Genomic DNA, 57,671 nt, shown 5'->3' on the forward strand with positions numbered 1-57,671 from the left:
ACGAGGGCGACGGGGATCCGTTCCTGGGGATCGCCGCGGTGGTGACGCTGCTGGTGGCGACCGTGCTGCTGCTCTTCGCGGTGTTCGACAAGAAGACCCGCCCCGTACCGGCCATGCCTGCGTACGGGCAGCCGCCGTATCAGCAGGGCTACCCGTACGGGCGTTAGGGCGCGGCCGCGCCCCGAGGCCTCCGCGGTCCGGTCCGCGAAGGGCATCGTCGGCCCTTCAGTCGCGGGGGAACGCTCCGAGCGCCGCCACCAGCTCGCGGCCGTAGTCGTCGCAGAGGGCCAGCAGCTCGCGTCCCGCGGCGGAGGCCGGCAGGTCGACGCCGTCGGCGGCGGCCAGGATCGTCTCGTGGCACCGGCCCTCGACTTCGAGGTTCCTGGTGGCGAAATAGCCCAGGCCATAGGCGCGCAGGGGATCGGCGACGTTCGCGAGGTAGCGCTCCCGTTCCTCCTCCCCCGCCACCACCATCAGCGTGTTGTCCACGCATTCGTCGAGGTAGTGGGCCAGTTCCCGGACGCGGACGACGATGGCGTCCGTCTGCTCCCCGGTCATCTCGCCCAGCGCCTCGCTCACCAGCATCCACCCGCTGATGGCCTCCAGCTGGAAGGTCTCGGCGATCTCCGGCTCGACCTGGGACTCGAACAGCGGCGCCTGGCTCAGCCGGTCCAAGGCCTGCTGGAAGGCCTGGTGGGGCTCACCGTCGAGCTGGGCCGCGCCGTGGCGGAGGAGATCTTCGACCGCCGCCGGGTCGATGCCCCACTCCTGGGGCATCACGATGTCCGACAGGGGCGCCTGCAGTCGGCGCAGTGCGAAGAACATGGCCTGGTGACGCCCGGCCCGGTCCATCCGCTGGATCTGCGCTGTCAATGCGTCGTCGAAACGCCAGTCCACTGGGCTCTCCCTCGTGCTCACCGGTATCCCATGGTGGCCAGGAAGTTCGACCACGCCTCGTGGTCCCTCCAGACATACATGGACTGTCCAGGTATTTTGGCCTTCGTGCCGAGGGTAACGGGTCCCAGCATCTCGGCACCCACCTCGCCCAGGAAGTCCTCGCAGCCGTCAGGTGCGCAGGCGTTGCGGGACACGCCACCGGCCACCGGGGTCAGGTTGTTCGTCGCCATATGGTTGACAGCTGTCTCCTCGGCGTGGGCACCGATGACATTGGTCGCGATCTCGATGTCCTCACGCCCCAGCGTGTTGATGTAGTCGACCTGCGCCTTCTCGAGGCCGGCGCCCGCGGCCGAGACCACATGCACCAGCGAACCGTCCGCTCTGCGCGCGGCCGTCACCGCCGTCGTCCTGAAGACGTCACGGGCGAGCCCGTTCTTGATCTTGCCGTGAATGTCGTCGGCCAGCTGCTTGGCCCCTGCTGCGATGTCCTCCTCGTCGCAGTTGTGGACCAGGACCGGCGTGCTGCCCGCCTGCACGTAGTACGTGTGCAGCGCGCCGATCGTCAGGTCGTACGTCGTGGTGTTCGCGTGGTACAGGCGGACACCCGAGACGTGCGCCGTGCCGGTCGGCGTCTGGAGGACGTCGCCGGGCTTCAGGTCCTTGGCCTCGACGAAGGCCGACCGGGTCTCGTCGTAGAAGGGGTGGTGGAAGGTCGTCTGCAGGTGTGCGTCCCGCGCGGCCGCTCCGGCCGCCGTACTGACCGCCGCCACGGGCCGGCTCGCCGACGCCCCGCCGTCGCCGTGGCCGTGACCGGCGGACAGCGCGCCCAACAGCGCCGCCGAGGCCGCGAGGCCGAACGCCGCCTTGCGCGCCGCCTTCTTGGCGAGAGACGTCACCGCGGCCTTCATCGCCCCGGTCTTCTCAGCGGTCTTCTCAGCGGTCTTCGCCCCTGCCTTGGCCGCCGCCTGCCCGACCGTCACGTCCACGAAGTCGTGGTCCGTGTGCGTCACGATCACATCGGTGACCTCGTGCGCCTGCGTGCCCGTGGCGCCCGGCACCGAGTTGGCGATCGTGTCGCCCACGCGCACCTGGTCGATCGCCTTCGTCGTGCCGTCGGCCATCAGGACACGGGTCGAGCCCGTGAAACTGTGCGGCATGCCGGGCCTCGTGCAGCTCGGCCCCGCCTCGTCCGCATGCGACTGGGCCCGAGACCCCGCCCCCTCGGAATCCGCCCGTGAGGCCGCCGCCTCCGTCGCGTCCGTCGCCGCTGTCTCCTCGGCCTCCGTGGCGCCCTTGCCGAAGAGGCCGCCGACGACCTTCATCGCCTTGGGGGCCGCCTTCGCCAGCAGCTTGCCGCCGATCTTGCCGAGGGCGCCGCCGAGCGCACCGGCGACCGCGCCGGTCACCGCGGCGCCCGCGAAGGCGCCGGCGCTGCAGTCGTCGCCGCCGTTCTCGGCGCAGGCGAAGCCCTGCTCGACCAGCGAGCCGACCGCGCCCGCGGCCGCCGCGCAGCCGATGGAGCCGACGCCGGCGGTCAGCGCCTCGCAGCCCGCGAAGACCGCTGTGGAGACCACGAAGGAGGTGATCGCCGCCGCGTGGTGCTTGGCGAAGGTCGCGGTGGCCTTCGCCGCCTTCACGGTGGCGTGGTAGGCGGTCCTCGCCGCGTGTGCGACGGCGTGCGCCGCCTTCTTCACGGCGTGTGTGACCTTCTTGGCCGCCTTTTTGACCGTGTGTACGACTCTGTGCACCGCGTGCGACACCTTGTGGTACGCGGTGTGCACCGCATGGACCACCCGGTGATACGCGCGTCTGACCTTCCGTGCCGTGTAGTGGTAGACGCGGCGCACCACCCGCACGGTCGCGCGGTACACGTCCCTCACGTGGTGGACCACCCTGTGGGCGGCGTGCTTCACCGCGTGCACGACCTTGCGGGCCGCGTGCTTGACCGCGTGGTAGACCTTGTGCGCCGCGTGCTTCACGGCGTGACTGACCTTGTGCGCGGCCTTCTTCGCGCCGCACACCACGTCGTACCAGGAGCAGTTGCCCGACTCGTCCGTCCCCGCCATCGGGTTGTCGTCGACGTACGCGAACGGGTTCGCGGACACCGAGTTCGGGACCGGGTTCAGGGACAGGCTGTCCTTGTTGAGGAACACGCCCGTGTCCGGGTCGTACCAGCGGGACGCCGTGCCGACGTCTCCCGTGCCGGGCTCGGTCCAGCCGGACTGGAAGCCGAGGTGGCCGACCACGGTGTTCGTCGGGGAGACCACCTTGCCGAGCGGGTCGTAGGACGCCGAGCCCGCCGGCGTCGTGGCGCCGGAGGTGAAGGAGCCCACCACGTCGTTGTGCTGGTCGGTGAGGGCGAGGACCGCGCCACCGCCGGAGGGCTTGACGCCCACCAGGCCGCCCGAGGGGTCGTACGTGTACGTGTCGTCGCCGTCGGAGGCGATGGTGTTGTTCGCGCCGGAGTAGGCGAAGGTGCGGGTGGCGCCCGTCGTCGTGTCCCGGTCGGTGATGTTCCGGCCGGTGGCGTCCAGCGTGTAGGACTGCTCGCCCGCGACGATCTGCCCGCCGAACGCGTCCGTCCGGTACGCGACCGTCCCGCCGGCCGTCGACGACTCCTGCGTCATCGTGCCGCGCGCCGAGTAGGAGTAGGTGTGCGTGCCGTCGGAGGTCAGCTCGTCGCGCTCGTCGTAGGTGTAGACGTCGGCGCCGTTGCGGATGCGGTTGCCGGAGGCGTCGTAGGCGTACGAGGTCGTGGTCGTACCGTTGTTCCAGGACGTCAGGCGGTTGGCCCAGTCGTAGGCGTACGTGTTCGCCGACGCACCGGAGACGCCCGTCGTCGTCTTCGACGTCAGGTTGCCGTTCTCGTCGTAGCCGTAGGCGAAGCTCGCGACCGTGGAGGCGCCCTGGACGAGGACGTCGTTGGTCAGCTCGTGCTGGGTGTTGTAGGTGAAGGTGCGGGTCTGGCCCGTCGATCCGTACTTGACCGTCTTCAAGGCGTTCAACTGGTCGTAGGTGTACGTCAGCTGGGTGCCCGTCGCCGGGTCGTTCAGGGAGGAGAGGCGGCCGGCCGTGTCGTAGCCGTACGTCGTCGTGCCGGCGGCGTCGGTGCGGGAGGTCACCGAGGAGTCGTCGTTGTAGGCGAAGTTCGACGTGCCCGCCGAACCCGACGTCGTCAGGAGGTCGCCGCGGTCGTCGTAGGTGAACGCGTCGTGCGTGGCGTCCTGGTGGTCGGCCGCGCCCGCGATGCCCGCCTCGTCCGTGTCGGCCGACATCACCCGGCCGTCGGCGTCGTAGGTGAAGCTGCGCTTCGCCGTCGCCGCGTCGGCACCCGCGCCGGACATCGACTTCAGCTGGCCGACGTTGTCGTACGTCATCGACGTCGTCGTGCCGCCCGGGAGGGTGGCGTTCGTCAGCTGCCCGTCCGCGTCGTAGGCGAAGGTCGTCGTCGAGTCGGCGGCGGAGCTGTGCTGGGCCGTGGTCGGCTCGACGATCGTCTCCTGCTGGCCCCACGGGGTGTAGGTGTAGCGCCAGGAGTTGCCGCGGCCGTCGGTGAAGCGGGTGCGGTTGCCGGCCGCGTCGTAGCCGAAGCTCGTGGTGATCGAGGTCGACGCGTCGACCGGCTGGATCTCCTGGGTGATCGTTCCGGCCGCGTCGTAGGTGAAGTGGCTGGTGTGACCGCGCGCGTCGGTGGCGGCGACCAGGTTGCCGACGCCGTCGTACTGCTGCGAGATCGACCACAGCTGGGTGTTGTTCGCGTCGTACGCGCGGGTGCTGACGGGGTCGGCGTTGTAGTCGACCTCGGTCCAGGTGCCGTCGGCGAGGGTCGTCTTCTGCGGGTTGCCCTGGAAGTCGTAGGTGTAGTGGGTGGTGTTGCCCGCGCCGTCGGTGACCGAGGTGACGTCACCGGCCCGGTTGTAGCCGTACGACGTCTTCACCCCGCCCTGGGTGGTGACCGAGGAGGCGTGCGCCCCGTAGGGGTTGCCGGTGGTCACCGCGTAGGAGGTGGTGGTCGTCAGGGTCTTCGTCGACGGGTAGCGCTCCAGCGTGGTGGAGGTGACCTGGCGGCCGAGGAAGTCGTAGGTCGCCTGCGTCTGCGCGCCCGTGGCGTCGGTCGCGGAGAGCTCCTCGCCGTTCTTGTCGTAGACGGCGTGCGTCTTGGTGCCGTCGGCGTCGGTGATCTGGGCGAGGTCGCCCATCTGGTCGTACAGGTAGGAGGTCGTCTTCCCGCCGGGCGTGGTGACCGAGGTCTGGTCGCCCTCGCTGTCGTACGTCCAGACGGTGGTGCCCGCGTTCGGGCCGGCGGCGCCCGCCGGGGTGTACGAGGGGAGCGTCTCGGAGACCTTGTTGCCCTCGGCGTCGTAGACGGTGTTCGTGACCAGGCCGCGTGGGTCCTGTTCCTCGACCGCCTCGCCGAAGGTGTTGAAGCCGCTGGTGGTGACCGGGCGGACGGTGGAGGCGGTGGTGCCGTCGGGCTCGGCCTGGACGGCGGGCGCGGTGGTGACCGCGAGGTTGCCCGCCTCGTCGTAGGCGTAGTCCGTGGTGTGCTGCTCGGCGTCCGTCATGGACGTCGGCAGACCACGCCTGTCGTAGGTGTACTTGGTGGTCTGGGCGTCGGAGGAGCCGACCGTGCCGCCGGTGCGGCCCTTGCCGTAGAGGGAGGTCACCTCGGACGCGGACAGCGCCCGCTGGTAGACCTGCACGTCCCCGACCTCGCCGTTGACGACGTCGGAGGTCGTACCGCCGGCCGTCTTCGTGCCGCCGATGGACAGCGGCCCGGTGCCGGTCCACGGCGAGGTGTTGGTGGCGGAGCCGTCCTGGACGCCGTTGACGTACAGCTTCATCGAGCCGTTGCTCGCGTCGAACACGCCGACCAGGTGGGTCCAGGTGTTGAGCGGGGCGGTCGTGGAGGCCTGCGCGTCGGCGAAGGAGGACGGGGAGGCCACGTCGGCGTTGGCCGCGTGGAAGCGGAAGGCGTTGGCGGTCTTGTTGTACTGCAGGTAGAAGGAGGCGCGGTTGGTGCCGCCCTGCGCGACGAAGGTGCGGAAGGCGGAGGTGTCGGCGAGGTTCACCCACGCGGAGACCGTGTAGGAGGCGGTCGTGTCCAGGACCGGGCTGTTGGTGGCGACGACGTCACCGGTGCCGGTGCTGGTCCCCGCGAACTCGGCCGCGTCGTCCGCCCAGGTGACCCCCGAGCCGGCGGTGGCGGTGTTGCCGGTGCCGGAGGAGTCGGTGACGGACTTCCCGGACGTCTGGTTCAGCTTCCACCAGCCCGCCGGGTGCCCCGAGGCGTCCCCGTACAGCGTCTCGCTGAGCAGGTTGCCCATGTCGTCGTAGGTGTTGGTGGTGGTGCGGTCGTAGCCGGAGGAGTCGTGGTCGTTCTCGGAGGCGACCTGGTCGTCCGGGGTGTACGACACCGTGGTCACCCGGTCCACACCGGTCGGGTCGAGCTCGGTGGAGGTGGTCCGGGAGGCCGCGTCGACCGTGTACTTGGTGACCGTCTCGCCGTTGTCGGTGGTCGACTGGGTGAGGTTGCCGGCCGCGTCGTAGAGGTCCGACTCCAGCGTGTAGGTGCTGTTGCCGTCGGCGCTGGTGCGCTTCACCGTCGCGGTCAGACCGTCGTCGGTGTACGTGTACGCCGTCGTGTTGCCCATCGCGTCGGTGACGGACGCGAGCCGCCCGGCCGGGTCGTAGGCCCGGGAGGACTCGGTGAGCAGCGCCGCCGTCTGCGGGTTCACCGGGTCGCCTGTGTACATCACGCCCTGCGTGAGCAGGTTGCCGTTGTCGTCGTAGGTGTACCGGGTCTCGGTGCCGGCCGTCGTCACCTCCTTGGTCTTGTTGCCGGAGGTGTCGTACGTGTACGTCGTCGTGTTGCCGTTGGACGCGCTCTCGGCCGCGTTGGCGTCGGCCTCGGTGAGGACGCGGTCGTAGGCGTCGTAGGTCCAGTTCTGGCTGCGTGCGTGGTCGCCGCCGCTCGCGTCGGCCACCGTCTGCGAGGTGACGTCGCCGTCGTCGTCGTAGACCGAGGTGGTGACGGCGGCGTGGGTGGCGCCGGTGACGCGATCGGTGAGCTGCGGGTCGTGCTCCTCGAGGACCTGGCCCGCGGCGTCGTACGTGTAGGCGGTGGTCAGGCCACTGGGGTAGGTGTCGGAGACGACCTTCTCGGTGAGGACCTGGCCGAGGCCGTCGTAGGTGTACGAGGTGACCAGGCCGACGGCGTCGGTGGTGGACGCCACGTCACCGTTGGTGAAGTACGACACCTGGTTGACGGACCCGCCGGGCGTGACGGTCTTCACGGGCAGGCCCTTGGGCACCACCCCGCCGTTCGCGGAGGGATAGGTGCTGGTCCCGTCGCTGTAGACGGTCGTGGTCGTACGGCCGTTCGGGAATCCGGGGACGGCCGGGCCGGTGATGGCGGTCTGGTTGCCCGCCGTGTCGTACGTGTACGACGTCAGGTAGGTGTTGTCGGTCGCCGACGACGACCTGCCGTCCCGCTCGGTGAGGAGCTGGTCGTTGCGCGGGTCGGCGGTGGTGAGCTGGGCCGTCGTGTCGTCGGGGTAGTACGAGTAGTACTCGGTGTTGCACTTGTTGGCGGCCTGGTCCTGGCAGGACGTGGAGGAGACCACGTTGCCGCGCACGTCGTGACCGGTGATGGTCACCGCACCGTTCGGATCGGTCACGGTGTGTTCGAAACCGGCCGAGTCGTAGCCGAAGCTGGTCTTGTTGCCAAGGCCGTCGGTCTCGGTGAGGGCGCGGTTCCCTTGGGTGACGTCGTAGGTGTACTTCAGGGTCGAGGTGGTCGGGGAGGTGACCGACACCGTCTCCACGGGGAGGAGGCCGGTGGAGTTCTTGGCGGCCTCCATGTGCTGCTCGACGTCCGCGGCCGTGAGCCCCGTCTTGTAGAAGGCGGCCTCGGCGATGGAGCCCTTGAAGTAGCTGATGTCGGCGGGCGAGTTCACCCAGGACTTGGCGAAACCGGCGCCGATGTAGAGGTGGTTGTTGGACTGGTCGTTCGGGGCGCCGCTGTAGGCGGCCTGCTGGACGCCGTCCAGGTAGAGGGTCTGGGTGGAGCCGGTCACGCTGAGCACGACCTGGTGCCAGGCGTTGTCGGTGACGGTCCCGGTGGAGCCGAACGCCGTGGAGCCCGAGCCGCTGCCGGACCAGAAGTGACCGTGCAGCTTGTTGTCGCTGCCGACGTACAGCACCGGTGTCCAGCTGCCCGACGGAGTGCTCGCGCCGGCGAGGGCCACCGACTGGTCGCCGATCAGGACGCCCTGGTTGGCGGTCTTGAACCACAGCTCGACACTGCGGTCGTTGCCGGAGTGCAGTCCGCCGGCCGGGACCTCCACGTACGAGGTGGAGCCGTCGAAGGTGGCGGCCTTCTGGTCGCTGAACGGACCGGAGGCGCCGAGGGTGACGGAGGTGTAGGTGCCGTTGCCGCCGCGCACCTGGTCCACGGCCGTGGTCGCGCCCGCCGCCTCGCCGAGCCGGAAGTACTGGCTCGGCGCCCCGCCGAGGACCGCGCCCCGGTAGGTGTCACTGGACCCGGTGACGGTCGGCGTGCCCAGCACCCACGTGCCACCGTTCTCGTCCGTCATCTGCGACAGCACGGTGGAGTTGGTGTCGTACGTCATCGCCGCGTACGTCTTGCCGGACGGCCGCTTGACGGAGGTCAGCAGGGACTCGCTGTGCGTGCCGTACGTGTAGAGCGCGCTGACGTCGGCGGCGACGAGCGGGCGGCTGTACCAGCCGACGTCGGCGATGGAGCCGTTGAAATAGGTGGCGTAGCCGGTGTCGTCGGAGGTCGAGGAGTGCGGCTCGTCGGGCCAGTCGCCGCCGAGGAAGCCGGTGCCGAGGTAGTTGAAGGACTGGTTCTTGCCGAAGGCGGTCGCGCTCTTGATGGAGATGGTGCCGGTGCGGGAGCCGACCTTGGCGTTGTCCAGGTAGAGGGTCTGGGAGTTGCCGGCCGCGGACAGCACGACGTGGTGCCACTTGCCGTCGGCGACGGACGCCGAGGACACGATCGGGTTGATGCCGCCGCTGTACCAGAACTCGGCGTTCAGCTTGCCGTCGGTGCCGACGTAGACGGACGGCGTGTAGAAGCCGGCCGCCTGCCCCGAGCCGATGGGCTGGGAGGCGTAGGAGTAGAGGACACCGGGCCCGGCGGACGTCTTGAACCACAGCGAGATCGCGCCGGAGTCGGTGTCGTTGCCGAGGTTCTTCGGCAGGGAGATGTCCGAGGAGGTGCCGTTGAAGCTGGCCGCCTTCGCGGAGGAGCCGGTCAGCGGGCCGCTCTGGCCGAGGGTGACGTTCTCGTACGTCGCGTTCGTGGTGCCCTCGTTGGCGACGATCGCATCCTTGGCGCTGGTGCCGGAGGTCTCCGACAGCGGCCAGAAGGTGTGCGGGTCGAGGTCGAGCGCCGCGTTCTGGTAGCCGGAGCCGGTGGTGTAGCCGTACGTCGTGCACTTCGTCGTCGACAACGGCGAGCAGACCTTGGTCAGCTGGTCGCCGGTGTAGCCGTAGGTCCAGGTCTGGACGGTGCTCGTGTCGCCCGCCGTGACCGGGTCGGTGACGACGGTCGCCACGTGCGCGGCGAGCGCGCCGGACGGGGTGGACCAGGTCAGATTGAGGGAGCGGCCGGAGACCGCCGAGGTCATCTTGGTGATGTGGGCGGGGGTGCCGGTCCAGGTGAGGGTGAGCGCCCGGCCGTTGGCGTCGGTGACGGAGGTCAGGCCGTAGGCGCCGGAGCCCAGGGACTGGGTGAAGGTGTAGAGGGTGTCGTCCTTGTCGGTGAGCGTGTAGCCGCCGGTGACCGACTTGAAGGTGGCGAACCGTCCGTTGCCCGGGGTGAAGGTGCCGTCGCTGTTCTTGCCGTAGCCCGCCTGGGAGCCGTCGGGGTAGGTGACCTGCACGTTCGAGACGGCGCCGGAGGCCGTGTACTGCTCGGTGGCGCGCGCGTCGAAGATGCTGGACCAGCCCGCGCCGAACGCGCCGGTCCAGCGCGGGTCGCGGGAGTTGTAGTCGCGGTCGACGTCCAGGGACGGGCCGACGACGGAGATCGAGGCGTCGGTGTCGGAGGTGGTGTAGTTGCCGATGGACGCGTCGAAGCCGTGGTCGCTGCTGTTCTGGGACAGCCCGGAGGTGATGACGGCCTGCGGGACCTGGAGGGATATCTCGTACGGGTCGGCCGGTGAGTAGAGGTTGGTGGCCGAGTCGTACGCCTGCACGGTCCAGCTGTAGCTCTTGCCCCAGGCGAGCTTGCCGGAGGGGACGGTCCAGTCGCCGGTGGAGACCAGGCCCGAGTCGGCGACCTTGGTGCCGGCGGAGTCGTAGACCCGGAACAGGTACTGGTTGCCGCTGCCGGAGGTGGAGTTGGCGCCACCGGCCCAGGCGGTGAACTCGGGGGTGGTGGTGCCGACGACCGCGTTGTCCGCCGGGAACTGCTCGTACAGCTGCGGGGCGGTGTTGCCGGTGTAGGTGACCTCGATCCAGGGGCCCTTGCCCGGGTCGTTGAAGGAGCCGAACTGCTTCCAGTGCAGGGCGTCGGACGTCGACGCGTAGACCGCGAGGCCGTGGTCGGCGGTGGCGCCGCTGAACCAGCCCTGGATCGCGGAGGTGGACAGGGAGACGCTCACCCAGTCGCCGACCGTGCGGTCCGCGGCGGTGTTGGCGCAGGCGTTGGGCACGCTGGGGGTCGCGTTGCCGATGGACGAACCCTTGGAGGGGCCGGGGTAGCTGGTGACGCCCTCGGGGGTCCAGGCGCTGGTCACGAGCGCGACGTCGAAACGTTCCGCCGTGCAGGTGGAGGCCCAGGTGTCGAACAGGTGCAGGGTCGCGGCGGTGACGGTGGCGTTGCTGCCGTCCCAGGCGGTGTCCCAGTGGTTGACGAAGCTGTTCGCCGAGTGCGTGCCGGAGTCGTAGGAGCCGACCTTGATGGTCTGCTCGTAGGAGTGGTCGATGTTGTTGCCGGTGCCGGACTCGGCGTAGGTGGTGGTCCAGCCGTCCTGGACGGTGGGGTCGACCGTGACGGGGAAGACGCGGTGGCCGCTGTGCAGCCAGGCGCTGTCGAGGGTGACGCGCAGGGCGTAGCCGTCGCCGTCCTGGATCAGCTCGGTGGTGACGGCGTGGGTGGTGGCCGGGTCACCGGAGCGCGGGTTCACCTTGGAGTCGTAGGCGTACGCCGGGGGGATGCGCTCGACGGTCTTGCCGGAGGCGTCGGTGAGGTCGATCCAGCCGTTGGTCTTCTGGCTGGGCGTGAGGCCCTTGAGGGTGAGGGGGAAGGTCCAGGTGTTGCCCGCGTCCGCGTCGTCGAGGACGACGGACTCCTTCATACCGGTGGCGGTGGGCCGGACCTTCAGGTCGGTGCCGGGGAGGACCTGGTCGTACGTGACGGTCGAGCCGTCGGCGGTGCCCTCGACGGGGGCGGCGCCCCGCAGGGCGTAGGCGACGCGGTGCTTCGTGTCGGTCGCGAGGGAGGCGAGCGCGGGATCGGTGGCCTTGGCGGCGAAGTCGACGTCGAGGGAGTTGGCCCTCTCGTACCAGCGCCCGTCCGGGCCGGCCCGTACGTCCACGTCGATGGGCGCCCATCTTCCCTTGCCCACCTGGTAGTTGACGGGGTTCGGGGAGATGCGGCGGGTGACGGACCCGTCGGCGTTGTCGTAGACGGTCTCCGTGCGCGTGGACTTGGTGGCGCTGCGCTTGCTGGTCCCCGCGTGGTAGCCGCTGGCACCGGCGCTGCGGCCCTTGGGGGTGGCCGGCTGGTGCGCCTGGTAGGCGGGGAGCTCGCCCTTCGCCCTGCCGGGGGCGTGGCCCGCGCCGCGGTGGGCGGCGGTCGCGGCGGCGGACACCTGGTGGCGGTGGCCGGCCGCGGTACCGGACTGCTGGTGCGGCAGCTTGCCCCAGTGCGGGTCGGTGAACCAGTGCGCGAGCGAGGCCAGGCTCATGCCCGGCAGATCGACGCCGCCGAGCTCCAGGCCTTCGGCCACCGCCTGGTCCGTCGTCAGCATCACCGCGAGGGCCGTGAGAAGCAGCGCGGACAGACCCCGCAGGACCCGACGGGAACGGAACGCGCCCATCGACCGTCTTGAACGGTGCAAACGATGGGAACGGCTGGGCAGCCGGAAGTGCGGCACGACGTGGACCCCCGTCAACGATCGGAAAGCGACACAGAAGCTCGCCGATCCTGCCCACTGTGAACAGCCTGTGGACAGATTCACGGCCCGATCTTGCACGGAGCTTGACCGGCTCTTGCGGAACCTGCCCGATTTGCTGAATCACGCCCGTTTGCCGCCTGTGAACTCCTTTACCGACTCATCGATCCCTCCGCACCAAGTGTTCATACGTGGGGGACTGTTGCAGCGGGGAGTGTTGAAGCAGGCACTGTTAGAGCGGGTGCCGCATCCAGACATTCGGCTCGACGTACACCGCGTAGTCCCGGTCCGGCTCGCACCGCACCGGCACCAGCGCGCCGGGCACCTCGATGTCCCCCTGCGCGTCGAACGGCAGGCCGGTCCAGCGGCGCCACTCCGCCAGCGAGGCCGCCACCGTCATCGACGCCGGCGCCACGCGCTCGATGCTCGCCCCGGCCCGCACGTGCACCCGCAGCCACGGGTCGTACGGCAGCCCGTCCTCCCGCACCCGATGGGCGTACTCCTCGATCGGGGTGTGCGGTTCCCGGTGCTTGGCGTTCGGCCGGACGGGGGCGACGACCTCGCCGAACCCCTTCGCCCGGGCGTTGTCCCGCATCGCCGAGAGCATCAGCCCGGACAGGCCCAGGCCCTGGGCGTGCGGGGCGACCACGATCGAGATCGCGCTCACCGTGTCCGGCCGCGCCCCGCGCCGCTGATCGGCGAAGGCCCAGACGAGCACCTGGTCCCAGCCCCTGGCGGGCAACTCGCCCCGCCCCTCGGCACGCAGGACGAACGGCACGCTGTAGGCATGCGCGACGACCTCGCCCCGCTCGTCCTGCGCGAACAGCACATACTCGGGGAACTCGACGGGAATCCGCGGGTAGTGCGCGTTGCCCACGGCGTCCTGGGTCGTGAACTCCGCCCATGTATCCGGCATGCCCTCCACCGGTCCGAGCATCTCGGGGCGATCGGCGAGACAGGAGACCTTGAACTTCATGAGGTCACCGTAGGTGAGGAAACACGCAGGCAGGAACGGGTTTTCGGGGCGGGGAGGCCGGCCGGAGGCCGGGGCGCGGGCCCGGTGGGGCTCAGTTCGCGTGGAAGCGTTCCGGGGCCTTGGTCGGGTTGCCGCCCGTGGGGAGTTTCTGGTCGGGGCAGGAGGAGAGGATCTGCTCCATCGCGGACTTCTCCGCCGCCGTGACCCACAGGCCGTACTTCTTCTTCACCGCGACCTGCGCCGCGACATACACGCACCGGTAGGCCTTGTTGGGCGGCACCCAGGTCGCCGTGTCGCCGTCGCCCTTGGAACGGTTGGTGCTCGCGTCGACCGCCAGGAGGTTGAGGGGATCGTTGGCGAGGGCTATCCGCTTGCTGTCGTCCCAGTACTTGGCGCCCTTCTGCCAGGCGTCGGAGAGGGCGACGACATGGTCTATGTCGACCTTGCTCGCGCCGCGCCGGTAGGTCACCTCCTTGCCGGAGTACGGGTCCGACTCCAGCACCCCGTAGGACACCTTGCAGTCGCCGCCGGTGAACCTCACCTCCTCCAGATCCCGCTTGAGTATGTCGTCGCGGGTGTCACAGCCGTTGGAGTCCGTGTCCGCCCACGCGCTGCCGAACTCGTCCCGCTCGTAGCCGGTCTTGGGCGCGCGCCCCTTCACCGTGAGCGACTCGGCGGCCGCGAGCGCCGCTCCCCCGCTCGCCGTCGATCCCGACCCCGACCCTGATCCGGACCCCGAACCGGACCCGAGCCCGGTCTGGTCGGTGCAGCCGGCCACCGTCGCGGTGGCCATCGCGCACATCAGCATGGCGGCGGTCGCCGCCCCACCCCTCAGACGCATCTCGCGCGCCCCTCCCCTTGCCTGCCCGCTGCCACCCCGCACAGGGCGGTTTCCCCGGCGGATGCTGGTGCACACCGTACCGATGGGGCGTGTGGCGGCATCCGGGAGGTCCAGACCACCACGGTCCCAAGTGGGCATCCCTCACATCTCGGGAATATCGTCGGTGTTGAGTCACCTCCGGAAGGAGCTCTGGATGGGCATCTTCGACAGGTTCAGGCACAGCCGGGCGGCACAGGACAAGGCCAAGGGCATGTCCGACACCGCGGAGCGGAAGGTCAACGAGAGGACGGGCAACAAGTACGAGGGCCAGGTCGACGACGCCCAGCAGAGGATCGAGGGCCCGCTCGGCATGGACCGCGAACGGCCCGACCGGCCCGAGGGGCAGTAGCACGCTGCACCCGCCGTCACCACCGGAGAGACCACAAGGGGGAGGGGAGGGGGTGGGGGCCCACGCACCACATTGAATCCTCCCCTCCCTTAAGGGGAGGGGACTCCTGGCTCAGGCAGCCTCTGCGACATACCGGGCGACCATGCCGGGCGCGAAGCTGTAGAAGGCGGAGGTCACCGCCTTGCTGCCGACCGGGCCCAGGGGTGCGGCGCGGAACGGGAAGTAGCTCGACCAGCGGTCCTCGGCGGACAGGCCGAGCGCGGCGGCCTCCTCGAAGACCTCCGGCGCGTAGTACAGCACCGCGTGCAGTGGTTCCAGCAGGTGCCAGAGCCCGCGGGCCCGGGCCGGTTCCACCTGGGCCCTCACCTGGTTCTCGGACATGACGTTCCCCCTCGTCCTGTTCGGCATACGCCACAACTTGACAACGACAAGATTGCCCGAAGCGCCCCCAACTTGTCAATGGCTAGATTCGTCGTAGTCTGCTGTCCCATGAGCCCGTACCATCACGGCGATCTGCGCCGCGCCATCCTCACCGCCGCGCTCGACGTCATCGCCACCGACGGCCCCTCCGCCCTGAGCCTGCGCGACCTCGCCCGCCGCGCCGGCGTCTCGCACGCCGCACCCGCGCACCACTTCCGCGACCGCACCGGCCTGCTGACGGCGATCGCGGCGGAGGGGCACGGCCTGCTGGCCGAAGCGCTCGCCAGGGCGACGGACCTGCGGGACGCGGGCGTGCGCTACGTCCGCTTCGCCCGCCGGCACCCGGCCCACTTCCAGGTGATGTTCACGCCCGGACTACTGCACACCGACGACCTGGAGCTGACCACGGCCCAGGCCCTGTCCCGCACCGCCCTCACGGACGCCATCGCCGCCGCCACGCCCCCCGCACCCACCGCCGCCGCCACGCCCCCCGCACCCACCGGCGACGACACGGACGCCCGGCTGACCCGGATCGCCGTCTGGTCCCTGGCCCATGGCTTCGCCACGCTCCTGCTCGACCACAACCTCGACGGCCTGCTCGGCGACGACGATCCGGAAGAGGTGCTGCGCAGGCTGCCGATGTCGCTGTTCCCCTCCGGCTGAGCCGCCCGCGCGCACACGGAAGCCCTCCTACGACCCCAGCACCGACGCCAGGAACTCCCCCACCCAGCCCAGCAGTTCCCGCCCGACCAGCGGCTTGCCGCCGACCTTCGCGGTCTTCGGCCGGGGTACGAGGACCTGGTGGACGGCCGGCTTGATGACCGAGCCGGGGTACAGGCGCTTCAGGCGCAGCTCCTGCGACTCCCTCAACTCCACCGGCGCGAAACGGATGTTGGTGCCCTGCAGGACGATCTCACCGACGCCGCACGCGCGTGCCAGCATGCGCAGGCCCGCCACCAACAGCAGGTTCTCCACCGGCTCGGGCAGCTTGCCGTAGCGGTCGACGAGTTCCTCGCGTACGGCCTTGACGTCCTCCTCCGAGTTGGCGGAGGCGATGGCCCGGTAGGCCTGGAGACGCAGCCGCTCACCGGGGGCGTAGTCGTGCGGGACGTGCGCGTCGACGGGCAGCTCGATCTTGACCTCGAGCGGCGGCTCCTCCTCGATCTCGCCGGTCTCCAGCTGCCGCCGGTAGTCCGCGACGGCCTCGCCGACCATCCGGACGTACAGGTCGAAGCCGACGCCCGCGATGTGGCCCGACTGCTCGCCGCCGAGCAGGTTGCCCGCGCCGCGGATCTCCAGGTCCTTCATCGCCACGTACATGCCGGCGCCCATCTCGGTGTGCTGGGCGATCGTGGCGAGACGCTCGTGGGCGGTCTCCGTCAGGGGCTTCTCCGGCGGGTACAGGAAGTAGGCGTAGCCGCGCTCCCTTCCGCGTCCCACCCGGCCGCGCAGCTGGTGCAGCTGGGACAGGCCGAAGGTGTCGCCGCGCTCCACGATCAGGGTGTTGGCGTTGGAGATGTCGATGCCGGACTCGACGATGGTCGTGGACACCAGCACGTCGAACTTCTTCTCCCAGAAGTCGACGACGACCTGTTCGAGGGCCGACTCCGACATCTGGCCGTGGGCGGTGGCGATCCGCGCCTCGGGCACGAACTCGCGCAGACGGGCGGCCGCGCGGTCGATCGACTCGACCCGGTTGTGGATGTAGAAGACCTGGCCCTCGCGCAGCAGTTCGCGGCGGATGGCGGCGCCGATCTGCTTCTCCTCGTACGGGCCGACGAAGGTGAGCACCGGGTGGCGCTCCTCCGGCGGGGTGGTGATCGTCGACATCTCGCGGATGCCGGTGACCGCCATCTCCAGCGTGCGCGGGATCGGGGTCGCGGACATGGTCAGCACGTCGACGTTCGCGCGGAGCTTCTTCAGCTGCTCCTTGTGCTCGACGCCGAAGCGCTGCTCCTCGTCGACGATGACCAGACCGAGGTCCTTGAACCTGGTCTCCGAGGAGAACAGACGGTGGGTGCCGATGACGACGTCCACCGAGCCCTCGCGCAGGCCCTCCAGGACGGCCTTGGCCTCCGTGTCGGTCTGGAAGCGGGACAGGGCCCGCACGTTCACGGGGAACTGCGCGTAGCGCTCGCTGAACGTGCCGAAGTGCTGCTGGACGAGGAGCGTCGTCGGGACGAGCACGGCGACCTGCTTGCCGTCCTGGACGGCCTTGAAGGCGGCACGGACCGCGATCTCCGTCTTGCCGTAGCCGACGTCGCCGCAGATCAGACGGTCCATGGGGACCGTCTTCTCCATGTCGTCCTTGACCTCGGCGATGGTGGTCAGCTGGTCGGGGGTCTCCGCGTACGGGAAGGCGTCCTCCAGCTCGCGCTGCCACGGGGTGTCCGCGCCGAAGGCGTGCCCGGGGGCCGCCATCCGCGCGCTGTACAGCTTGATCAGGTCGGCGGCGATCTCCTTGACGGCCTTCTTCGCGCGCGCCTTCGTCTTCGTCCAGTCCGCCCCGCCGAGGCGGTGCAGGGTGGGTGCCTCGCCGCCGACGTACTTGGTGATCTGCTCCAGCTGGTCGGTGGGGATGTACAGGCGGTCGCCGGGCTGGCCGCGCTTGGCGGGGGCGTACTCGACGACCAGGTACTCGCGGGTGGCGCCCTGGACCGTGCGCTGCACCATCTCGATGTAGCGGCCCACGCCGTGCTGCTCGTGGACGATGTAGTCGCCCGCCTCCAGGGTGAGGGGGTCGATGGTCTTCCTGCGGCGCGCGGGCATGCGCGCGCCGTCCTTGCCGGCCGCCTTCTGGCCCGACAGGTCGGTCTCGGTGAGGACGGCGAGGCGCAGCGCCGGGTCGACGAAGCCGTAGTCGATCGAGCCGCACGACACGTGCACGAGGGAGGGGCTCAGCTCGGCCAGGTCGGCGTCGAGGCGCGCGGCGACGCCCTCGCCGCCGAGCACCTCGACCGTACGGGCCGCCGGGCCGTGGGCCTCGGTGACGAAGACGACGCGCCAGCCGTCGGCGAGCCAGCCCTTGGTGTCGGCGAGGGCCTTCGCGGTGTCGCCGCGGTAGGTCTCGGGCGCGCGCATGCCGAGCTGGAGGGTGTCGGCCTCCAGCTCCAGATCCGCGGCGAACGGCGACACCGACCACCACATCATGTCCAGCTCGCGGGCGCGGTCGCGGACGTCCGCGATGGACCACAGGGAGGCCGCGCCGACGTCGATGGGCGCCTCGCCGCCGCCGGCGGTGGCCGCCCAGGACGCCTGCAGGAACTCCTGGGACGTGGCCACGAGGTCCGCGGCACGCGTGCGTACCCGCTCCGGGTCGCACACGACGGCCATCGCGCCCTTCGGCAGTACGTCGATCAGCAGCTCCATGTCGTCGACGAGGACCGGCGCGAGGGACTCCATGCCCTCGACCGCGATCCCCTCGGCGATCTTGTTGAGCAGCTCGCCGAGCTCCGGGTGCTGTTCGGCGAGGGCACGCGCGCGTGAGCGGACGTCGTCCGTGAGGAGGAGTTCGCGGCAGGGCGGGGCCCACAGGCCGTGCTCGGCGACTTCGAGCGAGCGCTGGTCGGCGACCTTGAAGTAGCGGATCTCCTCGACGTCGTCGCCCCAGAACTCGACGCGCAGGGGGTGTTCCTCGGTGGGCGGGAACACGTCCAGGATGCCGCCGCGTACGGCGAACTCGCCGCGCTTCTCGACGAGCTCCACGCGCGCGTAGGCGGCCGCCGCAAGGGCTTCGACGGTCTCGTCGAGATCGGCCTGCTCGCCTGTCCTCAGGGCCACCGGTTCCAGGTCGCCGAGGCCCTTGACCTGGGGCTGCAGGACGGAGCGCACGGGGGCCACGACGACGGAGACCGGGCCCGTCTCGGGGTCGTCGGGGCGGGGGTGGGACAGGCGGCGCAGGACGGCGAGGCGGCGGCCGACGGTGTCGCTGCGGGGGCTGAGGCGCTCGTGCGGGAGCGTCTCCCAGGAGGGGTACTCGACGACGCCGTCCGGGGGGAGCAGGGAGCGCAGGGCGGCTGCCAGGTCCTCGGCCTCGCGGCCGGTGGCCGTGACCGCGAGGACCGGGCGACCGGTTTCGCGGGCCAGCGCGGCGATCGCGAAGGGGCGGGCCGCCGGGGGGCCGACCAGGTCGATGTGCATGCGGTTGCCGTCTGCGGCCGCGGGGATCGCTTCCGCGAGGGCGGTGTCCTTGACGACGGCGTCGAGCAGACCGTGCAGGCTCATGGAGGGGCTTTCCGTCCGAGGGGTCGGGGCTTCGGGGGTACGCGTGTACCCGGTCCGGGTGGGCAACGCGAAGGGCCCGACGCGTGTCACGGGCCGGGGGTGTCCAGAGTACGACGGGGCGCCGCCGTTCGCCGGGGGCTGTGGATAACCCCGGGGCCCATGAGACACCCCTGCCGAGCGCGGACCGGAACACGTGACCCCACGGATCGGCGCCGAGAAGCCCCCCGTGGCTTCTCGGCGCCGGGCCGTGGTCCCCCGTTCCCCTCGGGAAGGATCAGTCGGTCGCTATGGCGTTGAGGACGTTCATGCGGCCGGCACGGAAGGCGGGAATGAGGGCCGCGAAGAGGCCCACGAAGGCCGAGGCGATGAAGACGCCGGTGATGGTCGGCCAGGGGATGTCGAGGACGTTGAGGCCCTCGAGGGCGAGGAGCTGTTGGGCGGTGGCGCCCCAGCCCATGCCCAGTCCGAGGCCGAGGAGGGCGCCGAAGAGGGCGATGACGACCGACTCCATGCGGATCATGCGGCGCAGCTGGCGGCGGGAGAGGCCGATGGCCCGCATCAGGCCGATCTCGCGGGTGCGTTCCACCACCGACAGGGCCAGGGTGTTCACCACGCCCAGCACCGCCACCACGATCGCCAGCGCCAGGAGGCCGTAGATCAGGTTGAGGAGCTGGCCGATCTGGTCCTTCAGGGCCTGCTTGTAGTCGGTCTGGTCGCGGACGGTGTACTGCGGGTAGTCGTGCAGCGCGGACTTGAGCGACTTGTACGCCGCGTCCTGCTGTCCCTCCTTCGCCGAGGCGAAGACCAGCTGGTCGAGCGGGAGTTTGCCGGCCGGGACGTACTTCTTCAGCGTGTCGATGGACGTGTACATCGCGCCCTGGTCGATGACGACGTCGCTGCTGGTGATGGCGCGGACCGTCAGCCGGGCGGTCGAGCCGTCCTCGAAGGCCACGGAGACCTTGGAACCGAGGTGGATCCCGTGGTCCTTCGCGAACGTCTCGTGGACGGACATCGAGTCGGGCCGGTAGGCGTCCGCGAGCTTGCCGGCGACCGTCTCGGTGCGCAGGTCCGTCGCGTAGCTCGGGTCGGCCGCGGTGATCGCGGTGTCGTCGAGCGTCTTGCCGTCGGGAGTGGTGAAGTCGGCCTTGGTCCACTTGTACTCGGTGACCCGCTCCAGGCCCGGCGTGGACTTCACGGCCCGCACGGCCTGCGGGGTGATCAGCGCGCCGTTGTCGCTCTGGATGATGAAGTCGGTGCCGACGGTCTTGTCGAGCTGCTCGGTCGCGGAGGCGACCATGGACGAGCCGACCACCGACAGACAGGCGACCAGCGCGAGGCCGATCATCAGGGCGGCGCCCGTGGCGCCGGTGCGGCGCGGGTTGCGCAGGGCGTTGCGTTCCGCCATGCGGCCGACGGGGCCGAAGGCCCGCAGCAGGACCGCGCCCAGGACCCGGACGACCGCGCCCGCCAGCAGCGGGCCGATGACGACGAAGCCGATGAGGCTCAGCACCACGCCGAGGCCCAGCCACAGCGAGCCCTCGCTCGCCTTGTCGGCGGTGGACGCGAGGTAGAGACCGTAGCCACCGCCGGCGGTCAGCAGCAGACCCAGTACGGCGCGCACGGCACCCGCCTTGGCGTCGGCCGGGGCGCCCGCGTCGCGCAGGGCGGCCATCGGGGAGACCTTGCCGGCGCGGCGGGCGGGCAGGTAGGCCGCCAGGACGGTGACGACGACGCCGAGGACCATGCCGATCACCGGCGTCGTCCAGGCCACCGTCAGATCGTCGGTGGACAGGTTCATGCCGGTCATGCCCATGAGCTTCATCAGGCCGACCGCGAGGCCGACGCCCGCGCCGACGCCGAGGACGGAGCCGGTCACGCCCAGGAGCAGCGCCTCGGCCAGGACCGAGCGGTTGACCTGCTTGCGGGACGAACCGATGGCACGCATCAGGCCGATCTCGCGGGTGCGCTGGGCGACCAGCATCGAGAAGGTGTTGATGATCAGGAAGATGCCGACGAGGAAGGCGATCCCGGCGAAGCCGAGCATCGCGTACTTCATCACGTTCAGGAAGCCGCCGACGTCCTGCCGGTTGGCGTCGGCCGTCTCCTTCGCCGTCTGCACCTGGTAGCCGCCGGCGCCGAGCTGCGCCGTCACGTTCTTCTTCAGCTGCTCGTCGCTCACCCCGGCGGCCGCCGTGACGTTGACGTTCGTGTAGACGTTCGACTCGCCGACCAGGGTCTGCTGGGCCGTCCTCGTGTCGAGGTAGAAGATCGCCGCGCCGGGGTTGGTGACGGTGAAGGTGGCGATGCCGGAGATCTTCGCGGTGTGCGTGCCGACCGCGGTGATCACGCCGATCTCGTCGCCGAGCCTCAGGTGGTGCTTGTCGGCGGTGTCCGCGTCCACCATGACCTGGCCGGAGCCCTTCGGCGCCGCACCGGAGGTGATCTTCATGGTGCGGGCGTCGTTGGCGTTCCAGTTGCCGACGATCGTCGGCGCGCCGCTGGACGGGGAGAGGTTGTCCTTGTCGGCGTCGACGACGGTCACGGAGGTCGAGAAGACGGTCCCCTCCGCCGACTTCACGCCCCGCGCCTCGCGCACCTTGCCGAGCACGGAGGCCGGCATGACCGGCGGCTTGCCGTTCCCGGAGGTCGTCTCACCGGTGTCCGAGGCGCCCCTCGCGCTCACCGTGACGTCGGAGGAGGTGGCGGCGAACAGCTTGTCGAAGGTGGTGTTCATGGTGTCGGTGAACACGAGCGTGCCGCACACGAACGCCACCGACAGCAGGACCGCGACGGCCGAGAGGGCCATGCGTCCCTTGTGCGCGAAGAAGTTGCGCATCGAGGTCTTCATGACGGTCATGACGTACGCCCCCGCGCGTCGAAGTCCTTCATGCGGTCCAGGACGGTGTCCGCGGTCGGCTTGAACATCTCGTCGACGATCCGGCCGTCGGCGAGGTACAGCACCCGGTCCGCGTACGAGGCCGCCACCGGGTCGTGCGTGACCATCACGATCGTCTGGCCCAGTTCGTCCACCGAGCGGCGCAGGAAGCCCAGGACCTCGGCACCCGCGCGTGAGTCGAGGTTTCCGGTCGGCTCGTCACCGAAGATGATCTCGGGCCGGGCCGCCAGGGCGCGGGCCACGGCGACGCGCTGCTGCTGGCCGCCGGAGAGCTGGGTCGGGCGGTGCTTGAGCCGGCCCGCGAGGCCAACGGTCTCCACGACCCGGTCCAGCCACGCCTTGTCGGGCTTGCGGCCCGCGATGTCCATGGGCAGCGTGATGTTCTCGATCGCGTTCAGCGTCGGCAGCAGGTTGAACGCCTGGAAGATGAACCCGATCCGGTCCCGGCGCAGCTGGGTGAGCTTCTTGTCCTTCAGGCCGGTGATCTCGGTCTCGTCCAGGTAGATCTGACCGCTCGTCACCGTGTCGAGACCGGCGAGGCAGTGCATCAGCGTGGACTTGCCGGACCCCGAAGGGCCCATGATCGCGGTGAACTGGCCGCGGGCGATGTCCACGTCGACGTGGTCGAGCGCGACGACCCGGGTCTCGCCCGAGCCGTAGGCCTTGACGACCTGCCGCGCCCGTGCGGCGACGGCCGTACGCCCTCCAGTGCCCCCGTGCCTGGGAATGGTCACAGCCGAAGTCACGGTAAGTCTCCTATGTCGGAAGTGAGTGGGTCGCGCTCCGCCGCGGTGGATGAGTGGGGAGGAGCGCTACGTCGAAGAGTCTGGCGTCGGGAGAGGGTCCGGCGCGCTGGTGCCGGGACCCGTCTTCTCGGGGGGTTAACCCCACCCTCCGCTGCTGGGGCTGGCCACCCCCAACGGCGTAAAGCCAGGTTAAGAAGCCACCCGGGCCCGTCTCGTCCTCCGCCGGTACGAACCCTCCCCAAGACGTAGTACGGAGGTACCCCTAGGGGCACTCCACCGCCGGGTGGAGCGACTCTCGGGGTCGACTCCACCCTCCGGCCAGGCCAGGCTCCACCCTCACGTCGCGTGAAGGTCAAGGCCGCCCCTTGCGCGCGGACCAAGTGGGAAGCTGTCCCCGGCAGATAGGTGCAAGGGGCACGGGAACGCAAGGGGAGGGGCATCCGGTGGAGGAAGCGAGACCCGCGTCGACCGGGACCGGGACCAGGGCCGCGCGGGACACCGGGACGGGGAAGCGGGGCGCGGTCGTGGCCGCGCTGATGCTCTCCATGGCGCTGGCGGCCCTCGACTCCACCGTCGTCTCCACGGCCGTACCGCAGATCGTCGGCGATCTGGGCGGGTTCGCGGTGTTCTCCTGGCTGTTCTCCGGCTATCTGCTCGCCGTGACGGTCACCCTGCCGGTCTACGGCAAGCTCTCCGACACCTTCGGGCGCAAGCCGGTGCTGGTGGCCGGCGCCTCGCTGTTCCTGCTCGGCTCACTGCTGTGCGCGCTCGCCTGGAACATGGGGGCGCTGATCGCGTTCCGTGTCGTGCAGGGCTTGGGCGGCGGGGCACTGCAGGGCACGGTGCAGACGCTGGCCGCCGATCTGTATCCGCTGAAGGAGCGGCCGAAGATCCAGTCGAAGCTGTCCACGGTGTGGGCGGTGTCGGCGGTCGCGGGCCCCGGCCTGGGCGGGGTGCTCGCGGCGTACGCGGACTGGCGCTGGATCTTCCTTGTCAATCTACCCATCGGCGCGGTGGCGTTGTGGCTGATCGTCCGTCATCTGCACGAACCGCACAGGGAGACCCGACCGGAATCGTCGCCACGCGCGCGTACGGACCGGGAGGTGGGACCCGAATCGTCGCCACGCGCGCGTACGCACCGGGAGGTGGGACCCGAATCGTCGCCACGCGCGCGTACGCACCGGGAGGCGGGACCCGAATCGTCGCCACGCGCGCGTACGCACCGGGAGGCGGGACCCGAATCGTCCCCACGCGCGCGTGTGGACTGGGCGGGTGCGCTGGCCGTGTTCGCGTGCGGCGGGGTGCTGCTGACCGCGCTGGTGCAGGGCGGAGTGGCCTGGCCGTGGCTGTCGGGGCCGTCGCTCGGCCTGTTCGGTACGGGGCTGGCGCTGGCCGGGCTCGTCGTCGCCGTCGAACGCCGGGCGGCGGAGCCGATCATCCCCGGCTGGGTGTGGCGGCGCCGTACGATCGCGGCGGTCAACCTGGCGCTGGGCGCTCTGGGTCTGCTGATGGTGGCGCCGTCGGTGTTCCTGCCGACGTACGCCCAGTCGGTGCTGGGCCTGGGCCCGGTGGCCGCCGGTTTCGTCCTCTCCGTGTGGACGCTGAGCTGGCCGCTGTCCGCCGCCCTCAGCCAGCACGTCTACCGGCGCATCGGCTTCCGCGACACCGCGCTGCTCGGCATCGGCGCGGGGGCGCTGATCCTGCTGGCGTTCCCGTTCCTGCCGTATCCGGGCGCGGCCTGGCAGCCGACGCTGCTGATGCTGCTGCTCGGGGCGGCGCTGGGCCTGTTCCAGCTGCCGCTGATCGTGGGGGTGCAGTCGACGGTCGGCTGGTCGGAGCGCGGCACGACGACCGCGTCCGTGCTGTTCTGCCGGCAGACCGGGCAGACGATCGGGGCGTCGGTGTTCGGCGCGGTCGCCAACGGGGTGCTGGCCGCGCGCCTGGGCGGCGCGGGCGACCTGGACTCCGTCACCCGCGCACTCGACGCCGGTACGGCGCCCGAGTCCGTCCGGCACGCTGTCGCGAGCGCCGTGCACGCCGTGTATCTGGGCGCCGCCTGCGCCGCCGCGCTCGCCTTCCTGGTGCTGCTGTGCGTGGCGCCGCGGCGGTTCCCGGTCCTGGGGGACCAGGGCGAGCGACTGCCGGTGGAGGAGCGGGGTTAACGCGGGTAACACCGCAGGTCAGGCAGCACATCGCACAGTAAGCGCATACCGACCGACCAGTTTGGTGAAAAGGCTTCGCGTTCGCCGTACTCCCGAGTAACGTGCGTGGCTCGCACCCCCCACCTCCCTGCGGTCCGCCGCCACGGACCCGAGCCACGCAAGGAGCGGGATGTCCCACGACCCGTCACGTCCTTACCCGTACCAGCCGCCACCCGCGTCGCATCCGACGTACCCGTGGCAGCCGCCGACCGCGCCGCCCGCCCCACCGCGGCGGCGCCCCGACCACGCCCCCCTGGGGCACCACAGCGACCTGCGGATCCTGCGCGGCGCCTACCGCCGCCAGCGCCGCGTGGCCACGCTCACCGCGCTCGGCTACTTCGTCGTGTTCCTGGTCCTGTCCGCGTTCGCGCCGTCCCTGATGACGGCCGACGTCACCACCGGACTGCCCGCGGGGCTGCTCCTCGCCCTGCTCCAGCTCCCCGTCACCGGAGTGGCCGTCGCCGTCTACGAGCAGACGGCCCGGCGCCGGGTCGACCCGATCGCGGACCGCATCCGCCGTCAGTCGGAGGTCGACGCGAGGCGGGGTGCCACCCGATGAGCATCGAAAGCGCCGCCTCCCTCACCGAGTTCAACGGCGACGCACAGACCATGTCCCTCGTCGCCTTCACCGCCGTCGCCACCGTCACCCTGCTGCTGTGCGTGATGACCGGCCCCGACCGCGACGACCTCGACGAGTTCTACACCGGCTACCGCTCCCTGTCCCCGCTGCGCAACGGCCTGGCCATCGCCGGCGACTACATCTCCGCGGCCACCGTCCTCGGCACCGGCGGAGTCATCGCCCTGTGCGGCTACGACGGTGTCGTCCTCGCCCTCAGCACGGCCCTGTCGCTCATGCTGCTGATGTTCCTGCTGGCCGAACCCCTGCGCAACGCGGGCCGGTTCACCATGGGCGACGCCCTGGCCCGCCGGATGCCCGGCCGCGCCGTACGGATCACCGCCTGCGCCGTCACCCTCGCCGCGCTGCTGCCGATGATGCTGGTGCAGCTCGCGGGCACCGGACAGCTCCTCGCGTTCATCCTCGGCTTCTCCGGCGACGCCGTGAAGACCGGCTGCATCGTGATCATGGGCGCCCTGATGATCAGCTACGCGGCGATCGGCGGCATGAAGGGCACCGCCCTCATCCAGATCCTGAAGATCGTGACGCTGCTCGGCTCAGGAGCCGCCGTCGCGCTCGTCGTCCTCGGCCGCTTCGACTGGAACCCGGGCGCCCTGTTCGACGCGGCCGCCGAGGGCAGCGGCGTCGGCGACGCCTTCCTGAGCTCCGGCCTGGAGTTCGCCGGCGGACCGTACCCCCGCCTCGACATGATCACGTCCCAGCTGTCGGTGGTGCTGGGCGGCGCCTGCCTGCCGCACATCACCATGCGCATGTACACCGCCTCCAGCGCCCGCCAGGTACGCCGCTCACTGTCCTGGGCGGTGTCCTGCGTGGCCGTGTTCGTGCTGGTCATCACAGTCGTCGGGTTCGGTGCCACGGCTCTGATCGGCCGCGCGGTGATCGCCCAGGCGGACCCTCAGGGCAACACCGCCTATCTGCTGGGCTCGCGGGCCGCCTTCGGCGCGGACGTCTCCCTGGCGGAGACCCTGCTGTTCACGACCGTCACCACGGCGATCTTCCTGACCGTCCTCGCCTCGGTCGCCGGCATGATCCTCGCCTGCGCCAACTCCCTCGCCCACGACGTCTTCGCCGCACGCGCGCGTGAGACGTCCCCGCGCCGCGAGATGCTCCTGGCCCGCCTGTCCGCGCTGGCCGTCGGCGTGCCGACGATCCTGCTGGCCACCCAGGTCCAGCACCGCAGCCTGCAGCCCCTGGTCACGCTCTCCTTCTGCCTGGGCGCCTCGGCCCTGGCCCCCGCCCTCGTCTACAGCCTCTTCTGGCGCCGCTACACCCGGACGGGCCTGCTGTGCACCCTCATCGGCGGCACCCTGTCCGTCCTGCTCCTCATGCCGGGCACGAACCTGGTCTCCGGCTCGCCCGTCGCCGCCTTCCCCGAGGCCGACTTCAACTGGTTCCCCTTCACCACCACCGGCATCCTCACCGTCCCCCTCGGCTTCGCCTTCGGCTGGCTGGGCACCCTCGCCTCGGGCCGCCGCGGCGCCGAAGAACAACGCCACCAGTACGAGGCCGTGGAGGGATGGATCCTGGCAGGGGCGACACGGAAGGGGAACTGACGGCCACTTCGCCCAGCCGTTCGCCCCACCGCGGGCAACGGGCAGCGCCGGCGGTTCCCCGTGCGACAGGCGACGGCCGCCGACGCCCCTCCGCCGTACGGCGGGCAACGGGCGCCGGCGGCCGCTCTGCCGGGCGACGGGCGACGGGGGTCGGCGGTCACTCCGCCGCCGGGCGCCCCGTGAGCGCCTGCAGGCTCTCCTGCACCTGGTCCATGTGCGCCCGCACCTCGTCCGAGCGTTCGCTGTGCTCGCGCAGCACCCGTTCCGTCTCCTGGGAGATACGGTCCTCCCGGAGGCGGGCCTCGGCGAGGATCTGGGCGGCACGCGCGCGTGCCTCCTCCTCCCGCCGCCGGTTCATCTCCTCGGCCTCGGCGAGCTCCCGCTGCGCCTGGACCACGGCCTCCTCGGCGTGCGCCACCGCGCGTTCGTGGTTCGCCTCGAACTCGGCGATCCGCTCGGCCGCTTCACGCTCCGCCGCGGCCCACAGCTCGGCATGCACCTTCTTCGGGTCGACGATCATGCCGGCGGTGCGCGACCGCACGTCGCGCAGCGCCGTGAGCTCGTCACCGCGGAACTCCTTCACCTTGCGCCGGGCGGTGACCCGGATCGCCTGCGCCTCGGCACGCGCGGCGAGCAGCCGCTTGTGGGCGTACTCCTTGGCGTCCGTACGCGTGGCCTCCGCCTGTTCCTGCGCCGACTCACGCAGGGCGGCAGCGTGCGACTCGGCCTGTGCGACCTCCTCCTGCGCCTCGCGCCGAGCGCGCTCGCGCATCTCCGTCGCCTCTTCCTGTACGAGCTCGAAGGCGCGCCGTGCGCGCTCCCCGAGGGTGTTGTACGTCTGCGGCCGGATCTCCGTGACGGCCTCGCGCAACCGCTTGGCCTCCACCACCATCTCCTTGGCGAGCACCGTGAGCCGGGTGACCCGGTCCCAGGCGGCGTCGCGTTCGGAGGAGAGCGCGGCAATGAACGTGTCGACTTCTTTGGGCCGGTAGCCGCGCCCGAGAACGGTCACGAACCCGGGCGATGACGCACGTGCGCTGCTCATGCTGCAGCCCCTCTCCACCAGACGGACGCGAAATGATGATTTCCCGCATATCTTGATGTATCGGGCTTAAGGGTTCATAACGCGACACTCCGGGCACAGGGGGCAGGCAAATCGCCGCGCGGGCCCTGCGGTACGAAAAAAGGGCCGGACCGGTCACACGACCGGCCCGGCCCTCGACACACCGGGTGTCAGCGGGGCGTACGCCTCACAGCAGCCCGTCCCACATCTGCTCCAGCAGCACCGACCACCAGCTCTCCGGCGAACCCAGCGCCGCCGGGTCCAGCGAGGCCAACTGGGCCTGGAAGTCGACGGTCCAGCGACCCGCCTGCTCCTGGTTCAGACCGAACCGCAGCCGCCACATCCGCCCCAGCAGCGCGAGGCACCGCGCGAACTCCGGCAGCCCCGTGTTCACGAACTGCGGCGGCACCGACCCACCGCCCGGCCCCGCCTCCACCGGCACCGCGACGATGTTCGCCGTGCCGTACTGCACACAGATCGCCTTGCCGAAGTCACTGCCCATGACGAGGTACGAGCCCGCGTCCGGCGCCGGCTGCACACCCCGCTCCGCCGCCAGCTCCGCCAGCGTCGGCACCGGCCGCCCCGGCTGGGCCTGCGCCCAGAAGAACGGCCCCATGTCCATCGGCAGACCCGCCGCGACCAGCGTGTGCGCCACAACCGGCGGCACACCCTGCCGCGCCACCGCGGCCTGCTCGAACCGGAAGACGCCCGGCCCGAACGCCGCACCCAGCTCCTGCGCGATCGCCTCCGGGGGAATCGGCGGGACCGGCTGCACCGGCGGCAACGGCGCCCGCACCGGCGCGGGCCGCGCGGGACCGTCGGCCACCTGGTGCAACTCGCCCTGGTGCGCCAGCAACTGCTGCATACCCTGCTGCCGGCTCGCGTGATCCGTGCCGTACGGCGCGATGCTCGTGATCCGCGCCTGCGGCCACTGCTCCCGGATCATCCGCGCGCAGTACGCACCCGGCAGCTCGCACGACTCCAGCTCGGTGTGCAGCTCCAGCACCTGGTCCGGCGGCACGTTCATCGCCCGCAGCTCGTGGAAGATCTGCCACTCCGGGTGCGGGGTGCCCGGCGCCGAACGCCGGATCACCTGCTGCTCCGACCCGTCCTGCGCCCGGTAGCGCAGCACGGCCTGGTAGCCGGGACCGACCGTCGGCTGCCCCGGGGGCTGCTGCGGATACCCGTACGCCAGCGGCTGCCCACCCACGGGCACACCCGGCGGCGGCATCGCACCCGGCGGCATGCCCTGAGGACCGCCCGGGGCCACCCCCGGAGCCATCCCGGGAGCACCGGGGGCCGCACCGGGAGCACCGGGTACGCCAGGCGCACCGGGCGCGCCGGGCACTCCGGGAGCGGGCGGCGGCGGAGGTGCGCCGGGGCCGCCCACAGCGGGCCCGGCCAGCACGGTCTGCGCATGGTGAGCGGCACCCGGGGCGCCCCCCGGAGCACCGGACACACCCGGGGCGCCCGGGACCTGCGGCGCACCCGGAACCTGCGGCGTGCCGGGGGCACCAGGAGCGTGAGGTGCACCAGGCACACCTGGGGCACCGGGAGCGCCGGGAGGCTGCGGTGCGCCCCCGGTCCCACCAGGCCCGCCCGGCCCCATCCGCCCGGGGTCGGCAAACATCGTCGCGGCATGGTGAACCCCACCGGGAGGCGCACCGCCCGGCGTGTTCGGCACACCCGGCGGGGTGGGCCCAGCGGGCGTGTTCGGCACCCCCGGGACGCCCGGAGCCTGCGGCGCGCCCCCAGGCGCACCGGCGCCACCCGGACCCGCCGGCCCCCCAGGACCCGCCGGTCCGTCCGGCCCCAGGGCCGACACCAGCTGCGTAGGCACATAGCCACCCGCCCCGGCACCGGGCGCACCCGGCCCGGGCGGCGGAGGCGTGGCGCCCGGCCGGGCACCCGGCGCTCCCGGGGCTCCCGGCGCGGACGGCGGAGGCGGCGGCGTCGCCCCACCGCGCGCCCGGCGCGGCGGCGGCGCAGCCTTGCTGGTCGCGGCGTCGGCGATGTCACCGGCGTTCGGCGCGAGCGGCCGCCCCGGCGCACCCGGCCCCTGCGGATACCCGTAGGAGGCCCCGGGAGGCCCGGCCGGCGGCACACCCTGCGGACCCCCCGCAGGAGGCGGAGTCCCCGGCCCACCCGCGGCGGCACCGGCCGCCTGCGAAGAACCGTACGACGGCGCCCCCTGCGGCGGCGGAGGAGGAGCCCCCTGCCCCGCGACGGGACCACCCGGCCCCTGCGGATACCCGTACGAAGCCCCGGCCGGCCCCTGCGGCGGCGGAACCGGCGTGTTCCCCGGCGCGCCCCCGGCACCGGCCGCGCTCGCCGCGGCGGCCGCGGACGACTCGTCCATCGCCGGGGCCACCGCCGTCGGCGGGAGCTGGCTGCCGCCCTTCATCAGCGCGGTCTTGGCGTCCGGCAACCCGGCCGGCGGCGGCGCGGGTTCGTCGGAACCGCTCAGCGGCGGCGCGAAGACCGTCGCGGGCAGCGGTACGGAACGGTCGTCCCCGGAGTCGCCGTTGGTGTCCGTCCCCGTCCAGGGCGTGGCCCCGGCAGGCACCGCCGCGACCGGGCCCCCGGGCACACCGGCCCCGGGCCCCGTCGGCACCCCGGCCTGCGTCTGGGGCAGCCCGCTCCCCGCAACACCGGCCTGCGTCCGAGGAAGCGCGGGATCGGGCGACACGCCTCCACCGGCGCCCACCGACGCACCGGCACCGGCACCGGCACCGGCACCGGCACCCACACCGGATCCCGCACCAGACCCCGAACCGGCATCAGCCCCGGACCCGGACCCCGCCCCGGCACCCGGCCTCTCCCCGACCCCCAACTTGTCCGCCGCCTCCTGCAACCACTCCGGCGGCGTCAACAAGAACGACGTCTGATTCAGATCCACCCGAGCCGCGGGCGCCGGCACCGCGTCCTGCGGCTCGGCCGGACGGCCGTACTCCTCCTCGTAACGCCGGATCACCTCACCCACCGGCAACGCGGGCCACAACGTGGCCTCCCCGCTGTCCCGGGCGATCACCAGCCGCTGCGCACCCCCGTCCGACCGAGGCCCCTCCGCACGGTCCTCCGCCCACACCACGAACCCGAGCTCGAACTCCCGCACCCGCACCTCACGATGCTGGTACGCCGGAACGTCCCCGTTGATCCACTCTTCCGCGCGCTCCTGCGCCTGCGCGAACGTCACCATCGCCAGCTCACTCCCCCGCACCGACGGACGCCACGGACACCGCACGCGCGAACCCGCCGTCCACCATCAGATTCGCCACCGTCTCCAACTCCGGCGGATTACCGGCCAGCCGGGACAGGAACACGTCGAAGTCCTCACCGCACGGCAGCAGCAACCGCTGCGTACGCTCCGCCGGCGACCACGAAGGATCCACGTCCCGCACATCGTCGTACGCGCAGAACCACACCGAACCGACCCGCTCGCCGCGCACCTTCACCGCCAGCAGCCCACCCTGCACGAACCCGACACCCAGGAAGTCCTTCGTCAGATGGTCCCGCAGACACTTGTTGACATACACGAGGTCATTCACCGCCGCCTCGTCCCGCACCGTGAAAAACGGCTGGTCCACCAGCAGCCCCAACTCCGCGTCCAGCGCCGCACCCACCGGCGCACACCCACCGGCCGCCTTCAGAAACGACCGGTACGGCCCCGGCAACCGATACCCCAGATCCTCCTCCACCCCCTGCACCTGCGACTCCGTCACCGCACCACCCGACTTCGGCAGCCCGAAATGCGCCGGACGCGTCTCCTGCAACGGCCGCGTCCCCCGCTTCGACTGATCCACCACCGCCGTCGCCAGACCACCGTGATGCCTCAACAACGCCTTCACCTCGACCGGAACCAACTCCAGCCGCCGCGAACCCACCACGTGATGCCACGTCCAGCCATGCGGAGTCGCCACCGCCGGCACCGTGTCCCACAACTCATGCCCCGAAGCCGCCAACGCCGCGTTCGCCGACACATAGTCCGTCAACCGCAACTCGTCGACACCGAAACCCTCCGGCGGCTCGGCGATCTCCGCCGCCGCCCGCGCATACGGCGAGAAGTCCGGGTAACCGTGCTCGTCCACCCGCACCCCCCTCGGATGCCGCGCGGCCCGCACCGGATCCGGAAAGTGAACGTTCTGCCCGGCATAGGCCGCGTTCGGCGGCGCAGCTTGCTGCCCGAGCCGACTCGTCGTCATGGCGGTTGCCCCCTGCGGCACTCTGGTACGACCCGCAGCGACCGGTTCCGCTTCCGGACCCGAACCACCACGCCCCGTATCGACTGTCTCCAACATCTCCGACACGCACCCACCGCGCGCATCACGGTGCCGACAGCCTATGCGGTACGACGACACGGGTCACCGGGCCTCCTCCCCAGCCCCTCCACTTCCGTGACCAGCCGTCACCCCACCCTTACGGACCGCCCAAACCCGGGCGTGTCGCACCGCCCCAGCTTCCGCACCCGCCACGCCATTTGGCACCCTGTGACGTCCGAGGGCATGCTCGGGAGGGGATGACGATCATGAACGCACTGCAAACGGGGCAGCACAACGGGCCGCAACCGGCCACAACCGGCGACCCCCGCATCGGCTGGTCCACCACCGAAACCCCCCACGCCCCCACTCTCCGTCACCGCCGCGACGGCATACTGCCCACCATCGCCGCCGCCCTCTCCGTCCGCGGCGCCACCCTCACCAGCACCGCCGCCCGCGGCGACCAACCCCCACCCCTGCACCACCTCGTCCAGGACTTCCTCGACACCCTCACCAGCGCCCAACGCGACCGCTTCACCGGCCGCTGCGCCGAAGCACTCCTCATCTCACGCCACCTCACCGCCGCCGACGCCGCCAGAAGCAGACGCGCCGCCCGCAAACCCATGACCAACGGCGAAGCCCGCAAAGCACTCAAACAAGCCAAACTCACCGCCCGCCGCATCCGCGAGGACGGCGACCCCCTCCACGGCAGCTTCGCCACACCCTGCCGCGCCTGCACCGCCCTCAGCGCCCACTTCGGCGTCCGCATCGTCGACCCGGAAGCGACCGAATAACCCGACGGCCGCACCCACCACCATCACCACCCCACGACGAACACGAACGACGCACGACGAACGAAGGCCGATGCACCCCGACCAGCGCACCTCCACCACCCGCTTCCCCGTCCCCGTCGACGCCGCCCTGCGCACCGCCGGCTGGCAACCCGGACGCTGGGACATCAAACAAGCCGAGATCTGGGCCGACACCCTCCGCGACCACACCTCACCCGCCGGCCACCGCCACGCCGTCTTCCCCGCCGCCGTCGAAGCCTGGGCCGAATTCGGCGGCCTCACCATCACCCCCACCGGCCCCGGCCGCCAAGTCGCCCCCACCCCCTTCCACCTCGACCCCCTCCACGGCCTCCACATGGCCCGCACCCTCGCCGACCTCGGCCGCGCCCTCGACACCGACGTCGCCCCCCTCGGCACCGAAACCGACACCCACTCCCTCCTCGCCATCGACGCCGAAGGCCGCACCTACGCCCTCGACCACACCGGCGACTGGTACCTCGGCCCCGACATCGACCAAGCCCTGGCCGCCCTCGTCTCCGGCATCGAACCCGTCCGCCTCACGGCCGGATAAACCCCCCACGGCCCTACGACGCCGGAATCACCGCCGACACCCGAAAACCCCCCGCCTCCGTCGGCCCCGACACGAACACCCCACCCAACGCCACCACCCGCTCCTTCATCCCCACCAGCCCATTACCCCCCGACGGCAACCCCGCCGAACCCGCCGAACCCACCTCCGGCGGCGGCTCGTTCTCCACCTGCATCGCGATCTCCGCCACCCGATGCGCCAACCTCACATGCGTCTTCGCCCCCGCCGCATGCTTGTGCACATTCGTCAACGCCTCCTGCACCACCCGGTACGCCGTCTGCTCGATCTCCCCCGCATACGACCGCACCTCCCCCTCCACCGACAGATCCACCACCATCCCCGCAGCCGCCGACTGCCCGATCAACTCCTCCAACTCCTCCAGACACGGCCCCTCCCCCGACTCCTCCGCAGCCCGCGAAGCCGCAGCCGCCGCAGCCACCCCCACCGCCACCAACGGCACCGCCGCCCGCTCCCGCACACCACCACTCCGCAGCACCCCCAGCATCTCCCGCAACTCGGTCAACGCCTGCCGCCCCATGTCACCCACCAGCGCCGCATTCCGCACCGCCTTCTCGGGATCCTTCCGCGCCACGGCCTGGAGCGCCGCCGCATGCACCACCATCAGGCTCACCCGATGCGCGACCACGTCATGCATCTCCCGCGCGATGCGCGTCCGCTCCTCGCCCCGCGCCCACTCGGCCCGCTCCTCCGCCCGCTCCGCGAGCAACTGCAACTCCCGCTCGAGACTGTCCGCCCGCTCCCGCAGACTCTCCATGAGCCGCCGCCGCGCCCCCACGTACAGGCCCAGCAGCACGGGCGGAGCGGTCAACCCCAGCGACATCACGACGGCGGCGAACGGGATGAACCAGTCCCCGAAGGTCAGACGCCCCTGATCCGTGCTCTGCCGCACCCGCACGAACGTCACGATCAACGTCCCCACCAACTGCATCCCCGCCAGCGAGCCGATGATCCGCCGGGGCATCTCCGACGCGGCCAGCGTGTACAGCCCGACGATCCCCATCAGGAACCCCATCTGGGCCGGCGTGATCGCGATCGCGACCAGCACGACAGCGATGGGCCACTGCCTCCGCACCACCAGCACGGACCCGGCGAGCAACCCGAACACGACCCCCACCGCCACCGGAATCCCCGCGTCCCGCGCGAACGGCACCCCCTCCACCGCGCACTCCACGGCGGACACGGCGGCCAGGCTCCAGTCGAACACGGCACTACGCCACCTGGGCCACCACAGCGGCCCCCTCCTTGCCGGCGTGGTCTCTTCCCCCGTCGTGGTCATGCCTCCAGCCTACGGGCGCGACCCTCACCCTTTCCGGCGACTTTCATCGACCGAAACCCGGCACTTTCCCTCGAACAGGTGAACCGTGATTGTTCGACCCCGGAACCGCCCATTCCGGCCGGACGGTATGCGTATGACACATGCACCTGGCAAGTACGCGGACTTCGAGGGGCTGCGGGAGCGGGCGGTCGCCTTGCGGCGGGCGGGACTCAGCCGACGCCAGATCCGCGACACGCTGCACGTCGACAACAACGACATCCTCAACCGCCTCCTGGAGGGCGAGCCGCCCCCTGAATGGACGAAGCGCCCGAACGCCAAGGACGACCTCAGGGACAGGGCGAGGGAGCTACGGCTCCAGGGGTGGACGTACGACCAGATCCAGGTGGAGCTGGGGTGCTCGAAGAGCTCGATCTCGCTGTGGGTGCGGGATCTGCCGAAGCCGGAGCGCAAGCGCAATTCCGCGGAGGCTTCGGCTATCGCCAGGCGAGGTTGGGAGGCCACACTGCAGCGCCGCGAGGAGGAACGCCAGCACGTCAAGGCTGTCGCCAAGCAAGCGGTCGGGGACCTGTCCGACCGGGAGGTGTTCCTAGCCGGAGTGGCCCTCTACTGGGCCGAAGGGGCCAAGGACAAGTCGTATAGCCGCCGCGAGAGGCTGCACTTCATCAACAGCGACCCGAACGTCATCAGCTTCTTCCTGCGCTGGCTCGACACACTCGGCGTGGAGCGCGAGCGCCTGCGTTTCCGGGTGAGCATCCACGAGTCGGCCAACGTGAAGGACGCCGAAGAGTTCTGGGCCGGACTGGCAGGCGTGGAGCCTTCCGCCCTCCAAAAGGCCACCATCAAGAAGCACAACCCGAAGACGAGCCGGAAGAACACCGAGGAGGCATATCGCGGCTGCCTGATCATCTACGTACTCAAGAGCGCCGACTTGTACCGTCGCATGGAGGGCGCCTGGTACGGCATAGTAGGGGCGGCGCTCGCAACTGATCCAGAAAATCGGACATAGCGAGCAAACCATCCCGGATCGTCTAAAGGTAGGACAAACGGTTTTGGTCCGTTGAATGAGGGTTCGAATCCTTCTCCGGGAGCCCACAGCACACGCACCCCGAGTTCGGGTCCTGACCTAGCAAGGTCAGGGCCCACTCTCATGTCACCCAAGAAACACCCCGGTATCCTTCGGATGTCCCCACCTCCTCCACAGCCGAAGGGCACATCCGTGAGCGCCATTCGCCCGGCAGCCGTCGTCGTTCTCGCAGCGGGTGAGGGCACCCGTATGAAGTCGGCCACACCGAAGGTCCTGCACGAGATCTGCGGCCGCAGCCTCGTCGGGCATGTGCTGGCCGCGGCCCGTGAGTTGGACCCCGAGAACCTCGTCGTGGTGGTCGGGCACGCCCGGGAGAAGGTCACCGCGCACCTCAACGAGGTCGACGCGGCCGTACGCACCGCCGTGCAGGAGGAGCAGAACGGCACCGGCCACGCCGTCCGTATCGCCCTGGAGCAGCTCGGCGGTGGCATCGACGGGACCGTGGTCGTCGTCTGCGGGGACACTCCCCTTCTGACCGGCGCCACGCTCTCCGCGCTCGCCGCGACCCACCACGCGGACGGGAACGCGGTGACCGTGCTGACCGCCGAGGTGCCGGACGCGACCGGGTACGGGCGGATCGTGCGGGACGGGACGACCGGTGCCGTGACCGCGATCGTGGAGCACAAGGACGCCTCCGACGCCCAGCGGGCGATCCGTGAGATCAACTCCGGTGTGTTCGCTTTCGACGGCGCGCTGCTCGCGGACGCGCTCAAGAAGGTGCGGACGGACAACAGCCAGGGCGAGGAGTACCTCACCGACGTGCTCGGCATCCTTCGCGAGTCCGGTCACCGTGTCGGCGCGTCCGTGGCCGCCGATCACCGTGAGATCGCCGGCATCAACAACCGGGTCCAGCTCTCCGAGGCCCGTCGCATTCTCAATGACCGGCTCCTGACCGCCGCCATGCTGTCCGGTGTGACCGTGATCGACCCGGCGACGACCTGGGTGGACGTCACGGTGACGTTCGAGCAGGACGTGACCGTCCACCCGGGGACGCAGCTGCACGGCGCCACGCATCTCGGTGAGGGCGCGGAGGTGGGTCCGAACAGCCGTCTCACGGACACGACCGTGGGTGCCGGCGCCCGGATCGACAACACGGTCTCCTACAGCTCGCTGATCGGTCCGAACGCGTCCGTGGGGCCGTACGCGTATCTCCGGCCGGGCACCCGCCTGGGCGTGAAGGGCAAGATCGGTACGTTCGTCGAGACGAAGAACTCCTCCATCGGGGAGGGGACGAAGGTCCCGCACCTCTCGTACGTCGGTGACGCGACCATCGGTGACTACACGAACATCGGTGCCGCGAGTGTGTTCGTGAACTACGACGGCGAGAGCAAGCATCACACCATCGTCGGGTCGCACTGCAAGACAGGTTCGGACAACATGTTTGTGGCTCCTGTCACGGTCGGGGACGGCGCGTACACCGCCGCCGGGTCCGTGATCACGAAGGATGTGCCGCCCGGTTCGCTGGCCGTGGCCCGTGGTCAGCAGCGGAATATCGAGGGTTGGGTGGCTCGTAAGCGTCCGGGCAGCGCGGCGGCGAAGGCTGCCGAGGCGGCCTCTCGTCAGGGCGAGAGCGAAGACTGACCGGAAACACGTGCGTCAAACACGGCGTACCGTGATAAGTGCGAACCCGCACCCCTGAGAGACCTCTGAGGAGACAGTGCTGTGACCGGGATCAAGACGACCGGCGAGAAGAAGTTGATGTTCTTCTCCGGCCGCGCCCACCCCGAGCTTGCCGAGGAGGTCGCCCACCAGCTGGGGGTCGGGGTCGTCCCGACGAAGGCCTTCGATTTCGCCAATGGTGAGATTTATGTCCGTTACCAGGAGTCGGCGCGTGGTGCGGACTGCTTCCTGATCCAGAGCCACACGGCTCCGATCAACAAGTGGATCATGGAGCAGTTGATCATGATCGATGCGCTGAAGCGGGCTTCGGCGCGTTCGATCACCGTGATCGTGCCGTTCTACGGTTATGCGCGGCAGGACAAGAAGCACCGTGGGCGTGAGCCGATCTCGGCGCGTCTGATCGCGGATCTGATGAAGACGGCGGGTGCGGACCGGATCCTGACGGTGGATCTGCACACGGATCAGATCCAGGGCTTCTTCGACGGTCCGGTGGACCATCTGTTCGCGCTGCCGCTGCTGGCGGACTACGTGGGCAGCAAGGTGGACAGCGACAAGCTGACGGTGGTGTCCCCGGACGCCGGCCGGGTGCGGGTCGCGGACCGTTGGTGCGACCGGCTGGGTGCGCCGCTGGCGATCGTGCACAAGCGGCGTGACAAGGACGTGGCGAACCAGGTGACGGTCCACGAGGTCGTGGGTGAGGTCAAGGGGCGGGTCTGTGTGCTCGTCGACGACATGATCGACACCGGTGGCACGATCTGTGCGGCCGCGGACGCGCTGTTCGCGCATGGTGCCGAGGACGTGATCGTGACGGCGACGCACGGTGTGCTGTCGGGTCCGGCGGCCGACCGTCTGAAGAACTCCAAGGTGAGCGAGTTCGTCTTCACGAACACGCTGCCGACGCCGGGTGAGCTGGAGCTGGACAAGATCACGGTTCTGTCGATCGCGCCGACGATCGCGAGCGCGGTGCGTGAGGTGTTCGAGGACGGTTCGGTGACGAGCCTGTTCGACGAGCAGTGAGTCGCTGACCGGGGCGCATGATCGCCCGCGCCCGGAGGGCGCTCAAGGTCAACTTTTCGCGGCCTCCTTCGCCGAGTAGACTTCTCGAGTTGCTCGGCGAGGGAGGCCGTACCTGTGTGTACGGCGGTCCGTTATCGACGCGCTCTTCGTAGCAGGCCGTTCGTGGCCGGGTGACCACGTCCGCTCGCGATTCCTACGAGGAGTGATCAACATGTCCGAGGTCAAGATCTCCGCCGAGACCCGTACCGAGTTCGGCAAGGGTGCGGCCCGTCGTATCCGTCGTGACAGCAAGGTTCCCGGTGTCCTGTACGGCCACGGTTCGGACCCGCTGCACCTGACTCTTCCGGGCCACGACCTGCTGCTGGCGCTGCGTACGCCGAACGTCCTGATCTCGCTGGACATCGACGGCAAGACCAACGAGCTGGCGATCCCGAAGGCCGTGCAGCGTGACGCGATCAAGGGCTTCCTGGAGCACGTCGATCTGCAGCTGGTCAAGCGGGGCGAGAAGGTCACGGTCGAGGTTCCGGTGCACGCCGAGGGCGAGCTGGCCGCGGGTGGCAACCTGCTGGAGCACGTTCTGAACGCGCTGCCGGTCGAGGCCGAGGCCACGCACATCCCCGAGGCCGTCACGGTGTCGGTGGAGGGTCTGGCGGCCGGTGCGTCGATCCTCGCCAAGGACATCACGCTGCCGAAGGGCACCACGCTGGCGGTCGACGAGGACGCGGTGGTCCTGCAGGTGCTGGCCGCGCAGGCCGAGGAGGCCCCGGAGGGCGAGGCCGCCGAGGGCGAAGAGGCCGCCGAGGCCTGAGCCGCGTAGTTTTCACAGCGGTAGATCGGCTCCAGCCGCTGCTCCCCTCGGGGGAGCAGCGGCTGTCGCGTAAGGAGAGATGGACGTGACCACCCCTGCCAACGACCCCTGGATGATCGTCGGGCTCGGTAATCCGGGGCCGGAGTACGCGGGTAACCGCCACAACGTCGGTTTCATGGTGGCCGATCTGCTGGCCGAGCGGATCGGGGGGAGGTTCAAGCGGGCGGGGAAGGCGCAGGCGCAGGTCGTGGAGGGGCGGATCGGGCCGCCGGGGCCGGGGAACCGGCGGGTGATCCTGGTGAAGCCGATGTCGTTCATGAATCTGTCGGGGGGGCCGGTGAACGCTCTGCGGGACTTCTACAAGGTGCCGGTGGCGAACATCGTGGCCGTGCATGACGAGTTGGACATCGATTATGGCGTTCTGCGGTTGAAGCTGGGGGGCGGGGACAACGGGCACAACGGGTTGAAGTCGATGACGAAGGCGTTCGGTGCGGACTATCACCGGGTGCGGTTCGGGATCGGGCGTCCTCCGGGTCGTATGCAGGTGGCCGATTTCGTGTTGAAGGACTTCGTGTCCGCCGAGCGCAAGGAGTTGGACTACTTCGTGGACCGGGCGGCGGATGCCGCGGAGTGTCTGGTGATCGAGGGGTTGGAGCGGGCGCAGAGTACGTACAACTCCTGACTTGTCACCCGTCGAGGTTGACGGGCCGTTCGGGCATGGCCAATGATCCCGGCCATGCCTGCCGCTGCAGCTTCGTCGCACCGCCGTAAGAGTGGTTCTCCCAGGGCCCGTCAGGCTTCGGCCGCCGCGTTGCGGTTCGGGCGGTTGGCGGCGATGGGGGTGGTCGCCGGGTTGATCCTTTTCGCGGGGGTGTGGGGTTCGTGGGGGACGGCGCAGCAGGTGATGCTGACGAAGGGGCGGGAGCGCGGCACGGTTGAGGTGACGCGGTGTGGTGAGGAGATGTGCTGGGGGCCGTACACGCCGTTGTCGGCGGGTTCGACGGCTCGTGCGCGGGTGGAGATCGAGAAGTCGGTGGCGGTGCGGAAGGGTCGGACGTACACGGTCGTCGTGAAGCCGGACGGTGACGAGGTGGTGCGGTCGGGGCCGGCGGGTGTGTTGTATGCGTGGGTGCCGTTGGGTGGTGCGCTGTTGTTGGCGTCGGTGGTGGTCGCGGGTGGGTTGGGGCGGCCGCGGGTGGGGTGGGTGTTGGCGGGGTCGGGGGCGGCGTTGTTGACTGCGGCTTTTGTGGCGGTCTGAGCGGGTTCGGTGCTCTGTTTTTCTGTGGCGGTTCCATGTGTTGCCTGTTCGTGATTGACCGGGGGTCAGTGTCGGAAGGAAGCTGAGCCGCCCCCTCCACATCTTCCCTTTCGTCACTCGAAGATGGATTGCCCCATGCGTACCCTCACTCGGGCCGGTGTCGTCGCCGTCGCCTCCGGCGCGGCCCTGCTGCTGGCTCCCGTCGCGCACGCGACCAATGGCGACAACGGCGACGTGAAGACCCACAACTCCGCGACCGGCGAGTACGACCAGCGCGACGAGCCGAAGGTCTGCTCGTTCTATCTGGACGCCTTCAATTTCGATGGTCCGCAGCTGGTCGACTGGCACATCGAGGCCTGGGCGAACAACGACGTCGAGAAGGGCGAGACGGTCAAGACCGGCTCGATCACGCTGGACGGGAACGGTCATGGCCGGACCCAGGACATGTCGTTGCCCGACGGCCAGTACAAGCTGTTCTGGAACTTCGACGGTGAGAAGGGGGCCGCGAAGCACAAGGTGTTCAAGGTGGACTGCGAGGACGAGGGCGGCAGCGGTTCGTCTCCGTCGGCGTCGCCCTCGGATTCCGTGTCGGCTTCGTCGTCGGCGTCCCCTTCGCCGAGTTCCTCGGTCTCGGAGTCGGTGGATCCGTCGGCTTCCGCGGGGTCGACGCCATCGTCGGGGTCCACTCCGCAGGGTGGCGGTGACGGTCTCGCCGAGACGGGCAACGGCGCCCCCGTGGGTGTTCTGTCCGCCGTCGCGGCGGTGCTGCTGGGGGCCGGCGGCTATCTGGTGGTGCGCCGGCGCCGGGCCTGATCCACGGCATGCGCAGGGGGGTGCCCCGAGCTCGTACGAGGCTCGGGGGCACCCCCCTGTGGTGTGTGCGGCCGGGGTCAGCCGGTGTTGCGCAGGCCGGCTGCCACGCCGTTGACGGTGAGGAGGAGGGCGCGGGAGAGGAGGGGGTCGGGTTCGGCGCCGGCGGCGGCCGCGTCGCGTTGCCGCTTCAGCAGCGTCACCTGGAGGTAGGAGATGGGGTCGAGGTAGGCGTCGCGGATGGTGAAGGTCTGCTTGAGGACGGGGGTGGCGTCCAGCAGTTCACGCTCGCCGGTGATCTTGAGGACTTCGGTGACGGTCAGTTCGTGTTCGGCCTTGATGCGGTCGAAGACGTGCTTGAGGTCGTCGGGGACGAGGGTGTCGACGTAGTGCTGGGCGATCCGCAGGTCGGTCTTGGCGAGGGTCATCTCGACGTTGGAGACGAAGTTGCGGAAGAAGTGCCACTGTTCGTGCATCTCGTCCAGGACGGTGTCGAGGCCGGCCTCGCGCAGGGCCTTGAGGCCGGAGCCGACGCCGTACCAGCCGGGGACGATCTGCCGGGACTGGGTCCAGCCGAACACCCAGGGGATGGCGCGCAGTCCGTCGAGGCCGGCGCCGGAGTCGGGGCGGCGCGAGGGCCGGGACCCGAGGTGGAGTTCGGCGAGCTGGTCGACGGGGGTGGAGGCGAAGAAGTACGACGGCAGGTCGGGGTCCTCGACCAGTTCGCGGTAGGCCGCGTGGGCCGCGTCCGATACGACGTCCATGGCGGCGTCCCAGCGGGCGAGGGCCTCGTCGGACTGGCGGGGGGCGGTGTGCAGGGCGGAGGCCTGGAGGGTGGCGGCGACCGTCAGTTCCAGGTTCTCGCGGGCCAGGGAGGGGATGAGGTACTTGTCGGAGATGACCTCGCCCTGTTCGGTGACCTTGATCTCGCCTTCGAGGGTGCCCCAGGGCTGGGCGAGGATCGCGTTGTGGGAGGGGCCGCCGCCGCGGCCGACGGTGCCGCCGCGGCCGTGGAAGAGGCGCAGGCGGACGCCGTAGCGGTGGGCGACGTCGCGCAGGCGGCGCTGGGCGCGGTGGATCTCCCACTGGGAGGTGGTGATGCCGCCGAACTTCGAGGAGTCCGAGTAGCCGAGCATGACCTCCTGGACGTCTCCGCGCAGCGCGACGAGGCGTCGGTAGGAGGGGTCGGAGAGCATCTCCTCCAGGATGGTGTCGGCGGCCTTGAGTTCGTCGGTGGTCTCCAGGAGGGGCACGATGCCGATCTTCGCCCAGCCGGCGTGGAGGTCGATCAGGCCGGCCTCGCGGGCCAGGATGGCGGCGGCGAAGACGTCGTCGGCGCCCTGGCACATGGAGATGATGTAGGACTCGATGACCTCGGGTCCGAAGACTTCCAGGGCGCGCTTGACGGTGAGGAAGACGCCGAGGGTCTTCTCGCCGGCGGCGTCGACGGGGGCCGGGGTGGGGGCGAGGGGGCGGCGTGAGCGCAGTTCCTTGGCGAGCAGCTTCGTACGGTATTCGCGGGGCATGTCCACGTACCGCCAGGACTCCTCGCCGAGGCGGTCGAAGAGCTGGCCGAGGGCGTGGTGGTGGGCGTCGGCGTGTTCGCGGACGTCCATGGTGGCGAGCTGGAGGCCGAAGGCGGACAGGGTGCGGATGGTGCGGTTCATGCGGCCGTCGGCGAAGAGGCCGCCGCGGTGTTCGCGCAGGGAGCTCTGGATGAGGGTGAGGTCCTGGAGCAGCTCGCTGGTGCCGAGGTAGTCGCGGCCCGTCTCGTGGGGTGTGCCCTTGGCGAGGCGCTGCTTGGTGTTCTCCAGCTTCTGCCGGATGCAGGTGGCCTTGAGGCGGTAGGGCTCCTCGGCGTTGAGGCGCTTGTAGCGGGGGCTGATCTCGGGCAGGCGTTCGAGGTCCGTCCGGAGGGACTCGAGGAGTTCCTCGGTGGCGCCGGTGTAGCGGATGGAGTTCGACAGGAAGCCGCGCAGCTCGTCGATCGTTTCCAGGGCGTCGTTGATGCCGTGTTCGTGCTGGAGGATGAGGACGTCCCAGGTGACCTGGGGGGTGACGTTGGGGTTGCCGTCGCGGTCGCCGCCGATCCAGGTGCCGAAGGTGAGGGGGCGGGTGTCCTCGGGGAGGTGGACGCCGACCCGCTCCAGTTCGGAGGTGAGGTCCTCCAGGACGTCGCCGACGGCGTTCGCGTGGAGCTCGTCGAGGTAGTAGATCGCGTTGCGGGCCTCGTCGGCGGGTTCGGGGCGTACGACGCGGAGCTCGTCGGTCTGCCAGACGAGGTCGATGTTCTCGGCGAGGCGTGTGTCGTGGCGCCGGCGGTCGGCCTCGATGACGGGGGTCTCCAGAAGCGCGGCGATGCGCCGGAGCTTGTTCAGTACCGACCGGCGCGCGGCTTCGGTGGGGTGTGCGGTGAACACGGGGCGCACGTTGAGATGGCGTACGGTCTCGCGCACGTGTTCGGGGTCGGCGTCCTTGAGGCGGTCGGCGGTGCGGGCCAGGAGGCCGCCCTCGGCTGCGCGCCGGGCGCGCAGTTCGCGGCCTCGGTGGACCTGCTCGGTGACGTTGGCGAGGTGGAAGTAGGTGGAGAAGGCGCGGACCAGCTTGGCCGCGGTCTCCAGTTCGGTGCCGCGCAGCAGCTCGGCGGCGGCCTCACCGTCCTCGCGGGTGAGGCGGCGGACCTTCTCGACCAGGTCGAGGAGCTCGGGGCCCTCCTGCCGGACGAGGGTCTCTCCGAGGAGGTCACCCAGTCGGCGGATGTCGGCGCGCAGCTCTGCACTCGTCGTCGTGGTCTGGTCGTCGGCACTGCTCACAGGTGCGGCTCCTTGCAGTGTGGAAGCTCGTCTGGGCTCGTCTGGGACGGGACCCGGGGCCGTCCTCGCGGCGGGCGCCGCATACGGGCCGGACATCCGGGAAGAAAACAGAGCGGACCGCGCTGTCCGACCGTCTCCAAGGATAGGTGCCGGGCGGGACGCGCAGACTTTCGGGCTCTTGCCGCCGAGCAGGGCACTGACATACTTACGATGCCGTAGGTTACGGAACCGTAGGAAGCTGCATAAAGCCGACTGCGCGAGGTATCCGTGACCCGGCGACCTGCCACGACCCTCGAACCCCACAGGGGACGCCCATGACCACGAGCTCCGATGTGATCGACGACGCCCCGAAGGCGAACGACGGCGCTCCGCTTCCCTCCGCGACCCTCGGTGGTGAGCAGAAGCGTTCGCTCGAGCAGATCACTCTTCTCCTCTTCATCACCGTCCCGTTCCTCGCGCTGCTGGCGGCGGTGCCGCTGGCGTGGGGGTGGGGGGTGAGCTGGCTGGACCTCGGTCTGCTGGTCTTCATGTACTACCTCGGCTGCCACGGCATCACGATCGGTTTCCACCGCTACTTCACGCACGGTTCGTTCAAGGCGAAGCGGCCGCTGAGGATCGCGCTGGCGGTGATGGGATCGCTGGCGGTGGAGGGGCCGCTGGTGCGCTGGGTGGCGGATCACCGCAAGCACCACAAGTTCTCGGACGCGGAGGGCGACCCGCATTCGCCGTGGCGGTTCGGGGAGACGGTCCCGGCGCTGATGAAGGGCCTGTGGTGGGCGCACATCGGCTGGATGTTCGACGAGGAGCAGACGCCGCAGGACAAGTACGCGCCGGATCTGATCAAGGACAGGGCGATCCGGACGATCTCGCGCCAGTTCGTCCTGTGGACGGTGGTGTCGCTGGCGCTGCCGCCGCTGGTGGGGGGTCTGGTGACGATGTCCTGGTGGGGCGCGTTCACGGCGTTCTTCTGGGGCTCGCTGGTGCGGGTGGCCCTGCTGCACCACGTGACGTGGTCGATCAACTCGATCTGTCACGCGGTGGGCAAGCGCCCCTTCAAGTCGCGGGACCGTTCGGGCAACGTGTGGTGGCTGGCGGTGCTGTCCTGCGGCGAGTCCTGGCACAACCTGCACCACGCGGACCCGACGTCGGCGCGGCACGGGGTGGAGCGGGGGCAGATCGACTCCTCGGCCCGCCTCATCCGCTGGTTCGAGGTGTTCGGGTGGGCGTACGACGTGCGCTGGCCGTCACGCTCGCGTATCGATTCGCGTCGCAACTCGGGTGAGGACGGCTCCCGGCGCCGGAAGGCGACCGCGAAGGCGGCATGATTGACGCCGTGGCGACCGACTCCAGCAGTACCTCCAGTTCGAGCAGCGAAGCGAAGCCGCGGCGCGCCCGTCGTACCCGTATGACCGGGGCCGAGCGCCGCCAGCAGCTCCTCGAGATCGGTCGCACCCTGTTCGCGACGAAGGGTTTCGAGGGCACATCGGTGGAGGAGATCGCGGCGAAGGCCGGGGTGTCCAAGCCGGTGGTGTACGAGCACTTCGGCGGCAAGGAGGGGCTGTACGCGGTGGTGGTGGACCGTGAGATGCGGCGGCTGCTGGACATGGTCACCGGTTCGCTGACCGCCGGCCATCCGCGTGAGCTGCTGGAGCAGGCGGCCTTCGCGCTGCTGGACTACATCGAGGAGTACACGGACGGCTTCCGGATCCTGGTGCGTGACTCCCCCATCCCGCAGTCGACGGGTTCCTTCGCCTCGCTGATCTCCGACATCGCCACCCAGGTGGAGGACATCCTCGGCAAGGAGTTCAAGAGCCGCGGCTTCGATCCCAAGCTGGCGCCGCTGTACGCGCAGGCCCTGGTGGGGATGGTCGCGCTGACCGGGCAGTGGTGGCTGGACGTGCGCCGTCCGAAGAAGGCGGAGGTGGCGGCGCATCTGGTGAACCTGGCGTGGCACGGGCTGGACGGGATGGAGCCGAAGCCTCGGCTGATCGGTCACCGCAAGGCGTGACACGGTGACCGGGCGCGGTGCCCGGTCACCGCGGGGGACGCGTCAGTGCTTGAAGACGTCCTTGGTCTTCTCCTTGGCCTGACGTGCGTCGCCCTTGGCCTGCTCGGCGCGGCCCTCCGCCTCCAGCGGCAGGTCGCGCGTCGCCCGGCCGGTGACCTCCTTGGCCTTGCCCTTGATCTGTTCCTTCTTCGCCTTGGCCTTCTGGTCGCGTGCCACGGTGGATCACTCCTCGGTCGTGTGACGTCGTCCCGAGTGGCCGCCGGTGCGCTCCTCAAACGCGGGGTTCCAGGAACTCCAGCCGGTTGCCGACGGGGTCCCGGGCGTAGAAACGGTCGTGGTCCGGGAGGTCGTCGTCCCAGACGATGGGCACGCCGTGGGACTCGAGGCGGCCGGCGTACTCGGCGATGCCGGTGACCCTGAGGCCGGGGTGGGCCTTCCGTGAGGGCCTGAAGTCCTCTTCGACGCCGAGGTGCAGCTGGACCGTGCCCGCCTGGAACCAGCAGCCGCCGCGCGCCGCGAGCGCGGGCGGCTTCGGTGTCTCCGTCATGCCGAGGGCATCGACGTAGAAGGACCGCAGACGGTCCTCGGAGCCGGGCGGTGCCGCGAGCTGGACGTGGTCGACGGTGGTGATCATCGCGCCTCCTTGGTGGCCACCGCGAACAGGCGGCGGAACGGCAGGACGGTGCCGTAGGCGTGGCTCGGGTAGGCCTCGCGGAGCAGGTCGCGGTATTCGGTGACGAAGGCGCCCTGGGCCTCGGGGTCGTCGGCGAGGGCGTCGAGGGCGGGGCGCAGGCCGGTGCCCTTGACCCAGTCGAGGACGGGGTCCTCGCCCTGGAGGACGTGGTGGTACGTGGTCGTCCAGACGTCGGTGGCGCAGCCGAGGCGGGCGAGGTGGTCGAGGTAGACGCCGGGGGCGTGCACGGAGTCCTCGGGGCGCAGGACGTCGCCGAGGCGGGGCTTCCAGCGGGGGGTGTTGCCGAGTTCACGCATGAGGGCGTGCAGGGGGGCGTCGATGTTGTGGGGGACCTGGAAGGCGAGGGTGCCGCCGGGGGCGAGGCCGTCGAGCCAGGCGGGGAAGGCCTCGAGGTGGCCGGGGACCCAGTGGAGGGCGGCGTTGGAGACGAGCAGGTCGTAGGTCTCGTCGGGCGTCCAGGTGGTCAGGTCGGCGTAGGCGAAGTCGAGGTGTGGGCCGGCGTACGCCTGGGCGTCGGCGAGCATCTGGGGAGAGTTGTCGTAGCCGGTGACGCGGGCGGTGGGCCAGCGGTCGGTGAGGACGGTGGTGACGTTGCCGGGGCCGCAGCCGAGGTCGGCGATGCGGGGCGGGGCGCCGGGCAGGGCGGGGACGCGGGCGAGGAGGTCGGCGAAGGGGCGGGCGCGGTGGCCGGCGTGACGCAGGTACTGGGTGGGGTCCCAGGAGGGGTTGGTCGTCATGGTCGTAGCCTTCCCTCAGATTTATCTCGACATCAAGAGACTAGGGCGGGGGTTAGCTCGATATCAAGAGACTCGACATCAAGAGACTTCACATCGACACAACCACTACACTGATCGCCATGGAGGACGAGGTCGATCGGCTGGTCGCAGCGTGGCGCCGGGAGCGCCCGGACCTCGACGTGGAGCCGCTGGAAGTACTCAGCCGGGTGAGCAGACTGGCCCGGCATCTGGACCGGGCACGCCGACTGGCGTTCTCCGAGCACCAGCTGGAGCCCTGGGAGTTCGACGTCCTGACGGCGCTCCGGCGCGCGGGTGCCCCGTATCAGCTCTCGCCGGGCCAGCTGCTGACGCAGACCCTCGTCACCTCGGGCACGATGACGAACCGTATCGACCGGCTCGCGAAGAAGGGCCTGGTGGAGCGGCTGCCGGACCCGAGCGACCGGCGCGGTGTCCTGGTGCGTCTCACGGACGACGGCAAGGACCGCGCCGACCAGGCGCTCGCCGGACTGCTCGACCAGGAACGGGCGATCCTGGCCGAGCTCTCGCACGCCCAGCGCGGCGAACTGGCCGCCCTGCTACGCCAGCTGACCGCCCCGTTCGACAACATCCCCGGCTGAGGGCCTGCCGGGCAGATCAGGCCGGAAACGCGGGGTGTGGCACGCGCTCCCCTCCGCCTTGCAGCTGCACGCTCCCCCACGCTCGAAACAACTCGCGCGGGGGCACCCCCATCACCCCGCTCGCCCCTGCTGATCAGGCGCTGTTCGTTTCCTCCGGCCTGATCTGCCCGGCAGGCCCCAGATCCACCGGCCCCACTCCCGCCCGGCGCGCGAGGGCGACGGCGGCGAGGGTGGAGTGGACGCCCAGTTTGCCGAGGACGTTCTGCATGTGGGTGCGGACGGTGTGCGGGGAGAGGAAGAGGCGCTCGGCGACGGCCTTGCGCCCCAGGCCCGCGACCATGCACCGGAGGACTTCCCGCTCCCTCGGCGTGAGGGACTCGACGAGCCGTTCGCTCTCGGTGCGGTGCTTGCGGGCGGCCGTCAGCTCCCGCAGCACACCGGTGAGCAGGGCCGGAGGCAGATGGGTCTCCTCGCGCAGCACCCCGCGGATGACGGTCAGCAGCCGCGACAGCGAGCAGTCCTTCGCCACCCAGCCGGAGGCGCCGGCCTGCAGGGCGAGGGCCGCGCGGCGCGGGTCGTCCTTCTCCGCGAGGACCACGACCCGGACGTGGGGCTGCCCGGCGCGCACCCCGGCGACCAGGGAGATCCCGTCGACGAGCCCGTCCTCCCCCACTTCCTGCACGGGCACGGCGGCCCGTATGCCCGGCAGCGCGCCGCCCAGGCCGCCGCCGAGGTCGGCGTCGACGAGCAGCACGTCGTAGCGGCGTCCCTCGGCGGCCGCGCGCTCCAGACTGCGCAGTGCCGCCGGGCCGCTGCCGGCCGCGGACACGTCCACGTCGGGCTCGGCGGCGAGCGCCGCGGCGAGCGACTCGGCGAAGATGCGGTGGTCGTCGACGACCAGGACTCGGATGCGAACCACGAAACCCCCTTCCCCAAGCTCCTTGCCGGAGCAGGGGATACCCCAAGGTCCTCAGACGGAGAACGACGACCGGCGCGGGTACGACGCCCGGAGGGGATGCGAGCTACCGCACGGCCGCCGCCGTGCAGAGACTGCTACCCCCACTTCGGGCGCCGTACCCGACTGTCTCGCCCCCTGATCAGCACCGGCCCCCACCGGTGCTGTTCATCAGGGTAGGGCTGTGGGCGGGCAGCGGAAGGCAAAACGCAGAACTGGTTGGCCAGGGCGTTTATGGTGTGCCGCATGTTTCGTCTTGAGACAGAAGTCGACAGCACTCGGCGCGATCTTCTTCGTTCCCGGCTCCGCGACACCAACACGGCGGCGTCCCCGGTGCTGCGCGCCCTGCGCGGCACGCCCGCCGAACGCGAGGCCCCGCTGCACGTCTGGGCCTCGGACGCCGCCGGCGACCTGGCCGGCGGTCTGGTCGGCCACACCTGGACGACCTGGCTGCACGTCGCCTACCTGTGGGTCGACGAACGCCACCGCGGCACGGGCCTGGGCACCCGCCTCCTGGGCGAGGCGGAGCGCGTCGCCTCCGAGGAGCGGGGCTGCCGCCGGGTACGCCTGGAGACCTGGGACTTCCAGGCCCCGGACTTCTACAAGCGCCTCGGCTACGAGGTGGTGTGCGTGATCGACGACTATCCGCCGGGGATCACGGAGTACACACTGACGAAGCGGCTGGGGTGAGCCGGAGAGGTCACCCGTGGAACCTCGCCGGCCCCGCACGGCGGTGCGGGGCCGGCGAGGTCGTGGAAGCGGTCAGCCCAGGCGGCGGGCGCCTGCCGAAGGTACCGCCTCGAAGACGCGCGGGGCCGTGTGGCCGGCGGCCGCGAAGGCTTCCTCGATGGCCTTGGTGAGGGTGTCGACGTCGGTGGCCTCGGCGAGGACGATGGCCGAGCCGCCGAAGCCGCCGCCGGTCATGCGGGCGCCGAGGGCGCCGGTGGCGACGGCGGTGTCGACGACGAGGTCCAGCTCGGGGCAGGACACCCGGAAGTCGTCGCGCAGGGAGGCGTGGCCCTCGGTGAGGACCGGGCCGATGGCGCGGGTGTCGCCGGACTCCAGCAGCCGCACCGTCCGTTCGACGCGCTCGTCCTCCGTGACCACATGGCGCACCAGGCGGCGGACCTCCTCCTCGTCGCCGAGGCGGGCCAGGGCGGCGTCCAGGTCGGCGTACGGGATGTCCCGCAGCGCGTCGACGCCCAGCAGGGCCGCGCCCTTCTCGCAGCCGGCGCGGCGCTTGCCGTACTCGCCGTTGCTGTGGGCGTGCTTGACCTGGGTGTCGACGACCAGCAGGCGCAGCCCCAAGGCCGCCAGGTCCAGGGGGATCTGCTTCTGGGAGAGGTCGCGGGTGTCGAGGAAGAGGGCGTGCCCCTCCTCGCAGCAGGCGGAGGCCGTCTGGTCCATGATGCCGGTGGGGGCGCCGACGTAGACGTTCTCGGCGCGCTGGCACAGGCGGGCGAGCTGCCAGCGCTGCAGGCCGAGGTCGTAGAGGTCGTTGAGGGCGAGGGCGACCACGACCTCCAGGGCGGCCGACGAGGACAGGCCCGCGCCGGTCGGGACCGTGGAGGTCAGGTGGATGTCCGCGCCGGTGACCGGGTGGCCGGCCTCGCGCAGGGCCCAGACGACACCCGCCGGGTACGCCGTCCACCGGTCGTCCGACTGGGGTGCGAGGGCGTCGAGTTCCAGCTCGACGACGCCGCCCTCGATGTCGGAGGAGTGCAGGCGCAGCCGGCCGTCGTCCCGGCGGGAGACGGCCGCGAGCGCCTGGTGCGGCAGCGCGAAGGGCATCACGAAGCCGTCGTTGTAGTCGGTGTGCTCGCCGATGAGGTTGACGCGGCCGGGTGCGGCCCAGACGCCGTCGGGCTCCGCGCCGTACAGCTCGACGAAGGCCGAACGCACTTCCTGTGACCCCACTACTGCTCCCTTGCGATGTGCTGCGCGAACTCCCAGGCGTCCGCGACGATTCCCGCGAGGTCCGCGCGGGTCGGGTTCCAGCCCAGCTGCTCGCGGGCGGTGGCGGCGGAGGCGACCAGGACGGCCGGGTCGCCGCCGCGGCGGGGGGCCATGACCTCGGGGATCGGGTGGCCGGTGACCTCGCGGACGGTCTCGATGACCTCGCGGACGGAGAAGCCGTTGCCGTTGCCCAGGTTGCAGATGAGGTGTTCGCCGGGCTTGGCGGCCCGTACGGCGAGCAGGTGGGCCTCGGCGAGGTCGGCGACGTGGATGTAGTCGCGGACGCAGGTGCCGTCCGGGGTCGGGTAGTCGTCGCCGTAGACGGAGATGGCGTCGCGGCGGCCCTGGGCGACCTGGAGGACGAGCGGGATGAGGTGGGACTCGGGGTCGTGGCGTTCGCCCTGCTTGCCGTAGGCGCCCGCGACGTTGAAGTAGCGCAGGGAGACCGCGCCGAGGCCGTGGGCGGCGGCCTCGCCGGTGATCATGTGGTCGACGGCGAGCTTGGTGGCGCCGTAGGGGTTGGTCGGCTTGGTGGGGGCGGTCTCGACGATGGGGACCTGCTCCGGCTCGCCGTAGGTGGCGGCGGTGGAGGAGAAGACGAGCTTGCGCACGCCGGCCTCGCGCATGGCGGCGAGGAGGGCCATGCTGCCGCCGACGTTGTTGTCCCAGTACTTCTCGGGTTTCACGACGGACTCGCCGACCTGCGAGGACGCGGCGAAGTGGAGGACCGCGTCGAAGGAGGGGTCGAGCCACTTGGCGGCGTCGCGGATGTCGCCCTCGATGAAGGCGGCACCCGCCGGGACGCCCTCGCGGAAACCGGTGGTCAGGTTGTCGAGGACGACGACCTCGTGCCCCGCCTCCAGCAGGTGCTGGGCGACGACGCTGCCGACATAGCCGGCGCCTCCGGTGACCAGGTACTTCCCGCTCATGAACTCGCTACCTCTCGCAGTCGCTCGGCCGCGCGCTCCGGTGGCACGTCGTTGATGAAGACGTTCATGCCGGATTCGGAGCCCGCGAGGAACTTCAGCTTGCCGGACGTCCGGCGGATGGTGAAAAGCTCGAGGTGGAGCGCGAAGTCGTCACGATGGACGCCGTCGAACTCCTCCAGCGCGCCGAACGGTGCCTGGTGCCAGGCGGCGATGTAGGGCGTGGGCGGTTCACCTTCACCGAAGATACGGTCGAAGCGCCTCAAGAGTTCCAGATACATCTTGGGGAACTCTGTGCGGGCCCCCTCGTCGAGCGCGAGCAGGTCGGGCACGCGCCGCTTGGGGTAGAGGTGCACCTCGTACGGCCAGTGCGCCGCGTAGGGCACGAAGGCGACCCAGTGTTCACCCTCCAGGACGATCCGCTCGTCGGCGAGTTCACGCTCCAGTACGGCGTCGAAGAGGTTCTCCCCGCCGGTGGCGTCCTTGTGCGCGGCGACCGAACGCAGCATCAGGGCGGTGCGCGGGGTGGTGAACGGGTAGGCGTAGATCTGCCCGTGCGGGTGACCCAAAGTCACACCGATCTCGGCACCGCGGTTCTCGAAGCAGAACACCTGTTCCACGGAGGGCAGATGCGACAGTTCGGACGTACGGTCCGTCCACGCGTCGAGGACGAGTCGCGCCTGCTCCTCGGTGAGCTCGGCGAAGGACGCGTTGTGGTCGGAGGTGAAGCAGACGACCTCGCAGCGCCCGGAGTCGCCGGCCAGGGAGGGGAAACGGTTCTCGAAGACGACGACGTCGTACGACGAGTCCGGGATCTCGCTGAGCCGCCCGCCCTGGGAGGGGCACAGGGGGCACTCGTCGGCCGGCGGATGGTAGGTGCGCCCCTGCCGGTGCGAGGCGATCGCGACCGAGTCGCCCAGCAGCGGGTCCCGGCGTACCTCCGAAGTGGTGACCGTGCGCTCCAGGGGGCGCCGGTCCACCGCGTCGCGCACCGAGTCGTCCCGCAGGTCGTAGTAGATCAGCTCACGACCGTCGGCCAGCCGGGTCGAGGTCTTCTTCACCGCGACTCTCCATTGCCAAGTTAGTGCCAAGTAAGACTTCAAACAGAACCGAACACATAGAAACATAAACACGCGCGGGAAGTAACCCCCCACAACCAAACAAAGACCACCAGACAAGGTGAGCTCCGGATGCAGACCCCCACAGACTCCGTGCACCTGGCAGCCGAGCTGCGGCTCCCCACGAACGCGCTCGACTACACGATCCTCGGCATCTACTTCGTCGTCGTGCTGGGCATCGGCTTCGCCGCCCGCAGATCGGTGAAGACCAGCCTCGACTTCTTCCTCTCCGGGCGCTCCCTGCCCGCCTGGATCACCGGCCTCGCCTTCATCTCGGCCAACCTGGCCGCCACCGAGATCCTGGGCATGGCCGCGAACAGCGCCCAGTACGGCGCCTACACCGTGCACTGGTACTGGATCGGCGCCATCCCGGCGATGGTGTTCCTGGGCCTGGTGATGATGCCGTTCTACTACGGCAGCAAGGTCCGGTCCGTGCCCGAGTTCCTGCTGCTGCGCTTCGACAAGGGGGCCCATCTGCTCAGCTCGATCCTCTTCGCCTTCGCGGCGATCCTGATCGCGGGCGTCAACCTGTACGCCCTGGCGATCGTGGTCGAGGCGCTGCTGGGCTGGCCGCAGTGGGTGGCGATCGTGGTCGCGGGCTTCTTCGTCCTCGCGTACATCACCCTGGGCGGCCTCTCCTCGGCGATCTACAACGAGGTGCTGCAGTTCTTCGTGATCCTGGCGGCGCTGATCCCGCTGTCGGTGCTGGGGCTGAAGCGGGTGAACGGCTGGGACGGGCTCACGGACAAGCTGACCGCGACCCACGGGGACGACTTCGTGACCGCCTGGGGCGGCACCGGCATCGGCAGCTCCAACCCGCTGGGCGCGAACTGGCTGACGATCGTGCTGGGCCTCGGCTTCGTCCTCTCCTTCGGGTACTGGACGACGAACTTCGCGGAGGTGCAGCGCGCCCTGTCGGCGAGGAACCTCTCGGCCGCCCAGCGCACGCCGCTGATCGCCGCGTATCCCAAGGTCTTCATCGTCTTCCTGGTGATGATCCCGGGCCTGGTCGCCGCGGCCCTGATCCCCGGCTTCGGCACCGAGGAGTCGGGCTACCAGTACAACGACGCCATCCCGTACCTGATGCAGGACCTGCTGCCCAACGGCGTCCTGGGCATCGCCGTGACCGGCCTCCTCGCGGCCTTCATGGCGGGCATGGCGGCGAACATCTCGTCCTTCAACACGGTGTTCACCACGGACATCTGGGCGAAGTACGTGGTGCTGGGCCGCGAGGACGCGTACTACGTCCGCTTCGGCCGGCTGATCACCGCGATCGGCGTCGTGGCCTCGATCGGCACGGCGTTCCTGGCGTCGTCGTTCTCGAACATCATGAGCTACCTGCAGACGCTGTTCAGCTTCTTCAACGTCCCGATGTTCGTGGTCTTCATCGTCGGCATGTTCTGGAAGCGGGCGTCGATGAAGTCGGGCTTCTGGGGCCTGCTGGCCGGCACCACGGCGGCGATGATCAACTACTTCGTCCTCTACAAGCAGGACGTCATCGGCATCCCCACCGACCAGGGCGCCAACTTCGTCTCGGCGATCGCGGGCTTCGTCGCGGGCGCGGTGGTGATGGTGGCGGTCTCGCTGTTCACCGCGCCCAAGCCCGACGAGGAGCTCCAGGGCCTGGTCTACGGCACCCGCTCGCCCGGCATGGCCGAGCCGCCGGCGGCGGGCGACGACGCCTGGTACCGCAAGCCTGCCCTGCTGGGCTGGGGGGCCCTGATCCTGGCGGCGGCCTGCTACATCCCGTTCTCGTTCTGAGCCCGGTCGCGCGTCCCGCAGACCCAGGGAGGATGGAAACACCATGTCCGAGCAATTCGAACCCGACGAGCGTGCGAAGGCGGCCGAGCGGCTGCGGCGGGCGGGGTACAGCGAGGCCGACGTCCAGCGGGAGGTCACCGAGCTGGAGGAGAAGAGCGCGACCGCGGCCCGCATCTTCGACCTGCGGCGCATCATCGGTGCCCTGTTCGTGCTGTACGGCGTCATCCTCACGATCACCGGCCTCACCGACAGCGACGCGGAGATCGACAAGGCCCAGGGAATCAACATCAACCTCTGGACGGGCCTGGGCATGCTGGCCCTGGGCCTCTTCTTCCTGGTGTGGCTGTGGCTGAGGCCGACGGCCCCACCGGCCGCACCCCTGCCGGTACCGGAGGAGAAGATCTCACCCGAGTAGCCCCGAGCGGGGGTGCCGTCCGCCGGGCGGGCCTACAGCAGGCCCGCCCCCGACAGGAACTTGGCGACTCGTTCGGTCTCCTCCGTCGTCAGGGGGATCTGCGGGGCGGCCGTCACCGGGCAGGCGATGACGCCCCGGAGGTGCAGGGCCGTCTTGAAGGCGCCCAGGGCCGCCGAGCCGGGGCCCATTCGGGCCGGGTCGCCGACGGTGACCATGCCGAACAGGGTGCACAGCCGCTCCTGTTCGGCTCGCGCGGCAGCCAGGTCGCCCGCCCGGAAGAGGCGGTGGAGGCGGACGTACCCGTGCGGGTCGACGTTGCCGAGCCCCGGCACCACGCCGTGCGCGCCCAGCGCCAGGGCCGCGTCGACGAGGAGTTCGGAGCCGGTGAGGACGCTGAACCCCGGCAGGGCGCGGGCGCCGGTGACGACCTCGCGGAAGCCGGCCAGGTCGCCGCTGGAGTCCTTGAGGCCGGCGAGCACCCCGTCGGCGGCGAGTTCGAGGAGGAGCGGGGCGGGGAGCTTGGTGTGCACGGCGACCGGGATGTCGTAGGCGATCACCGGGACGGTGCTGCGCGCGGCGACCAGCCGGTAGTGGCGGGCGATCTCCGCGGGGTGGGTGCGGGCGTAGAAGGGCGCGGTGACGACGACGGCGTCCGCGCCCGCCGCCGTGACCGCCGCGACATGGTCCAGCACCCGGGGCGTGCTCATGTCGATCGCCCCGGCCAGCACGGGCAGCCGGCCGGCCACGTGCCCGGCCACCGTCTCGGTGACCAGCAGGCGCTGCCGGTCGGTGAGGTAGGCGACCTCCGAGGTGGAGCCGAGCACGAACAGCCCGTCCACCCCGCCGGCCACGAGATGGTCGACCAGCCTGAGCAGCGAGGGGACGTCCACCTCGCGGTCCGCGGTCAGCGGGGTGCAGACGGGCGGGACCACTCCGGTCAGCGGGGCGGGAAGGGCCATCGGGGCTCCCTGAGCAGGCTTGCGCGGACAGGTCTCTCCCGCTCTCCCCGCGCCGTCGGCACCGGGTGGGTCATGACTCCTGTACCGGGCCGGGATGACGGGTGATGTGGGCAAGAGGGCCCGCGCGGTCCAGCAGGCCGGTGCGGGCCGCCAGGGCCGCCGCCTCCAGGCGGGAGCCGACGCCCAGTTTCATCAGGACGCGCTGGACGTGGGTGCGGGCCGTGGAGGGGGCGATGCCCATGCCGGCGGCGATGAGCCGGGTGTCCTCGCCGTCGGCGACGCGGACCAGGACCTCGACCTCGCGCGGGGTGAGCATCTGCAGCAGACGCTGGCCCTCGTCGTCCGGCTGGGCCGCCGGGTTCAGAAGTTCGCTGAAGGCTCCCTGCAGGAGCTGGGGGGCCACCGCGGCCTCACCCGACCTCGCCTTCATGATCGCCCGTTCGACGCCCTCGATGCGCTCGTCGTGACGTACGTAGCCGGAGGCCCCTGCGGCGAAGGCGGCGGCGATGCCCCGGGGGCTGGGCACCGGGCCCAGGACGAGGACCGCCACCTGCGGGCGCTCCCGCTTGATGCGGACCACCGGGTCGAAGATGCCCGGCTCGGCCGGGGCGGCCGTCCCCAGCAGGCACACCTCGGGCGCCCGGGAGATCACCAGGTCGGCCGCGCCGGCGGCGGGCGCCGCCGCGGCGAGCACCCGGTGCCCCCGCAGTTTCAGCGCCGAGGCCAGCGCCTCGGCGAGCAGGCGGTGGTCGTCGACCACCATCAGCCGCACTCCCATCGAGCAACCCCCCAGTCCCCCCACGGAACCCAACAGACCTGGCACAACAGACAAAAGGTGCCCCCCGGCACCCCGTCCTTCATGCCCCCGGAAGCTACACGCTTGTTCGACGTTGCGCTCCCCCTACTGGTGAGAAGTGCCCCGGATCGCCGAAATTCCTCGCATTCGAGGGTGATGAGCGGTAAGTGCACGGCCCCACCCCTGAGCAGGGGCGGGGCCGTTCATCTGTGCGGTAGGGATCAGCCGGAGGTGCCGAAGGCGATCGCCAGGTACTCCTTGTCGCCGGTGCTGGAGTCGTCGGCGTAGGTGTCCGCCAGGTACAGCCGGCCCTGGGAGTAGAGGATCTCCGAGTACTCGGCGGACATGGTGCTCTCCATCTCCCGCGACTCCTCGGAGTCCGGGTTCTCCAGCA

The 57,671-nt window shown here is 70.5% G+C and carries 43 protein-coding genes, 1 tRNA gene and 1 pseudogene (2 of these 45 cut by a window edge); 22 read left to right on the plus strand and 23 right to left on the minus strand.

The features are described from left to right. Window positions 1-167 carry the end of a hypothetical protein gene (locus ACIRF9_RS31500; RefSeq protein WP_403828928.1) on the plus strand. It extends 217 nt beyond the left edge of the window, so only the last 167 of its 384 coding nucleotides appear in the window; its start codon lies beyond the left edge, outside the window; it ends in the stop codon at window positions 165-167. A gap of 58 nt (window positions 168-225) precedes the next feature. Here ACIRF9_RS31500 and ACIRF9_RS31505 read toward each other — a convergent pair whose 3' ends face one another. From ACIRF9_RS31505 to ACIRF9_RS31520, 4 genes are all read right to left on the minus strand, one after another. Further along, on the minus strand, window positions 226-897 hold the full coding sequence (locus ACIRF9_RS31505) for a hypothetical protein (RefSeq protein ID WP_403828930.1): 672 nt from the start codon (window positions 895-897) through the stop codon (window positions 226-228). Window positions 898-914: 17 nt separating this feature from the next. Then, window positions 915-11,972, minus strand: a complete 11,058-nt coding sequence (locus ACIRF9_RS31510) for a LamG-like jellyroll fold domain-containing protein (RefSeq protein WP_403828934.1) — start codon at window positions 11,970-11,972, stop codon at window positions 915-917. Window positions 11,973-12,279: 307 nt separating this feature from the next. Continuing rightward, complete coding sequence (locus ACIRF9_RS31515) at window positions 12,280-13,023, minus strand: N-acetyltransferase (protein WP_403828937.1); 744 nt, start codon at window positions 13,021-13,023, stop codon at window positions 12,280-12,282. 91 nt (window positions 13,024-13,114) lie between these two features. Beyond that, a complete protein-coding gene (locus ACIRF9_RS31520; RefSeq protein WP_403828940.1) occupies window positions 13,115-13,864 on the minus strand; it encodes an HNH endonuclease family protein in 750 nt (249 codons plus the stop codon). A 193-nt stretch (window positions 13,865-14,057) separates the two neighbouring features. Between ACIRF9_RS31520 and ACIRF9_RS31525 the strand changes: the two genes are divergently transcribed. Continuing rightward, window positions 14,058-14,252, plus strand: a complete 195-nt coding sequence (locus ACIRF9_RS31525) for an antitoxin (RefSeq protein WP_403828943.1) — start codon at window positions 14,058-14,060, stop codon at window positions 14,250-14,252. Window positions 14,253-14,369: 117 nt separating this feature from the next. Here the strand turns inward: ACIRF9_RS31525 and ACIRF9_RS31530 are convergent. Next, window positions 14,370-14,633, minus strand: a pseudogene (locus ACIRF9_RS31530) (hypothetical protein); the annotation flags it as partial. 108 nt (window positions 14,634-14,741) lie between these two features. Between ACIRF9_RS31530 and ACIRF9_RS31535 the strand changes: the two are divergent. After that, window positions 14,742-15,335, plus strand: coding sequence for a TetR/AcrR family transcriptional regulator (locus ACIRF9_RS31535; protein WP_403828946.1), 594 nt, complete (start codon window positions 14,742-14,744; stop codon window positions 15,333-15,335). A 27-nt stretch (window positions 15,336-15,362) separates the two neighbouring features. On the opposite strand, the gene mfd is transcribed toward ACIRF9_RS31535, so the two are convergent. From mfd to ACIRF9_RS31550, 3 genes are all read right to left on the minus strand, one after another. Further along, entirely contained in the window at window positions 15,363-18,896 is a 3,534-nt protein-coding gene (mfd, locus tag ACIRF9_RS31540; RefSeq protein WP_403828949.1) for a transcription-repair coupling factor, read from the minus strand. 274 nt (window positions 18,897-19,170) lie between these two features. After that, window positions 19,171-21,753: an ABC transporter permease gene (locus ACIRF9_RS31545; RefSeq protein WP_403828951.1), complete on the minus strand. Its 2,583-nt coding sequence runs from the start codon at window positions 21,751-21,753 to the stop codon at window positions 19,171-19,173. Beyond that, window positions 21,750-22,538 (minus strand): ABC transporter ATP-binding protein, encoded by a 789-nt coding sequence (locus ACIRF9_RS31550; RefSeq protein WP_403828954.1) that lies wholly within the window; start codon window positions 22,536-22,538, stop codon window positions 21,750-21,752. The genes ACIRF9_RS31545 and ACIRF9_RS31550 overlap by 4 nt, the downstream gene beginning before the upstream one ends. Before the next feature lie 536 nt (window positions 22,539-23,074). Between ACIRF9_RS31550 and ACIRF9_RS31555 the strand changes: the two genes are divergently transcribed. The 3 genes from ACIRF9_RS31555 (at window position 23,075) to ACIRF9_RS31565 (ending at window position 26,929) form a co-directional block, all read left to right on the plus strand. Beyond that, window positions 23,075-24,700: an MFS transporter gene (locus tag ACIRF9_RS31555; protein WP_403829439.1), complete on the plus strand. Its 1,626-nt coding sequence runs from the start codon at window positions 23,075-23,077 to the stop codon at window positions 24,698-24,700. 169 nt (window positions 24,701-24,869) lie between these two features. Then, the gene (locus ACIRF9_RS31560; RefSeq protein ID WP_403828956.1) at window positions 24,870-25,298 is read left to right on the plus strand and encodes a DUF485 domain-containing protein; all 429 of its coding nucleotides are present in this window, start codon (window positions 24,870-24,872) and stop codon (window positions 25,296-25,298) included. Beyond that, entirely contained in the window at window positions 25,295-26,929 is a 1,635-nt protein-coding gene (locus tag ACIRF9_RS31565) for a cation acetate symporter (RefSeq protein WP_403828958.1), read from the plus strand. The genes ACIRF9_RS31560 and ACIRF9_RS31565 overlap by 4 nt, the downstream gene beginning before the upstream one ends. Before the next feature lie 157 nt (window positions 26,930-27,086). Here the strand turns inward: ACIRF9_RS31565 and ACIRF9_RS31570 are convergent, their stop codons facing one another. The 3 genes from ACIRF9_RS31570 to ACIRF9_RS31580 all read right to left on the minus strand — a co-directional run bounded on the left by ACIRF9_RS31570 (window position 27,087) and on the right by ACIRF9_RS31580 (window position 32,194). Then, a complete protein-coding gene (locus ACIRF9_RS31570) occupies window positions 27,087-27,974 on the minus strand; it encodes a cellulose-binding protein (RefSeq protein WP_403828960.1) in 888 nt (295 codons plus the stop codon). Window positions 27,975-28,179: 205 nt separating this feature from the next. Continuing rightward, window positions 28,180-31,191 carry an SUKH-4 family immunity protein gene (locus tag ACIRF9_RS31575; protein WP_403828963.1) on the minus strand — a complete coding sequence of 1,004 codons (3,012 nt, stop codon included), beginning with the start codon at window positions 31,189-31,191 and terminating at the stop codon, window positions 28,180-28,182. Between the two features lie 7 nt (window positions 31,192-31,198). Then, window positions 31,199-32,194: an SMI1/KNR4 family protein gene (locus ACIRF9_RS31580; protein WP_403828966.1), complete on the minus strand. Its 996-nt coding sequence runs from the start codon at window positions 32,192-32,194 to the stop codon at window positions 31,199-31,201. Between the two features lie 314 nt (window positions 32,195-32,508). Here ACIRF9_RS31580 and ACIRF9_RS31585 point away from each other — a divergent pair, with 314 nt between their 5' ends. Next, window positions 32,509-33,042, plus strand: a complete 534-nt coding sequence (locus tag ACIRF9_RS31585; RefSeq protein ID WP_403828969.1) for a YwqJ-related putative deaminase — start codon at window positions 32,509-32,511, stop codon at window positions 33,040-33,042. A gap of 70 nt (window positions 33,043-33,112) precedes the next feature. Then, on the plus strand, window positions 33,113-33,610 hold the full coding sequence (locus ACIRF9_RS31590; protein ID WP_403828971.1) for an SUKH-3 domain-containing protein: 498 nt from the start codon (window positions 33,113-33,115) through the stop codon (window positions 33,608-33,610). A gap of 13 nt (window positions 33,611-33,623) precedes the next feature. Here ACIRF9_RS31590 and ACIRF9_RS31595 read toward each other — a convergent pair whose 3' ends face one another. Beyond that, a complete protein-coding gene (locus ACIRF9_RS31595) occupies window positions 33,624-34,925 on the minus strand; it encodes a sensor histidine kinase (protein ID WP_403828974.1) in 1,302 nt (433 codons plus the stop codon). Between the two features lie 133 nt (window positions 34,926-35,058). Between ACIRF9_RS31595 and ACIRF9_RS31600 the strand changes: the two genes are divergently transcribed. The 8 genes from ACIRF9_RS31600 to ACIRF9_RS31635 all read left to right on the plus strand — a co-directional run bounded on the left by ACIRF9_RS31600 (window position 35,059) and on the right by ACIRF9_RS31635 (window position 41,525). After that, on the plus strand, window positions 35,059-35,931 hold the full coding sequence (locus ACIRF9_RS31600) for a hypothetical protein (RefSeq protein WP_403828976.1): 873 nt from the start codon (window positions 35,059-35,061) through the stop codon (window positions 35,929-35,931). Window positions 35,932-35,942: 11 nt separating this feature from the next. Continuing rightward, window positions 35,943-36,013: transfer RNA gene (locus tag ACIRF9_RS31605), tRNA-Gln, on the plus strand. A gap of 128 nt (window positions 36,014-36,141) precedes the next feature. Next, entirely contained in the window at window positions 36,142-37,590 is a 1,449-nt protein-coding gene (glmU, locus tag ACIRF9_RS31610; RefSeq protein ID WP_403828978.1) for a bifunctional UDP-N-acetylglucosamine diphosphorylase/glucosamine-1-phosphate N-acetyltransferase GlmU, read from the plus strand. 81 nt (window positions 37,591-37,671) lie between these two features. Beyond that, entirely contained in the window at window positions 37,672-38,646 is a 975-nt protein-coding gene (locus ACIRF9_RS31615) for a ribose-phosphate diphosphokinase (protein ID WP_403828981.1), read from the plus strand. Between the two features lie 211 nt (window positions 38,647-38,857). Next, window positions 38,858-39,454, plus strand: coding sequence for a 50S ribosomal protein L25/general stress protein Ctc (locus ACIRF9_RS31620; protein ID WP_403828983.1), 597 nt, complete (start codon window positions 38,858-38,860; stop codon window positions 39,452-39,454). Window positions 39,455-39,533: 79 nt separating this feature from the next. Next, the gene (pth, locus tag ACIRF9_RS31625) at window positions 39,534-40,136 is read left to right on the plus strand and encodes an aminoacyl-tRNA hydrolase (RefSeq protein WP_403828985.1); all 603 of its coding nucleotides are present in this window, start codon (window positions 39,534-39,536) and stop codon (window positions 40,134-40,136) included. A 42-nt stretch (window positions 40,137-40,178) separates the two neighbouring features. Continuing rightward, window positions 40,179-40,712, plus strand: a complete 534-nt coding sequence (locus ACIRF9_RS31630; RefSeq protein WP_403828989.1) for a hypothetical protein — start codon at window positions 40,179-40,181, stop codon at window positions 40,710-40,712. Between the two features lie 135 nt (window positions 40,713-40,847). After that, window positions 40,848-41,525 carry an LPXTG cell wall anchor domain-containing protein gene (locus tag ACIRF9_RS31635; RefSeq protein WP_403828992.1) on the plus strand — a complete coding sequence of 226 codons (678 nt, stop codon included), beginning with the start codon at window positions 40,848-40,850 and terminating at the stop codon, window positions 41,523-41,525. A gap of 77 nt (window positions 41,526-41,602) precedes the next feature. On the opposite strand, the gene ppc is transcribed toward ACIRF9_RS31635, so the two are convergent. After that, window positions 41,603-44,335, minus strand: a complete 2,733-nt coding sequence (gene ppc, locus ACIRF9_RS31640; protein ID WP_403828995.1) for a phosphoenolpyruvate carboxylase — start codon at window positions 44,333-44,335, stop codon at window positions 41,603-41,605. Window positions 44,336-44,649: 314 nt separating this feature from the next. Between ppc and ACIRF9_RS31645 the strand changes: the two genes are divergently transcribed. Together ACIRF9_RS31645 and ACIRF9_RS31650 are read left to right on the plus strand one after the other, a co-directional pair. Beyond that, entirely contained in the window at window positions 44,650-45,660 is a 1,011-nt protein-coding gene (locus tag ACIRF9_RS31645; RefSeq protein WP_403828998.1) for an acyl-CoA desaturase, read from the plus strand. Beyond that, entirely contained in the window at window positions 45,657-46,343 is a 687-nt protein-coding gene (locus tag ACIRF9_RS31650) for a TetR/AcrR family transcriptional regulator (RefSeq protein WP_403829001.1), read from the plus strand. Before ACIRF9_RS31645 ends, ACIRF9_RS31650 begins: the two co-directional genes overlap by 4 nt. A gap of 42 nt (window positions 46,344-46,385) precedes the next feature. Here ACIRF9_RS31650 and ACIRF9_RS31655 read toward each other — a convergent pair whose 3' ends face one another. Genes ACIRF9_RS31655 through ACIRF9_RS31665 form a run of 3 tightly spaced genes read right to left on the minus strand, consistent with a single transcriptional unit; the run spans window position 46,386 to window position 47,774 of the window. After that, window positions 46,386-46,559, minus strand: coding sequence for a CsbD family protein (locus ACIRF9_RS31655; RefSeq protein WP_403829004.1), 174 nt, complete (start codon window positions 46,557-46,559; stop codon window positions 46,386-46,388). 55 nt (window positions 46,560-46,614) lie between these two features. Next, window positions 46,615-46,977, minus strand: a complete 363-nt coding sequence (locus ACIRF9_RS31660; RefSeq protein WP_403829006.1) for a VOC family protein — start codon at window positions 46,975-46,977, stop codon at window positions 46,615-46,617. After that, window positions 46,974-47,774, minus strand: coding sequence for a trans-aconitate 2-methyltransferase (locus tag ACIRF9_RS31665; RefSeq protein ID WP_403829009.1), 801 nt, complete (start codon window positions 47,772-47,774; stop codon window positions 46,974-46,976). The genes ACIRF9_RS31660 and ACIRF9_RS31665 overlap by 4 nt, the downstream gene beginning before the upstream one ends. Window positions 47,775-47,893: 119 nt before the next feature. Between ACIRF9_RS31665 and tamR the strand changes: the two genes are divergently transcribed. Continuing rightward, the gene (gene tamR, locus ACIRF9_RS31670; protein WP_055636625.1) at window positions 47,894-48,391 is read left to right on the plus strand and encodes a MarR family transcriptional regulator TamR; all 498 of its coding nucleotides are present in this window, start codon (window positions 47,894-47,896) and stop codon (window positions 48,389-48,391) included. A gap of 133 nt (window positions 48,392-48,524) precedes the next feature. Here tamR and ACIRF9_RS31675 read toward each other — a convergent pair whose 3' ends face one another. Beyond that, entirely contained in the window at window positions 48,525-49,310 is a 786-nt protein-coding gene (locus ACIRF9_RS31675; RefSeq protein WP_403829013.1) for a LuxR C-terminal-related transcriptional regulator, read from the minus strand. A gap of 282 nt (window positions 49,311-49,592) precedes the next feature. On the opposite strand from ACIRF9_RS31675, the gene ACIRF9_RS31680 reads away from it, so the two are divergent. Beyond that, window positions 49,593-50,036, plus strand: a complete 444-nt coding sequence (locus tag ACIRF9_RS31680) for a GNAT family N-acetyltransferase (protein WP_403829016.1) — start codon at window positions 49,593-49,595, stop codon at window positions 50,034-50,036. Window positions 50,037-50,108: 72 nt separating this feature from the next. Here the strand turns inward: ACIRF9_RS31680 and galK are convergent, their stop codons facing one another. Genes galK through galT form a run of 3 tightly spaced genes read right to left on the minus strand, consistent with a single transcriptional unit; the run spans window position 50,109 to window position 53,289 of the window. Then, window positions 50,109-51,263, minus strand: a complete 1,155-nt coding sequence (gene galK, locus ACIRF9_RS31685; RefSeq protein ID WP_403829019.1) for a galactokinase — start codon at window positions 51,261-51,263, stop codon at window positions 50,109-50,111. Beyond that, window positions 51,263-52,231, minus strand: coding sequence for a UDP-glucose 4-epimerase GalE (galE, locus tag ACIRF9_RS31690; RefSeq protein ID WP_403829022.1), 969 nt, complete (start codon window positions 52,229-52,231; stop codon window positions 51,263-51,265). The genes galK and galE overlap by 1 nt, the downstream gene beginning before the upstream one ends. Next, on the minus strand, window positions 52,228-53,289 hold the full coding sequence (gene galT / locus ACIRF9_RS31695) for a galactose-1-phosphate uridylyltransferase (protein ID WP_403829024.1): 1,062 nt from the start codon (window positions 53,287-53,289) through the stop codon (window positions 52,228-52,230). Before galT ends, galE begins: the two co-directional genes overlap by 4 nt. Before the next feature lie 129 nt (window positions 53,290-53,418). Between galT and ACIRF9_RS31700 the strand changes: the two genes are divergently transcribed. Then, entirely contained in the window at window positions 53,419-55,107 is a 1,689-nt protein-coding gene (locus tag ACIRF9_RS31700; RefSeq protein ID WP_403829027.1) for a sodium:solute symporter family protein, read from the plus strand. A gap of 43 nt (window positions 55,108-55,150) precedes the next feature. Continuing rightward, window positions 55,151-55,522 carry a hypothetical protein gene (locus ACIRF9_RS31705; RefSeq protein WP_403829030.1) on the plus strand — a complete coding sequence of 124 codons (372 nt, stop codon included), beginning with the start codon at window positions 55,151-55,153 and terminating at the stop codon, window positions 55,520-55,522. A 32-nt stretch (window positions 55,523-55,554) separates the two neighbouring features. On the opposite strand, the gene ACIRF9_RS31710 is transcribed toward ACIRF9_RS31705, so the two are convergent. The 3 genes from ACIRF9_RS31710 to ACIRF9_RS31720 all read right to left on the minus strand — a co-directional run. Beyond that, window positions 55,555-56,481 (minus strand): dihydrodipicolinate synthase family protein, encoded by a 927-nt coding sequence (locus ACIRF9_RS31710; RefSeq protein WP_403829033.1) that lies wholly within the window; start codon window positions 56,479-56,481, stop codon window positions 55,555-55,557. A gap of 70 nt (window positions 56,482-56,551) precedes the next feature. Next, window positions 56,552-57,259 carry a LuxR C-terminal-related transcriptional regulator gene (locus ACIRF9_RS31715; protein ID WP_403829035.1) on the minus strand — a complete coding sequence of 236 codons (708 nt, stop codon included), beginning with the start codon at window positions 57,257-57,259 and terminating at the stop codon, window positions 56,552-56,554. A gap of 239 nt (window positions 57,260-57,498) precedes the next feature. Next, window positions 57,499-57,671 carry the 3' portion of a PQQ-binding-like beta-propeller repeat protein gene (locus ACIRF9_RS31720; protein WP_403829038.1) on the minus strand. It continues 1,693 nt past the right edge of the window, so only the last 173 of its 1,866 coding nucleotides appear in the window; its start codon lies beyond the right edge, outside the window; its stop codon occupies window positions 57,499-57,501.

Origin of the sequence: Streptomyces sp. NPDC096132 (genome assembly GCF_044763345.1) — a bacterium.
GTDB lineage: Bacteria > Actinomycetota > Actinomycetes > Streptomycetales > Streptomycetaceae > Streptomyces.

Excerpts from the sequence above, each read along its gene's own strand:
- ACIRF9_RS31565 (WP_403828958.1), top strand. The coding sequence starts at position 25,295 with ATGAGCATCGAAAGCGCCGCCTCCCTCACCGAGTTCAACGGCGACGCA.
- ACIRF9_RS31575 (WP_403828963.1), bottom strand. The coding sequence starts at position 31,191 with ATGGTGACGTTCGCGCAGGCGCAGGAGCGCGCGGAAGAGTGGATCAAC.
- ACIRF9_RS31535 (WP_403828946.1), top strand. The coding sequence starts at position 14,742 with ATGAGCCCGTACCATCACGGCGATCTGCGCCGCGCCATCCTCACCGCC.
- ACIRF9_RS31645 (WP_403828998.1), top strand. The coding sequence starts at position 44,650 with ATGACCACGAGCTCCGATGTGATCGACGACGCCCCGAAGGCGAACGAC.
- mfd (WP_403828949.1), bottom strand. The coding sequence starts at position 18,896 with ATGAGCCTGCACGGTCTGCTCGACGCCGTCGTCAAGGACACCGCCCTC.
- ACIRF9_RS31620 (WP_403828983.1), top strand. The coding sequence starts at position 38,858 with ATGTCCGAGGTCAAGATCTCCGCCGAGACCCGTACCGAGTTCGGCAAG.
- galE (WP_403829022.1), bottom strand. The coding sequence starts at position 52,231 with ATGAGCGGGAAGTACCTGGTCACCGGAGGCGCCGGCTATGTCGGCAGC.
- ACIRF9_RS31590 (WP_403828971.1), top strand. The coding sequence starts at position 33,113 with ATGCACCCCGACCAGCGCACCTCCACCACCCGCTTCCCCGTCCCCGTC.
- ACIRF9_RS31595 (WP_403828974.1), bottom strand. The coding sequence starts at position 34,925 with ATGACCACGACGGGGGAAGAGACCACGCCGGCAAGGAGGGGGCCGCTG.
- ACIRF9_RS31580 (WP_403828966.1), bottom strand. The coding sequence starts at position 32,194 with ATGACGACGAGTCGGCTCGGGCAGCAAGCTGCGCCGCCGAACGCGGCC.
- ACIRF9_RS31545 (WP_403828951.1), bottom strand. The coding sequence starts at position 21,753 with ATGACCGTCATGAAGACCTCGATGCGCAACTTCTTCGCGCACAAGGGA.
- ACIRF9_RS31680 (WP_403829016.1), top strand. The coding sequence starts at position 49,593 with ATGTTTCGTCTTGAGACAGAAGTCGACAGCACTCGGCGCGATCTTCTT.
- ACIRF9_RS31600 (WP_403828976.1), top strand. The coding sequence starts at position 35,059 with ATGACACATGCACCTGGCAAGTACGCGGACTTCGAGGGGCTGCGGGAG.
- ACIRF9_RS31560 (WP_403828956.1), top strand. The coding sequence starts at position 24,870 with ATGTCCCACGACCCGTCACGTCCTTACCCGTACCAGCCGCCACCCGCG.
- ACIRF9_RS31555 (WP_403829439.1), top strand. The coding sequence starts at position 23,075 with ATGCTCTCCATGGCGCTGGCGGCCCTCGACTCCACCGTCGTCTCCACG.
- ACIRF9_RS31585 (WP_403828969.1), top strand. The coding sequence starts at position 32,509 with ATGACGATCATGAACGCACTGCAAACGGGGCAGCACAACGGGCCGCAA.
- ACIRF9_RS31660 (WP_403829006.1), bottom strand. The coding sequence starts at position 46,977 with ATGATCACCACCGTCGACCACGTCCAGCTCGCGGCACCGCCCGGCTCC.
- ACIRF9_RS31630 (WP_403828989.1), top strand. The coding sequence starts at position 40,179 with ATGATCCCGGCCATGCCTGCCGCTGCAGCTTCGTCGCACCGCCGTAAG.
- ACIRF9_RS31710 (WP_403829033.1), bottom strand. The coding sequence starts at position 56,481 with ATGGCCCTTCCCGCCCCGCTGACCGGAGTGGTCCCGCCCGTCTGCACC.
- ACIRF9_RS31665 (WP_403829009.1), bottom strand. The coding sequence starts at position 47,774 with ATGACGACCAACCCCTCCTGGGACCCCACCCAGTACCTGCGTCACGCC.
- ACIRF9_RS31515 (WP_403828937.1), bottom strand. The coding sequence starts at position 13,023 with ATGAAGTTCAAGGTCTCCTGTCTCGCCGATCGCCCCGAGATGCTCGGA.
- ACIRF9_RS31570 (WP_403828960.1), bottom strand. The coding sequence starts at position 27,974 with ATGAGCAGCGCACGTGCGTCATCGCCCGGGTTCGTGACCGTTCTCGGG.
- ACIRF9_RS31650 (WP_403829001.1), top strand. The coding sequence starts at position 45,657 with ATGATTGACGCCGTGGCGACCGACTCCAGCAGTACCTCCAGTTCGAGC.
- ACIRF9_RS31700 (WP_403829027.1), top strand. The coding sequence starts at position 53,419 with ATGCAGACCCCCACAGACTCCGTGCACCTGGCAGCCGAGCTGCGGCTC.
- ACIRF9_RS31520 (WP_403828940.1), bottom strand. The coding sequence starts at position 13,864 with ATGCGTCTGAGGGGTGGGGCGGCGACCGCCGCCATGCTGATGTGCGCG.
- ACIRF9_RS31525 (WP_403828943.1), top strand. The coding sequence starts at position 14,058 with ATGGGCATCTTCGACAGGTTCAGGCACAGCCGGGCGGCACAGGACAAG.
- ACIRF9_RS31705 (WP_403829030.1), top strand. The coding sequence starts at position 55,151 with ATGTCCGAGCAATTCGAACCCGACGAGCGTGCGAAGGCGGCCGAGCGG.
- ACIRF9_RS31635 (WP_403828992.1), top strand. The coding sequence starts at position 40,848 with ATGCGTACCCTCACTCGGGCCGGTGTCGTCGCCGTCGCCTCCGGCGCG.
- tamR (WP_055636625.1), top strand. The coding sequence starts at position 47,894 with ATGGAGGACGAGGTCGATCGGCTGGTCGCAGCGTGGCGCCGGGAGCGC.
- ACIRF9_RS31715 (WP_403829035.1), bottom strand. The coding sequence starts at position 57,259 with ATGGGAGTGCGGCTGATGGTGGTCGACGACCACCGCCTGCTCGCCGAG.
- pth (WP_403828985.1), top strand. The coding sequence starts at position 39,534 with ATGGACGTGACCACCCCTGCCAACGACCCCTGGATGATCGTCGGGCTC.
- ACIRF9_RS31510 (WP_403828934.1), bottom strand. The coding sequence starts at position 11,972 with ATGGGCGCGTTCCGTTCCCGTCGGGTCCTGCGGGGTCTGTCCGCGCTG.